Origin of the sequence: Oerskovia merdavium, from assembly GCF_014836755.1 — a bacterium.
GTDB classification, from domain to species: domain Bacteria; phylum Actinomycetota; class Actinomycetes; order Actinomycetales; family Cellulomonadaceae; genus Oerskovia; species Oerskovia merdavium.
Genome location: NZ_JACSQF010000022.1, coordinates 1 through 56,526, shown reverse-complemented (window position 1 = coordinate 56,526; position 56,526 = coordinate 1). Strand labels below are relative to the sequence as shown.

Here is a 56,526-nt window from a genome sequence, read left to right as displayed (position 1 = left end):
GGGGTCGGGCCCGAGGGCGACGTCTTCACCGTGAGCGACATGACGATCGAGCCCCACGAGTTCGACACCGGGGTCGTCCTCGGGTTCAACGGCACCACCGAGTGGGCGCTCGACTCCGTGGCCCTCGAGGACGCCCTGTGGCACCCCCTCGAGTCCCAGCTCCGCTCGCTGCTCGGCGGGACCTTCCGCTGGCTCCAGCGTTTCGTCGAGGACGACGACGCCCCCGCCTACCTCGTCGAGATCGAGCTCGCCGGGCGCAAGGTCGCGTTCCGCGGGCACGACCCGGCCGACGCCTACGGCGAGGCGCTCCTGCACCTCGTGATGGCGTCGTCGGGCCCTGATGCCGGACGCGAGGTGGCGACCTGACCACCGGGACGTCCCCACCCGTGGAGGCGGACGACGGGTCGTCGGTCGAGCCCCTGCCGCCCGGGACGGAGGAGAGCGCACCGACCGCAGTTCCGAGCCCCGCTCCAGGTCCTCCCGCGGAGCCCGGTGCCGCGAAGCCCCCGGCTCCGCACCGGAGGCCACCCCTGCTCGCCGGTCTGCGACGGGCGCCGGCGACCTTCCGGCGGGTGCTCCAGGCGCTCGGCAACCAGAGCCCGCCCGAGGAGCAGTCGGACGTCCCCGAGATCTCGCCCGACCTCGTCCCGCTCCTGCGCGAGCTCGGGCGGGCCATGCTCGACTCAGGGCAGTCGGTCAACGACGCGCAGGACGTCCTGGAGCAGGTCGCCGACCTGCACGGCGCGCACACCGTGCAGACCCTGGTGCTGCCGACGTGCGTGTTCATCCGGGCGCAGACCGCCTCGGGAGTCGTCACCGACTTCACCGACGCCGCGGGGAGCGGCCTGAACCTCGACCAGATCGGCGCCCTCTACGGCGTGATCCGCAGGCTGCGCGCCCAGACGATCGAGCTCGCCGACGCCCGCGCCGAGCTGCGCGCGATCCGGCGACGACCTCCGCGCTTCGGCGCCGTGCTCACGATCGTCGGGCACGCGATCCTGACGCTGGGGTTCGGGCTCATCCTCAACCCGACCCTCGACCTGCTGCCCGTCTTCCTGGTGCTGGGGCTCGGCGTCGGGATCCTGCGCTGGCTCGCTGCACGCTGGCCCACGCTCAGCACGGCCCTGCCGGTCGTCGCGGCGTTCCTCGTGACGGTCGTCGCGATCCAGGTGATCCAGCCGTGGCTCGGGGACAGCCCCCTGCAGGTCCTCGTCCCGCCGCTCATCAGCTTTCTGCCCGGCTCCGTGCTCACGGTCGCCGCGATCGAGCTGACCAGCAACCAGATCGTCTCGGGAGCGAGCAGGCTCCTGTACGGGATCGCGCAGCTCCTCCTGCTGGTCTTCGGCGTCGTCGCGGGTGCGGCGGTCGCGGGGGACCTGATCGCCGGGCACAGCGGTGAGCGGCTGGGCTGGTGGGCCCCGTGGGTGGGGATCGTCATGGTGGGCCTCGGGCAGATGCTCTTCTCCTCGACGCCGCGCCGGAGCCTGCCCTGGGTGCTCGTGGTCCTGTTCGCGGCCTACGCGGCACAGCTGGGCGGGTCCTTCGTCGCCCCCGAGATCTCCGGCTTCTTCGGGGCGCTCGTGATCGTGCCGCTCGCGACGCTCGTCGAGCGCACCCGCACGGGCCCGCCCGCGATCGTCACGACCCTCCCGGCGTTCTGGCTCCTCGTCCCCGGTGCGCTGAGCTTCCTGGGGCTGTCCGAGCTCGTGGCAGGAGACACGGGGTCGGTGTCCGACATCGCCAACGCGGTCGTCGCCGTCTTCGCGATCGCGCTGGGCATGCTCGTGGGAACGGCGCTGACTCGCGACGCGAGACGCGTCGGTCGTACCTTCTTCACCGAATAGGCCCAGCCCCGGCACACCATCACCAGCGGATCCTTGCTCATCGACGCCAGGCCGGTCACAAACGTAGTTGAAGATGGAACGAGTTGGCAGGCACCGAGGACCGTCCTCGCATCCCATCTGCCGACGCACCGCGGCTCCCACGTCATCCGGACGCGCCGCGCCCCAGGCTGCTGAGGCCCAGAACGATCCCCGTCACCGCGACGGCACGGTACGGCGTCGAGCACCCGCTCGACAGCCGCAGTGCGCACGCGGTCCGGCCTCGGCCCGACGAACGGAACCCCGGAACATCGTGACAACTGCATCATTCAGCTCTGCCGCGCCCCTCGCGCGCCGCTCGACCCGGAACACCGACCACCTCACCACGCACCTCCTCGACGCCGCCGACCGACCCGCCGCCGACGCGGGAGGTGACCGCTGATGGGCAAGCACTCCCAGCGGCACTTCGCCGCCTCCCTGCCCGGCCGCTCGTTCAAGCGACGCTCGCCGTTCGCGGTCGCCGCTGCCCTCGCAGCGGTCGCCATCAGCACGACCGCCGGCGCGGCCAGCCTGGTCACGTCGTCGGGCACCTCCGAGGCCGCCTCGACCGCGAGCGCCTCGGCCCCGGCCGTCGCGAGCGTCGCGGGTGCGACCGCGTCCACCCCTGAGGAGCAGGCCGCGCTCGACGCCGCGAGCACCGAGCTCGTCCGCGCCGAGTTCCTCGCGGGCGAAGGCGCGTCGACCCTCACGCCCGACCAGCTCGCGCAGATCACCACGACCCGCGACCAGCTCCGTCAGCTGGTGAGCTCCGTGACGACCACGGACGCCGGCCAGGCGTCGACCACCGAGGCCGAGCAGGCGTCGTCGGTGGACGCGGCCACGAGCACCACGCTCGACGCGGCCGGCGCCGACGACACGCTCGACGGTCGCGACACGTTCCGCGCGAGCCGCGCGGGTGCCGAGGGTCGCGAGGCCCTCACGACCGCCGACACCACCGCGGCCGCCACCGACGAGACCCCGTCGGAGGCCGCCCTCGCGGACGCCGCAGCCGGCGAGACGGCAGCCACCCCGGCTGCCGAGGAGTCCCCCGAGACGCCCGTCGAGGCCCCTGCGGAGGCCGCAGACGCGCCGACGACCGCCCAGGTCGTCCCCTCGGTCGCCGAGATCGACGCCGCGACGACGGCCCTGCGCGGGCTGCTCGACGCGACCGCGGTCGCCGTCGCGGTCGAGCCCGCTCCCCCGACGGCCGGGGAGATCGCCGCCCAGCAGGCCGCCGAGCGTGCAGCCCTGGAGCAGCAGCAGGCCGCCGAGCGTGCGGCCATGGCACAGCAGCTCGCCGCCTGGGCTGCCAGCACCGCCGGGTACGCCAACGGGACCATCCCGGCGAACCTCCTGTGCGCACCGAGCTTCGCTCCCGGCGAGCTCGTGCGCTGCGACGCCGCGTACCAGCTCGAGCAGCTCAACAAGGCCTATGTCGCAGCGTTCGGCACGAACATCACGGTGACCTCGTCGTACCGCTCGTATGCCTCCCAGGTCGCCGTGAAGGCCCAGAAGGGCTTCCTCGCGGCGGCCCCGGGGACGTCGAACCACGGCATGGCCCAGGCGCTCGACCTCGGTGGCGGCATCAGCAGCTTCGGCAGCGCGCAGTACAACTGGATGCGTGCGAACGCCCCGGCGTACGGCTGGGAGAACCCCGAGTGGGCACGCCAGGGCGGCTCCAAGCCCGAGCCGTGGCACTGGGAGTACGGCGTCACCTACTGACCCCTGGCACCCGGGGCACGGAGTGCACCGGGTGCACCACCTCAGAGCACAGCACCGCCGCGGGCGGGCACCGGACACCGGTGCCCGCCCTCGGCGGTGTCTGTCCTCAGGGAGGCGTCGCCGCGCTCACCCCCAGGTGACCCCGATGAGCAGCATCGTCACGAGGAACCCGGTCACGAGGTTGAGCCAGAGGAAGCGTCGCCAGCCCACGTTGGCACGTTCGCAGTCCGCGTCGCGCACCGACCAGAAGGATGCGACGTTGACCAGGTAGGGCAGCGGGAGCAGGGCCGCGAGCCACCCCGGCCACGGGAGGAACGCCAGCAGCACCGCGGCCACCAGGTAGGCGGCCGACGCGACCACCACGGTCCGGTGCGCCCCGATCACGGTCGCGACCGAGCCGATCCCGCCCTCGCGGTCGGCCTGCACGTCCTGCACCGCGCCGAACGCGTGCGACGCGGCACCCCACAGCACGAACGCCGCCAGCACGGGCCACACGGTCCGCGCGCCGAGGTCGGCCCCGACCAGCACGAGCGCGTAGAGGAGCGGTCCCACGAAGTGCATGGCCGAGGTGAGCGAGTCGAGGAAGGGCCGCTCCTTGAAGCGCAGCACGGGGGCGGAGTACGCCACGACGAGGAAGACCACGACGGCGAGCGTCAGGTTCGCGGCCGCGTCGCCCTGGAGCAGCAGCCAGGCGAGGAACGGGACGTTCGCCACGGCGCACGCCCACAGGATCCGTCGGTGGGTGCGCCGCGCGGTCGCGGGGTCGGCCAGCGCTCCCTCGATCCCGCCCTTGCGCGGGTTGCGCAGGTCCGAGGCGTAGTCGAACACGTCGTTGACGCCGTACATGAGCAGGTTGTACGGGACGAGGAAGTACAGCGTCCCGACGACGAGCGTGGCGTCGATGCGTCCGCCCGTGGCCACGAGGTACCCGGCGGCGAACGGATAGGCCGTGTTGATCCAGGAGAACGGGCGCGAGGCGGCGACGACCTCCCGCAGGGCCACGAGCGGTCCCGGCGCCGGCGCGGAGCCCACGACGACCCGCGTCACGACTGCCCTCCCGCGTGCCGCTGACGGCGACCGTCCCCGACCCAGGTCCACACCGCAGGCAGCAGCAGGACCGCGGCCAAGGGATAGGCGAAGTCCTCGAGCGGGGCACCCACGAGGTAGACGCCCAGGATCTTGTCCGGTGCGTAGGTGTAGAGCCCCACGGCGATCATGATCGTGTCGAACACGAGCGTGAGGACGACCATGACGGCAGCCGTCCACAGGAGCGGCCCGGCCCGGTGCCGGCGCAGGGTCCATCCGGTGACCGCCGCGACGAGCACGAGCACGACGACGTTGAGGACGATGTTGGTCATGCTCGGCCCCCTGTCGTCGCGCCGTCCGAGGGCTCGGCGGCGCCGTCCGCCCCTGCGCCCGTCGGCCGCGGCGTGGCGGCCGTCCCGGTCGCCCCGGGTCGCCGGTGGCCCCGCCCACGCACCCGCAGGTCGAGGAACCGCCACACCAGCAGCGTGTTGTAGCAGAGCAGCGTCAGGAACACGGCTTCCTCGACGGGCAGCTCGGGCGCGAGCTGGAGCCCCGTCATGTGGGGCGAGTCGCCTCGCGCGAAGATCCCGAGCGCGAGGCCCGCGACGTCCCACGCGAGGAAGAACAGCACACCGACCACGAGCGTGATCGCAGTCCTGGCGGGGTCGGCCCAGAACGCGAGGCGGAACCGGCGGTCGAGCACCGCGAGCCCGCCGAGCGAGACCGCGAGCGCCCCGAGGTACGCGAACCCGATCATGCGGCACCGCCCCGCAACCGGTCCGGACGTCGGCTCGCCGCGAGGAAGCCACGGCGCAGCGGCGTCGGCAGCGGCCGGGACGAGGTCTCGCCGAGGAGCCGCTTGGCGACGAGCTCGGCGCTGATGAGGCACATGGGCAGCCCGACGCCGGGAGCCGTGCCGGCTCCCGCGTAGTACAGGTTGGAGACCGTTCGTGAGGCACCGGCCGGCCGGAACATCGCGCTCTGCGCGAGCGTGTGCTCCATGCCCAGGGCCGTCCCGCGCCAGGACGAGAACTCGGTCGCGAAGTGCGCGGGTCCCAGCACCGTGCGCGTCACGACCCGGCCACTCAGGTCGTCGATCCCGGCCCAGGCGCCGACCTGGTCGAGATACCCGTCGGCGAGCTCCTCGAGCGCGGCCTGCGACACGGCGGACGCTCCGAGGGCCGGGTCCGCCGGGAACGGCACCAGGACGAAGAGGTTCTCGTGGCCGGGTGGTGCCGCCGGGTGGTCGAGGCTCGCGTCGTCGGTCGCCGAGGTCCGCGAGACGTAGAGCGAGGCGGGGACGGGGACGCGGAGCGAGCGCACGTCGCTCGAGGCCCCCTGCCCCAGGACGTCCTCGAAGTTGCCTCGCCAGTCCTCGGTGAAGAACAACGAGTGGTGCGCGAGCTCGGGCAGCTCGCCGCGCACGCCCGCGAGCACGAGCAGCGCCGAGATGCCGGGCCCCCGGTCCTCCCACGACTCGGCGGGCAGGTCGGCGTACGCGTCGGGCAGCAGCGCCGTCTGCGTGTGGTGCAGGTCCGCACCGGACACCACGACGTCCGCGGGGACGACCTCGCCGTCCCTCAGCCGCACCCCGGTCGCGACGCCTCGCGCGCGCCGCCGGGACCTGCCGGTCCGCGCCCGGGGCGAGGCTCCGGCGTCGGGCCCGGCGGGGGCGACCTCGATCCCGACGACGTCGCTCCCCGTGCGGATCGTCACGCCTTCCGAGCGGGCCAGCTTCTCCATGGCCTCGATGATCGTGTACATGCCGCCGCGCGGGAACCGGACGCCCTCGACGAGGTCGAGATGGCTCATGAGCGAGTAGAGCGCGGGCACACGGTACGGCGACGAGCCGAGGAAGACCGCGTGGTAGCCCAGGACCTGGCGCAGCCGCGGGTCGCGCACGCGTCGCTCGACGCGGTCCGCGAGCGAGCGTCCCAGGAGAGCCGCGAGCCGCGGGAGGCGACGCAGCACCGAGCCGTCGACCGCGCGGTCGGGGCGCTCGAACGTCGTGTAGAGGAAGTGGTCGAGCGCCAGCCGGTAGGCCTCGCTCGACTCCGCGGCGTACGCGCGCATGCGCTCCCCGTCCCCCGGCGAGAGCGCGTCGAAGCGTGCCCAGTTGGCCTCCGCGTCGCGCGTGACGTCGAGGACGGTCCGTGCGCGGGTGGCGTCGGCCTGCTCGGAGGACGGGGACCCTTCGAAGAAGACGCGGTACGACGGGTCGAGCGGCACCAGGTCCAGGTGGTCCTCGACGCGCTCGCCCAGGAGCGCGAACCAGTGCTCGAACACCTCGGGCATGAAGTACCAGGAGGGGCCCGTGTCGAACCGGAACCCGTCGAGGTCGAGCGTCCCGGCGCGCCCGCCGACGCGCTCGTGCCGTTCGAGGAGGGTCACGCGTGCGCCGCCGCGGGCGAGGAGCGCGGCCGTGGCCAGGCCGCCGATCCCCCCGCCCACGACAACGACGTGCGGCATCTCGGGCGGTGCGTGGGTCACGGGGCTCCTCGGGTCGTCGAGCGTGCGGTCGGTGCGGCGGTCAAGGGGAGGGGGACGTCTCGTCGCAGGGTCTCACGGGCGACCGCACGGGCCGCGACGACGAGCTTGACCGGGTCGGGGACACGGACCCGGGCGCGCAGCAGGTCCTCGGGCCGCGTCGAGGCGAGCCTGCCCAGCAGGGTGTCGTAGAGCGCGAGGGTCGCCGCGACGGCCATCCGGGCACGGCGCGGCAGCGACGGGAGTGCGGCACGGGCCGCGTCGAGGTCGCTCCCGATCTCCGCGAGGATCGCGTCGACGTCCTCCTGCGTGAGGTCCGCGGGGGTGATCCCGGGGAAGTAGCTGCGGCCCAGGTCCTCGTGGTCCGCGCGCAGGTCGCGCAGGAAGTTGATCTTCTGGAACGCGGCGCCCAGGCCGCGCGCACCGTGCACGACGGCGTCGCTCGCCCGCACGACCGGGTCGCCCGGGCGTCGCCCGGCGTTGAGGAAGACCGCGAGGCACATGAGTCCGACGACCTCGGCCGAGCCGTAGACGTACTGCTCGTAGCTGGCCTTGTCGTGGACCTGGACCGTCAGGTCAATGCGCATCGAGGCGAAGAACGGGTCGATCTCGGGGTGCCCGATCCCCGTGCGCCGTGCCGTGCGCGCGAACGAGTGGACCACCAGGTTGGTCGAGTAGCCGCTCGCGAGGGCGCGGGCGGTCTCCTCCTCGAGACCGGTCAGGAGCTCGTCGGCCCCCTCTCCACGGCGGGTGTCGACGACCTCGTCGGCCACCCGGACCAGGCCGTAGACCGCGTCGATGTCGCGGCGAGCGGCACTGCCGAGCAGCCTGGAGCCCAGCCCGAACGAGGTCGAGTACCCCGTGAGGACCGCCCGGCTCGCGCGGGCGGCAGTACGGTCGTACAGCATCTGCGCCCCGCGAGCCTCGACGGCCGCCGGTGAGGGCCGCTTGCCGGTCGGCATCTCAGGCAGCCCTGTCGGCGAACGAGTCGGCCAGGTCGAGCAGGTACCGCCCCAGGGGGGCGGGCAGCTCGGCGGCCGCGGCCCGCGCCTCGTCCAGGTGGTGCGCCACGCTCGCCCGGACGGCGTCGGGAGCCTCGGTGCGGCGCATGACGTCCCGCACGACGGCGGCTCCCGCCTCGGTGAGGTCGGCCCGCCCCACGTGCTGGTCGAGCAGAGCGACGTCTGCGGGCTCGGCGCCCCGGTAGGCGCAGGCCAGGAGCAGCGTGCGCTTGCCCTCGCGCAGGTCGGAGAGAGCGGACTTCCCCGTGACCCGAGGGTCGCCGAAGACCCCGAGCAGGTCGTCGACCAGCTGGAACGCGACGCCCAGCGCTCGGCCGTAGGTCTCGAGGCTCGCGCGGGACGCCGCGTCGGCGCCCGCGAGGATCGCCCCGCAGGCCAGCGGCACGACGCACGTGTAGGTCGCGGTCTTGAGCTCGGCCACGAGCGCGGGGTCCACGTCACCGGGCGCAAGCAGCGGGCCCGAGACGTCCAGGACCTCGCCCGCGACGGCGACCTGGACCGCGCGCACGAGCTGTGCGGTCACCGCGAGCCTCTCGCCGGGGGTCGCCGTGGAGCTCAGGACGAGGTCGAACGCGCCGGCGATCGCCAGGTCGCCCCCGAGCAGGGCGGCGGCCTGGACGTGGACGTCGGCGCGAGAGCCGTCTGTCCCCGCGGCAGCGAGCCGAGATCGGGTCGCCCCGGCGAGGTTCGAGCGCCCGCGCCGGGTCTCGTCGTGGTCGAGCAGGTCGTCGTGCACGAGCATCGCGGTGTGCAGCAGCTCCTGGGCCGCGGCGACGGGGGCCACGGCGCCGAGGTCTCGTCCGCCGAGCCCGAGGTAGGCCGCGAGCGTGAGCCGGGGCCGCACGAGCTTTCCGCCCACCTGGTCCGCGAGGTCGGTCCAGAGGTCGACGACCGGTCGCCCGCCGGTCGCGGCGCTCGCCGCGCCCTGGACGAGGTGCTCGTGGAGCACCGTTCGCGTGGCCGCGAGCGCCTCGTCGAGGTGGAGGGCGAACGTGTCGTGGGTGAGGGGTCCGCGGCCGTGGTCGTGATCGAGAGTGCCCTCTGGTGGCGCCACGACGGCAGCGCCTGGCCCGTGCGGGGACGTCCCGGACGCCGACCGTTCGGCGACGTCGTCGATGGTCGTGCTGGTTCCGGACATGGCCCACCCTTCGATTCCTCAGCGCACTGAGTATTTTGCTCAGCATACTGAGGATCTGGGGCCGTGTCAGCGCCGTACGCCAAGGGGCCCCCTCGCACGGTGCGAGGGGGCCCCTTCGGGGAGTGCCCGAGACGGCTCGGACGGCTCAGACGTCGATGCGCCGCGGCCCGGCCTGCCAGGCCTCCCAGGCCGAGGAGATGATCTGCTCGAGCCCCTGGGTACCGGTCCAGCCGAGGACCTTGTTGATGCGCTCGGGCGACGCGACGAGCTGGGGCGGGTCGCCCGCGCGGCGCGGGAGGATCTCCGGGGTCACGTCCAGGCCCGAGACCTTGCCGATCTCGTCGATGACCTCGCGGACCGAGGAGCCCGTGCCGGTGCCGACGTTGAACACGTCGTACGCCCGCTCGTCCTCGTCCAGGTAGCCCAGTGCCACGAGGTGCGCCTCGGCGAGGTCCAGGACGTGGATGTAGTCGCGGATGCACGTGCCGTCCGGCGTCGGGTAGTCGTCGCCGAAGATCTTGGGCTGCTCGCCCCGCTCGAGGCGGTCGAGGACCATGGGGACGAGGTTGAGGACCGCAGGGTCGCCCAGGTCCGGCCAGCCGGCGCCGGCGACGTTGAAGTAGCGCAGCGCGACGAACCGCAGACCCCACGAGCGGCTCGCCGCCCGGCCGAGCCACTCCCCGATGAGCTTGGTCTCGCCGTAGGGGTTGATGGGCTCGGCGTGCAGCTTCTCCTCGACCATCGAGACCGAGGGCATGCCGTAGGTCGCCGCGGAGGACGAGAACACCAGGCGGTCCACGCCGGCAGCCTCCATCGCGGTCACGAGGTTCGTGAAGCCACCGACGTTCTGCTGGTAGTACCAGGCGGGCTTCTGGACGGACTCGCCGACCTGCTTGCGGGCCGCGAAGTGCACCACGGCCGTGACCTCGTGCTCGGTCAGGGTCCGGGTCAGGACCTCGACCGCCTCCGGGCCGGAGACGTCCAGCCGCACGAGCGGCGCACCCCCGATGCGCCCCTCCTGCCCCGTGCTCAGGTCGTCGACCACGACGACCTTCTCCCCTCGCTGCTGCAGCAGGCGCACCACGTGCGCACCGATGTATCCCGCTCCGCCGGTCACCAGAATCGTCATGGGGGCAGCCTAGTTGCTCGGCCTCGAGCCCCCGGGTGCGCGGCCACCAGCGAGACGCGGAGGGCTCACAGGTGGACCGAGGACTCGGTCTCCTGCATCTCGGGAGGCTCGATCTGGAACGTGCAGTGGTCGACGTCGAAGTGTCCGCCCAGACATTCCTTGAGCCGCTGGAGCACCGCCGTCCCCTCGCCACGCTCGAGCCGTTCGGCCTCGACGACCACGTGGGCCGACATGACCGGGACCCCCGACGTGATGGTCCAGGCGTGCAGGTCGTGGACCCCGACGACCCCGGGGATGCCCTCGATGTGCGTCCGGACCTTCTCGAGGTCGACCCCCGCGGGCGTCGACTCGAGGAGCACCGCGGCGACCTCGCGCAGGAGCATCAGCGCGCGGGGCAGGATCATGATGCCGATCGCGACCGAGGCCAGGCCGTCGGCCCACGCGAAGCCGAGCGCGACGAGCACCCCGGCGACGATCACCGCGATCGAGCCCAGGAGGTCTCCGAGCACCTCGAGGTAGGCGCCCCGCACGTTGAGGCTCTCACCCTGACCGGCCGACAGGAGGCGGAGACCGACCACGTTCGCGACGAGCCCGACGACCGCCACCCCGATCATCAGGCCGGCCTCGACGTGCGGGTCGGGTGCACGGACCCGCGAGACGCCCTCGACGATCGCGAGCACCGCGACGACCCCGAGGATCAACGCGTTGGTCATGGCTGCGAGGATCTCCGCACGCTGCCACCCGAAGGTCCGGGTCGCCGAGGCGGGGCGCGTCGCGAGCCAGCTCGCGAACAGGGCGATCCCGATCCCGGTCGCGTCGGTCAGCATGTGCCCCGCGTCCGCGAGGAGCGCGAGCGATCCCGAGACCAGGGCACCCACGACCTCGAGGACCATGACGCCGAGCGTGATGGCCAGGACGATCACGAGCCGACGGCGGTGCGCGCCCGTCGCGGTCGCCGCGCCGTGCGAGTGGGAGTGGGAGTGGGAGTGACCGCTCACCGCGCACCGCCTCTCGTCGCCTCGACGACGCGCTCGGCATCGGCCAGGATGTGCGCGACCTCGGGCCGCGCGAGCCGGTACCAGGAGGACCGCCCTTCGCGACGAACGTCGACCAGTCCGGCGTCACGGAGGGTCGCGAGGTGGACCGACACGGTCGACTGTGCGAGCCCGAGCTCGCTCGTCAGGTCCACGACGCGGTGCTCTGCGCGCGCCAGGAGGTGGACCATCGAGAGGCGGTGGGGTTCGGCGAGGGCGTGCAGGAGGCGGGCGACAGCCGCGTGGTCGTGCCCGACCACCGGCGGCTCGCAGGCCTGCACAGGATGCTCGGCGACCGGCGCACCGTCCGCGTCGACCGGTTCCACGCCCGCTGCGGTCGCTGCGGCGCTCCGCGAGCGGACGTGCGTCCGAGGCGTCGCCTCACGTCTCATCGTCATGTGCCGATGTTATCGCCGATCGACGATGAATGAAAGCCCTGGTGCCGACGGTGCGGGCACCGGCCCCTCAGGACCAGCCCAGCTCGTGCAGGCGGTCGTCGTCGATGCCGAAGTGATGGGCGATCTCGTGCACGACCGTGACGACGACCTCCTCGACGACCTCCTCGCGGGTCTCGCAGATCGCGAGCGTGGGACGCCGGTAGATCGTGATCCGGTCCGGAAGAGCGCCCGCGGCCCACATGAGGTCACGCTCGGTGAGGGGCACACCCTCGTAGAGGCCGAGGAGCTCGGGGTCGTCGTCGGGGGCGTCGTCCTCGACGAGCACCACGACGTTGTCCATCTGCTCGGCCAGCTCCTCCGGGATCTCGTCGAGCGCATCGCGCACCGCGTCCTCGAAGTCCTCGCGCGTCATCTCCACCACAGGCACCATCCTCCCCCGCGGCCGGGCGCGACACCCCCACCGGCGCCGGCGGCGAGGCGAGGTCGGGTGCCCGCAGCCCCGAGATCGTGCCGTTTTGCACCGCGCCCCCAGTTCCCCGTATGCTGACGGAGGTCTCTCGGCGACTCGTGCCCCGTAGGCGGTACGGGTTGTCCAGGAAACTAGGCCCCCATCGTTTAGCGGCCTAGGACGCCGCCCTTTCACGGCGGTAGCACGGGTTCGAATCCCGTTGGGGGTACTCGGAAAGATCCGATTAACGGATCGGCCCGGAAGTGAGATACGATTCTCGAGGTTCGAACGGCAAAGGCCGGGAGAAACTCACGCAAGGCCCTGTAGCGCAGTTGGTTAGCGCGCCGCCCTGTCACGGCGGAGGTCGCGGGTTCAAGTCCCGTCAGGGTCGCTCGACAGCGGCTGCCCGGTCATCATGACCGGGCTTTCGTGTCAAGGCTCTGTAGCTCAGTTGGTAGAGCGTTCGACTGAAAATCGAAAGGTCACCGGATCGACGCCGGTCGGAGCCACTTCCACGAAGCCCCATCTCGTTCACACGAGGTGGGGCTTCGTCGTTCCCTGCAACCCTTCGCGACATCCCGGTGCCGTCGACAGGTCGATCCGCACGAGCAGCGCGACGACGTCGGGCACGAGGAGCCCGGGCCTTCCCTGGCTCCTCGCACACCGAACTCCTGCTCGCACCCCCGGCGCGCGGAATTGCCCTGGACGCCGTTGACCGGTTGAGTGGGACATGAAGAACGACTCTTCGAGCCGCAGGCATCCCCTGCGTGCACGGGCGCTCCGGCCGGACGCGCCAGGAAGGTGAGCACCATGAGCGACTGGGACGACGGGCAGACGCCTCCCCCGAACCCGAAGCCCTCGATCGGCAAGCTCGTCGAGCAGATGTCGGAGCAGGCCACCCGCCTGGTCCGCACGGAGATCGCGCTCGCCAAGAAGGAGCTGACGACCAAGGCCGCCCGATCAGGCATCGGGATCGGGATGTTCGTCGTCGCCGGCGTCCTGTCCCTGTACGCGCTCGGCTTCCTCCTGCACTCGGCCATGGTCGGCCTCGCGCACGCCGTCCCGCTGTGGCTCGCCGCGCTGATCGTCGGCGTCGTCCTGCTCCTGGTCGCCGGCCTCCTGGCCTTCGTGGGCAAGAAGCAGCTGACCAAGGGCATGCCGCCGACCCCCGAGTCGACCATCGCCAACCTCAAGGAAGACGTCGCCACCGTCAAGGAAGGACTGCGCCCGTGAGCACCGAACCGACCCAGGCCGAGCTGGAAGCCGAGATCGCACGGACCCGGGCCGAGCTCGCGAGCACGATCGACGAGCTCACGACGCGACTCGACCCGCGCACCCAGGCCGCGAACGTCGCGCACCAGACCAAGCAGGCGGCAGCAGACACGGGGACCTTCTTCACGGGCGGCGGGCTACCCGAGCACGACCCGGTACGGGCGCGCAACGTGAAGATCCTCGTCACCGGGACCATCGCGATCGTCGCCCTGGTCGTCGCCGCGATCCTCCGCAAGAGGTCCTGACGGGCCCCGGCACGAACGAGCCCGGCGCCGGTGGCGCCGGGCTGTCGGCTGGTCGAAGTGAAGAGGCTGCGGACGCGACGGGGAGCACCGGGAAACGGGTCCCGGAGCTCCTCAACGGACCGACAGCGTGGGCTGGGCGCAGGAGTGTCCACCGCGCCGTCGGTCAGCCCTTGTCGACGCCCTCGGCGTTCTCGCTCGCGGCACCGAGCAGCGCGCGAACCTCGGACTCGCGGTAGCGCCGATGCCCCCCGAGGGTCCGGATCGACGACAGCTTGCCGGCCTTGGCCCAGCGAGTGACGGTCTTGGGATCGACGCGGAACAGGCTCGCGACCTCGGCCGGTGTGAGCAGAACTTCGGACTCTCCATGGACGGACATCACTGCACCTCCTCCTAGCGACTGGCTGGTCCGACGGTGACGTCGGAACGCGACGACAGCACTGCGCTAGCCCCTCTATTGTCGCAGCATGACGATTTTGGGCGACTTGGCAGACAGGGTGAATTAGACGGGGTATGGCCGGTACAGGTGTTTCGGTCCCGCCGAGGACCGTCGCGGTCGACGCTCGGCGAGGCGCCGGGACACCCTCGAGACACTCCCCGCGCAACCCTCGCGAGCCCTGCTCGTCCGGGCCCGCCGGGGGCATGAGGCACCCTCGCGGCCACGTCGTTGTGTGGAGACAGTGTGACAAGGCACCCGTTCGGAGCATCCGAGTGGCTGGAATGTATCCCGAGCATGTACCGTTGGACTCTGAACAGACGAAACAACACCCCGGGGCCGCACGTCTGAGTACGTTGCCGCCCCGCTTCTACGTTGAGGGGGTCGGAGCCATGGGCCGCGGCCGTCAGAAGGCTAAGCAGACCAAGGTCGCTCGTGCGCTGAAGTACTACAGCCCCGAGACGAACTATCAAGCTCTCGAACAAGAGCTCACCGGTCATAGCCACACGGATCTCGCGACAGATCCTCGCTACGGAGCGAGGTCTTCCGAGGACAACAACGGAGACTACGACCAGCCGTTCGCCGGCTGGTCCGACGACCGCTGACACGATCTCGACCCCCTGCGACCAGCAGGCCCCAGGGGACCGCAGATCGGTATGATCGCGAGTTCGTCAGTCGACCGACCGACCCGCGAGGCGTTCCCCGTACGACGAAGGCGCGTCCTTCTCCCCCAGGCTCCAGGGCCCGAGCGAGAAGGACGCGCCTTCGTCGTACCTGCGCTCAGTTGCGGTAGTCACCCGTCAGGCGCACGGCGCCGGCGTGGACTCCCTTGGTACCCACGACGAGGTCCTCGCCGAGCGAGGAGGCCGTGGTCGACTCGTCGAGGGCGCTGACCGTCCCCAGGACCCAGGCCGGAAGGCCCAGCTCGGCGCACCGGGCGAGCGCCGCGTCGGCACCGTCCGCTCCGACGATCGCGACCATGCCCACGCCCAGGTTGAGCGTGTTCTCGAGGTCGCGACGCGGCACGTTGCCCAGGTCGCGCACCACGGTGAAGACCGGCGGGACGTCCCACGAGCCGCGGTCCACGGTGCCGACGAGGCCTGCCGGCAGGACGCGGGCGAGGTTCGCCGCGAGCCCGCCACCCGTGACGTGCGTGAACGCGTGAACCTGCGCGGCGTCGTCGTGCGCCAGGGCGAGGCAGTCGCTCGCGTAGACGCGCGTGGGTTCGAGGAGCTCCTCGCCCAGCGTGCGGCCGAACTCCTCGACCTCGCGGTCCAGCTCCCAGCCCGCGTGCTTGACGACCGCACGCACCAGCGAGTAGCCGTTCGAGTGCAGGCCGGACGAACCCAGCGCGATGAGGACGTCGCCCTCTCGGACGCGCTCGGGGCCGAGCAGGCGGTCCGCCTCGACGACCCCGGTGGCTGCGCCCGCGACGTCGTACTCGTCCTCGCCCAGGAGGCCCGGGTGCTCGGCGGTCTCGCCGCCGACGAGCGCCGTGCCGGCGACCTCGCACGCGGCCGCGATGCCGCGGACGATGCCCGCGATGCGCTCCGGTACCACCTTGCCGCACGCGATGTAGTCCGTCATGAACAGCGGCTTGGCGCCCACCACGACGATGTCGTCGACGACCATGCCGACCAGGTCGAAGCCGATCGTGTCGTGGATGTCCAGAGCCTGCGCGATCGCGACCTTGGTGCCCACGCCGTCGGTCGACGTCGCGAGCAGCGGCTTGGTGTAGGTCGCGACCTCGCTGAAGTCGTAGAGCCCGGCGAAACCGCCCACTCCTCCGAGGACCTGGGGGCCGTGCGTGCGTCGCACGGCGTCCTTCATCAGCTCGACGGCCTTGTCGCCCGCCTCGGTGTCGACACCGGCTGCGGCGTACGTGAGACCTTCAGACACGAATGAACTCCTGGTGGTTGCGGCGCGCCCGGTGTCCGGGCGGTGCGTCGTACGGGGTCAGGGATGGTCGAGGGCGGTCCCGCCGCCCACTCCCACGGAGAGCGAGCGCAGACCGTCCTCCGGTGCACCGAGCGGGAGCTCGGCCTGCTCGAGGAGGTGCTTGCCCAGCTGGTCGTCCGGGGGCAGCTCGATGGGGTACTTCCCGGTGAAGCAGGCGGTGCACAGCTGCGACGCCGACTGCTCGGTCGCCGCGATCATGCCCTCCTCCGAGATGTAGCCGAGGGTGTCCGCGCCCAGGGAGGCGCCGACCTCGTCCGGGGACAGGCCGTTCGCGATGAGCTCGGCGCGGGACGCGAAGTCGATCCCGTAGAAGCAGGGCCACTTGACGGGCGGGGAGCTGATCCGGACGTGGACCTCGGCCGCCCCGGCCTCGCGGAGCATGCGGATCAGTGCGCGCTGCGTGTTGCCGCGGACGATCGAGTCGTCCACGACGACCAGGCGCTTGCCACGGATCACGTCGCGCAGCGGGTTGAGCTTGAGCCGGATGCCGAGCTGGCGCAGGGTGTCCGAGGGCTGGATGAAGGTGCGTCCGACGTAGGCGTTCTTGGTCAGGCCCTGCCCGAACGGGATGCCCGACTCCTGCGCGTACCCGACCGCGGCAGGGGTCCCGGACTCGGGGACGGGGATCACGAGGTCCGCCTCGATGCCGTGCTCGCGGGCCAGCTGGCGCCCCATCTCGACACGCGCTGCATGGACCGAGCGGCCGTTGATCGAGGTGTCCGGGCGTGCGAGGTAGACGTACTCGAAGACGCAGCCGGCGCGCTCGACCGGCGCGAAGCGCTGCGAACGCAGGCCGTCCCCGTCGATCGCGATGAGCTCGCCGGGCTCGACCTCCCGGACGAACGAGGCGCCCACGATGTCGAGCGCCGGGGTCTCGCTCGCGACGACCCAGCCGCGCTCGAGGCGTCCGAGCACGAGCGGGCGCACGCCCTGCGGGTCACGCGCCGCGTAGAGCGTCTTCTCGTCCATGAAGACGAGGCTGAAGGCACCGCGCAGACGAGGGAGGACCTCCATCGCGGTGTCCTCGAGAGAGTGGTCGTCGTCGCCCGCGAGCAGCGCGGTGATGAGCGCCGTGTCGGTCGTGTTGCCACGCGCGAGCTCGCCCCGGCGCTGGGCGCCGTAGCGCTCGGCGACGAGGTTCACGAGCTCGGCCGAGTTGGTCAGGTTGCCGTTGTGGCCCAGGGCGACGGTCCCGGCGGACGTCGCGCCGAGCGTCGGCTGGGCGTTCTCCCAGGTCACCCCACCCGTGGTGGAGTACCGGCAGTGCCCGACGGCGATGTGTCCGGTCAGGGCGTTCAGCGCACGCTCGTCGAAGACCTGGGAGACGAGTCCCATGTCCTTGTAGACGAGGATCTGCTCACCATTGCTGGTCGCGATCCCGGCTGATTCCTGACCGCGGTGCTGCAACGAGTACAGACCGAAGTAGGCAAGCTTGGCGACCTCTTCGCCGGGCGCCCAGACACCGAAGACGCCGCAAGCGTCCTGGGGGCCTTTCTCGCCGGGCATGAGGTCGTGGTTAAGAAGTCCATCTCCGCGGGGGGCCACGGCTCCAGTCTCCCATACGGTCGCCGTTCGCCAGAAGCCGCGATCGAGAGATGGACCGGTCGCCCCGAGGAGGCCTCGCCCCTGTACGGGCAGCGCCGTGGTCGCTACCCTCGCGCAGTGACCGACTCCCCCGAAGGCTCCCCCGGCAGGACGATCGCGCTGCTCGGGCGACGCGTCCCGACGAGCACGCTCCGGCTCGTCGAACCCGCGCCGAGCCGCGCACAGGTCCTCGCCGACGGCCTGCTGACGATCTCGAGGACCGTCCTGTACTCGGCCGGCCTCGGTTTCCTGGTCCTCCTCGGCACCTGGCTCACGCTCGAGGAGGGGTTCCCGGACGTCTGGCGAGACCTGCACCTCGACCCGGTCAGCCGGGCCTCGATCATCTACGTGTGCGCGGTCCCCGCCGCGGGCGGCGTCCTGTACGCCCTGTCGAGCGCCGCGTCACGCACACTTCTCGCGCGCAGGCTCGACGCGCTCGCCGGCACGGCTCCCGAGCACGTGCCGGTGCGCACGGTTCGGGCTCGCGCGCTGGCCGACGACGCCACCCCCACGACACCTCTCGTCGGTTTGTGCGTCGCCCTCCTGGTCGCCGTCGGGGTCGCCGTCCTCCTGGTGGCGCCCGTGATGATCTTCGCGAGCGACATGGTGGCGGTCGGGCTCACCGTCCTCGCCGGGTCGGCTCTCCTGACCGTGCTCGTCGGGTTCGCACTGTCCGGGCTGAGAGGCCGGGGCCGGCGGGCGTGGACGGCCCTGACCGACCGGCCGAGGCAGGCCTGGAACGACGAGGTCGTACGGAGCGCCGTGCGCACCGAGAAGCGTCTCCGCCCGGCCGACGAGCGGACGATCGACCTCGGCAGGCTGCACCGCCTGGCGGCCAGGGCCCAGAAGCCGCTGACCGTCGTCGGCGGCGTCCTGCTCGGGGCGGGACCGGTCGTGGGGATCGTCGCGGTCTACCTCCGCAAGCCGGGCAAGAACGCCGACACCCGGTACTTCGACGAGGCGGGGGAGGTGGCGATCGACGTGCTCATCACGGCAGGGGCCGTGCTCGCGCTGGCGGGGTCGGCGGTCCTCCTGCTCGCCCTCGTGGCGACCACCGTCGTGAGGGTCCGCGAACGCCGCGCGCTGCGCAGACATGCGCTGGCCGACGACGCGGGCACGTGGCGGCCCGACGACGCGCTCGTCCGGCGGGCCCTCGACGGACCGCCCCTGCTCTGGGCGGGAGGTGTCCTGGTCCTCGGGCTCGCGACCGTCGTCGTCCCGGCGGTCCTGGCGCTGCTCCAGGTCACGGGCGATCCCGCGCACCCGCTGGCGGCGTACCGCAGCACGATCGGGGCCACGGGTGCGGTGTCGGTCGCGATCGCGCTCCTCGGAGCTGCCGCAGTGGTCGCCGGCATGCCGGCGGGGGTCCGGTTCCGTCAGCTGGTCCGCCAGACGTGGCATCCCGGGGACGATCCCGCACCGGTGGTCGCCGGCTCGTGACGCGGACGGCCTGCCCGCCGGGGCAGTCCGCCCACGAGGAGATCACCGGTCGAGCATGACGGCAGGCCCGAGTTCTCGACGAGCCGCCGCGGTCACGACGTCGAGGATGTCAGCGGCGCAGGCTGCGCTTGTCGGCCCAGATCGCGAGCGCGCCCGCGACGAGCGTCGTGAGCGTGGTCGTCCCCAGCACGATCACGCTGAGGTAGACACCGGGCTTGAGGACACCGCTCGCCGCGGGGGACACGAGCCACGAGATGCCGATCGCCAGGCCGAGCACGATCCCTGCCAGGGCGCCGGTCAGGAAGAAGGCCTTGTAGCGCGGAGCGCGTCGGACGGTCGTCGGGTCGATGACCGACTCGATCTCGACCTCGTCGCCACGAAGGCCCTCGTTCGCGTCGTCGCGCGGTGCGCCGACCGCTTCCGGGTCGGTACGGCCCGCGGCGCCGGTCGAGCCGGCCTCCGGGGTCGAAGCGGCGTCGAGGCCGGTCGGGGTCTCGTTCACGTCGGGGTCGGGGGTGCTCGTGCTCACGCGCCGACAGTACCCCGTCCCACTGGGAATCCCCTGTGCCGGCCTCACGTCCCGGGGCCGACGCGGACCGCGCCCGCTCCGGGGTGGGTGCCGCACCGGTGCGGCTCGCACCCGGGGGGTGAGACGCCGTCGGGCCTGCTCCCCTGGCGACCAGGAGAGCAGGCCCGACGACGTTCAGACCGTCACACGCGCTGCATCAGCCGCACGTGACCGCCGGGTAGGCCAGGTCGTAGGTCTCGTAGAAGCCCTGACCGTCCTGCCACTTGTACGCCGCGACCCGGACCGTGCCCGCAGGCACCGACGTCGCACGGCTGTTGAAGGACTGCGCCGCGATCTTGCCCGGGAGAAGCTTGGTGAACTTCTTCTCGCCGAACGCGGTCGTGTAGCGCACGTCGATCGGGAGCGACTCGCCGTTCACGCCCTTGACCGACAGCTGGACGCGACCCGCGACGCACTGGGTCGTGGCCGTGAGGCCGTCCATGACGACGTCGGGCAGGTCTGCGCCCTCGACCGTCAGGGCGAGCCGCGTGACCGTCCCGCTCGGGGCGGCGACGACGTACACGCCGTACTCGCCCCCTGCGGTCTCCGCCGGGACCGGCACCTCGAGGCTCGCAGCCCCGTTCGTGACCGTGCCCGTGGCGACCGGCGTGCCCGGGTTCGCCGCGTCGAACGCCGTGCCCGCAGGCACGAGGTACGCCGAGACGCCCGTGTTGAGCGGGCTGCCGAGCGACGTGAGGTTCAGACGCGAGACCTTGGCCGTCACGGACTCGCCCGCGGTGACCGTCCCCAGACCGTCCGCGACCACGCTGCGACGAGCGAAGTCGGGGCTGAGGTTCGGGTGGGTCTGCAGGTAGGAGATCCACGCGTCGCGGTCGATCAGACCCGAGTCACGGGCGTCCGTGCCCTGCGCGAAGACCCGGAAGTTGTCACCACCGGTGGCGAGGAACGAGAACGTCGCGACCCGGTACGTCTTGGCCGGGTCGAGCGGCTCGCCGTTGACGAGGACCGAGGTGACGTTGTCGCCGGGGGTGGCGTTCACGTCGGTCGTCTTGACCGTGTACTTGACGTTGTCCGACAGGCCGAGGGCCAGGAACGGGCGCGACGGGCGCGTGCCGTCCGGGTTGGTCTGCCACTGCTGCTCGAGCATCGTCTCGACCTGCGCACCCGTGAGGGACACGGTCCACAGGTTGTTGACGAACGGCAGGACCGCGTTGGCCTCGGCGTAGGTGATCACGCCGTCGTCGCCGTAGAACAGCTCGTTGCGCAGGCCACCCGCGTTGACGACACCGAAGTCGGCGCCGCCACGGGCCGGGTCGGCCAGCGTGTCGAGCAGCGAGGTCGCCACGAGGTTGCCGAGGGTCGACTCCGAGGCACGGTCGTCACGACCCGTGGACGGGAGCGGGCCCGAGCCCTTGTACTTGCCGTCGACGTACGAGCCGCCCAGGAAGGCGGTCGTGATGTCCGCGGTGACCGAGCCGACGGGCTGGGCACCGATGACCTCGGCCTGCGCGAGCGCCGCGTCCACGATCGTCTTGACCTCGGCCACGCGCGGGTACGCCGCGACGAGCTCCGGGGCGGGCGTCGTGGTGCGCTTGACGTTCGCGACCGAGTAGTCCGTGACCTCGTCGGTCGCGGTGTCGAACGTCAGGCTCACGTGCCCGATGTTCTCGCCGTAGCTCCCGGTCTGCAGGACGGGACGGGTCTTGTCGGTGCCGGGGATCGGCGCCTCCCACGCGTACTGCTTGTGGGTGTGGCCCGTGAAGATCGCCGCGACGCGCGCGTCCGTGTCGTTGACGATCTGCTCGAACGCGCCCTGGTGGGCGAGCTCCTGCTCGAGCGACGAGCCGTCCGGCGTGCCGGCGCTCGCGCCCTCGTGGTACAGCGCGACCAGGAGGTCGGCCTCACCGTTCGCCGGGTCGCCGTCTCGCAGCTGCGCGGCGACACGGTTCACGGCCTCGACGGGGTCGCCGAACGAGAGGTCCGCGATCCCGGACGGGGTCACGAGCGTCGGGGTCTCCTCGGTGACGGCGCCGATGACGCCGACCTTGACGCCGTCGACGTCGATCACCGCGTACTCCGGCAGGACCGGGTTGGTGGTGTCCTTGGCGTAGACGTTGGCACCCAGGTAGGACCAGTCGGACGCGTCGGTGACGCGCCCGGCCAGGTCGCTGAAGCCCTTGTCGAACTCGTGGTTGCCCACCGCGGAGGCGGACAGGTCCAGGGCGTTGAGCACGTCGATGGTCGGCTGGTCGTCCTGCAGCGCCGACGCGAAGAGCGAGGCACCGATGTTGTCGCCGACCGACAGGAACGCCGTGCCCGCCGGGTTGGCGGCGCGCAGCTGCTCGACGGTCCCGGCGAAGTTGACCGTGTTCGCGTCGATACGACCGTGGAAGTCGTTGATCGCGAGCAGGTCGAGCTCCTTGACCCCGCCCGGCTCCTCGCCGCCCAGCTCGAGGCCGACGACGATCGGGTCGTGGTCGGACGAGCGGAACGCCGTGGTGTCGTACAGGTTCGAGACGTTGTAGTTGAAGCGGCTGTACTCGTTCGCGATGGGCTCGACCGAGTTGATGTTCCAGATGTCGGTGTCCGTCACCGCCGCGGCGGCGCCCGGCGAGGCGAGCACGTGGTCGAGCGAGCCGACGAGGCCGTCGAACAGGTACGTCTCCTTGCCCGTGGTGGGGCCGAGGTCGACGAAGCCTGCGTCCGTCAGGACCTTGATCGGGTCCTCCTGGGCGTAGGCGTTGAAGTCTCCCGCAAGGAGCACCTTGTCGGTGCCCGCAGCCGTGGAGACCTGGTCGGCGAACGTGACGAGCGCCGTCGCCTGCTTGACGCGCGAGGCGTTCGAGGCGCCCTGCCCGTCGCCCTGGTCGGCGTCGACGCCCGAGCCGGAGCCCTTGGACTTGAAATGGTTCGCGATGACGACGAAGTCCGTCGCAGCCTCTCCCCCGGCGACCCGGAAGGTCTGGGCGAGCGGCTCACGCGCGTTGTCGAACGCCGCGACGTCGTGGATGACCGAGGCCCCCACGGGCTCGACGGCCGCCGGACGGTAGATGAAGGCCGTCCGGATGACGTCCTCCGAGGCGGGCAGCGTGGCCGGGGAGGGCACGAACGCCCAGGTCCCCGCACCGGCCGCAGCGTTGAGCTTCGACGTGAGCGTCGAGAGCGCCGCGTCGCGGTTCTTGCCGAAGGCCTTCGAGTTCTCGATCTCCTCGAGCGAGACGACGTCCGCGTCGAGCGCGTTGATCGCCGCGACGATCTTGGTCTCCTGACGCTGCAGGTTGGTCGCGTTCGCCGCGCCGCGGGCGTCGCAGCCCGTGCGCACCGTGATGGGGTTGCCCTCGCGGTCCGTGTAGAACTGGCACCCGCTGAGCTGGTCGCCCGTCGTGGTGAAGTAGTTCAGGACGTTGAAGGTCGCCACGGTCACGTCGCCGCCCACGGCCTCCGGGGAGTCCGTGCGCGTGTTCGCGAACGTCGCGGGCTGGACCGCGGCGGCGTTGGCCGGGGTCAGCTCCGTGACGGGCTGGAAGTTCCAGCCGTCGAACCGGTAGTCGAGCACGACCGGGGACGTGAAGGTCGCGAGCGCGCCGACACGCACCGGGGCACCGCCCGTGAGGTACGGCAGGGGCTTGGCCTTGTTGGCCGCGTTGTTGAAGTTGGTCGTCGCACCGTCGTCGAGGTTGACCCGGCGGGCGTTGGCGTCGGTGACCGCGGCTGCGGCCTCCGCGCTGCCCGGGCGGCCGACCGACGTGGGCTGACGCAGCGGCTCGGTGCCGCTCGCCAGGACGACCGAACCGTAGTAGTTCGTGTCGTAGTTGTCGGCGACGACGTAGTCACCGGCGGGCTGGACCAGCATGCCCTCGAGCTTCTCGCGGTCCGCGTCGGTCGCGGGGTACGCGACGTTCGCGGGCTTGACGACCTCTGCCGGGTCCGTCAGGACCTTCCAGCCGCCGGCAGCAGGCGTGACCTGCGTCAGGCCGAAGTACTCCGAGACCACACCCGTGACCTCGACGTGCTGGCCGACCTGCAGCGCCGTCGCCGCGGCCTTCGAGTACACGAAGAGGCCGTCCGACGCGGTGTGCGTCGCGAGGTCGAGGTCGCCGCCCGAGCCGGCGGTCTGGATGTAGAGGCCGTCGAACCCGCCCGACGGGTAGGTCGCGGTCACGACGCCGCGCGTCGTGACGGTCTGGCCCACGAGGGGGCTCGCGGCGCCCGTGCCCTGGATCTCGGCGATGGTCTTGGCCGTGCCGGGCTCGGGGTCCGGGCCGGGGCCCGAGCCGCCGCCGCTGTTCTGCGGGGTGACGGTGCTGCTGACCGCGAAGTCCACGGAGTTGTTGTCCGTGTCCGCGCCGGTCGCGCGGTTGAGCGAGCCGGGCACGTTGTTCGCGGTGCCCGCGGGCGCCGCGGCGGTCTCGAACGTGTTGGACGTGCCGTACCCCAGGAGGTCGACGACCTGCGGGTTGCCCACGAGCGAGCCCGGCGTCAGCGTGATCGCCGAGGGAGACTTGACCAGCGCGAGCGTGCCGTTCTGCCCCTGCGGGGCGATGGTGCCCGTCGCGTCGGGGGTCGGGAGGGCCGCGCCGGTCGCGCCGTTCGAGGCGCCCTGGACCAGGTAGTAGCCACCGGCCTTGATCTTGCCGGACAGCGGGACGACGCCGTTCGAGGCACCCGTGCCCGTCGCGGAGCGGTACTGGACGGACCAGCCCGAGAGGTCGATGTCCGCGTTCGTCGGGTTGTAGAGCTCGACGAACTTGTTGAGGTACGGGGCGTTGGCGCTGCCGCCGTTGAGGTACGCCTCGTTGATGACGACGGACGACCCGTCGACCGCAGCAGAGGCAGCCCCCGCGGCTACCGTGCTGAACGCCGCCGTGGCGACGAGCGACGCGGACAGGGTGGCCGCGACCACACCTCTCCTGCGTCGGGACTGATGGTGACTACCGATCACGCTGACTCCTTCGTGTCGTGGCCGGGTTCCCGGCGCGCCCACCTCGGCGCGGGTGGCGCAGGTGCGGGCTCTGGAATCCAACAGCAGGCTGATGAACGCGCGGTGTCCGGCCGGTCACTTCCGGTCGAACGCCCGCTTCCCCCTACGAACGGCACTGTCCTGCCGGGGAGCGCGACGTCGTCGTGCGTAGACCGGTCGACGGGCGCCGTCGCCCGTTCGTCCTGGCACGCTATCTCACGATGCAGACACTGGAAACTTCCTGGGTGCGGGTCGCGGGGCGAAGTTCACCCGCTGGCCGGGAGGGGTGCCAGTGCCCGACGGCGGCGCGCAGGCCCGCGCGCTCGGCTCGCCCTACCTGTCGCGGCGACGGGCGGCCTGCAGCGGCAGCAGCCCCGAGATGTCCGACCGTTCGCCCGAGGCGCTGATGCGTCCGTCGGCGACGGCCTCGGCCCAGACCACGGTGCCGGTGACGAGGCCGAGCCAGGTCTCGGGATCCGTCTCGACCACGTTGGGCGGGGTCCCGCGCGTGTGCCGCGGACCCTCGACGGCCTGGACCGCCCCGTACGGGGGGACGCGGACCTCGACCGCGTGGCCCGGCGAGACCTCGGCGAGCTCCTCGAGCGTGAAGCGGACGGCGGTCGTGACCTCGGGGCGGCCGGCGACGCCGTCCTGCCAGGCGGCCAGGGCGGTGCGGCCGACGGCCGGGTCGGTGCGGCGACGAGGAGGCATAGGTCCATCCTCCCCTCTCCCCTGCCGAGTGCATGATTGCGCTGCGACTCGCCGGGCGTTTCGCGGCGGAATCATGCACTCGACGGGGCGGGGCGTCAGACCAGGTCGAAACCGACCCGTCGCAGCTCGATCGACGCCTCGCGCAGCCGCACCCGGACGGGTTCGCCGAGCGGCAGGCCGACGCCCTGGACGCTCGCCCGGACCGCGGGCTCGGCGATCACGACCTGGCCGCGGACCAGGTCGCGGCCGGCCTCCGCCGAGGCGGCCTCCGCCGGGGCGTCCGCACCGGCAGCGGGATCGCCTGCCGCGGAGGCGTCCGACCCGCTGTCGACCGACGCCTTCGCAGCCCTCGCGGCCCGCTCGGCGTCCTTGGTCGCGCGGCGTCGGCGCTCGTCGTCGTTCTCGACGTCGACCACGACCGCGTCGAACTCCTCGCCCACGCGGCCCGCGAGCAGGGCGGCCTCGACGACGTCGACGCTCGACCGCTCGTACGAGCCGGCCCTCTGTCCCGTACGAGCCATGGTCCGCGGCAGGCCGGGGAGCGCCTCGCGCACCCAGGTCGGGACCTGCGTCCCCGCGCTGAGCGCCAGGCAGATCTCGGTGCCGTAGCGGTCGACCAGGCGGCGCAGCGGTGCGGTCACGTGCGCGTACTCGGCCGCGATGGCGGCGTGCGCGACGTCGTCGGGCACCTCCTGAGGCTGCCCCACCCCACCGAAGGGCGCGTACGAGGCTCCCCGGAACAGCGACGTCGCCTCGTTGAGGAACGCGGCGTGCCGTGAGCTGCCCGAGTCGAGCGTCGGCAGCAGGTCGCCGTACGGGACGTCCTTGGGCCAGTCGATCCCCAGCGCCCGGGCCGTGCGCCGCAGGCGCGCGAGGTCGCGCGGGTCCGCCGCGGGCAGGGTGCGGAAGATCCCGACGCCACCCGCGCGCATGAGCTGCGCCGCCGCGATCCCGGTCAGCAGCGAGATCTGGGCGTTCCACCCCTCGACCGGCAGCGTCGAGCGGAACGCGAGCCCGAACGTCCCGTCCGGGTGCACCACGACGTCCTGCTCGGGCACGTTGAGCGACACCCCGCCCCGCTCGCGCTCACGCGCCTCGCGCAGCAACCCGATCTCGCGGAGCAGGTCGAGCATCTCCCCCGCGTCACCGGCGTCGAGGCGCGCCTGGACCTCCTCGTAGGTGAGTCGGGCCGTGCTGCGCACGAGGGCGCGCTCGACCCGCGCGGAGACGATCTCCCCGCGCGCGTCGAGCCCGACGTGCCAGACGGCGGCGGGCCGGTCCGCGTCCGGCAGGAGGCTCGCAGCGGACTCGGACAGCACCTCCGGGTGCAGCGGGGTGCGCTCGTCGGGGCCGTAGAGCGTCATGCCCCGCTCGTTGACCTCGGCGTCGAGCGCACCCCCCGGGGTCACGAACTCCCCGAGGTCCGCGATCGCGTACCGCACGAGGAATCCCCCGGGGGCGCGCTCGAGGTGGACGGCCTGGTCCAGGTCCATGGACCCCGGCGGGTCGATCGTCACGAAGCCGACGGCACGCAGGTCCGCACGCCCCGACGACACGTCGGTCGCAGCCGCGGCCGCGGCGTCGTCGAGCACGTCCTGCGGGAACTCCGCGGGGATCTCCATCTCGGCGCGCAACGACGCGAGCGCGGCGAGGACCGGGTCGACCGCGGGCCGGACAGGGGCGGTGGTGGGCGCGATGCGCAGGTTCCTGGTGGGCACGAACCGACTCTAGGCCGTCGCTCCGGGCGTCGGACGGCGGCGCGACCGGGTCGTCGGACGCCAGAGCCGGGCGACCTCGCGGGCGGCCTCGCGGGCGAGGTCGCCACGGCCAGGCCCGGCGACAGAGGAACGGCCCCGGGCTGTGCCCGGGACCGTTCCTCGTCCTGCCGGTCGCCTGCTCGCCACCGGCACCGCCGTGACGGCCGACCTCAGAGGTCGGCCGTGCCGAAGCGGTCGCGCACCGCACCGGCATCCCCCGAGGTTGCCGACGCCGACGCGAGCTCTCTGCGCACCTCCTCGCGGAGCCGCCCGTGGTTCTCCGGGTTGGGCGCCGCCCCCAGGAGGAGCTTCGTGTAGTCGTGCTGCGGGTTGAGGATGACCTCGTCCGACGGCCCACGTTCGACGATCTTCCCGCGGAACATCACGATGATCTCGTCGCTGAAGTGGCGAGCCGTCGCGAGGTCGTGCGTGATGTAGAGGACGCCCAGGCTCTCCTCGCGCTGCAGCCGCGCCAGGAGGTTCAGCACCGACAACCGGATCGAGACGTCCAGCATCGAGACCGGCTCGTCGGCGACCAGGAAGCGGGCTCCGGGAGCGAGCGCACGGGCGATCGCCACCCGCTGCCGCTGGCCCCCGGAGAGCTCGTGCGGTCGCCTCGCCGCCACGATCGACGCGGGCGTGAGGTTGACCCGCTCGAGGAGCTGGTGGACCTGGGCATCGATCTCCGCCCGCCCCTTCGCCTTGCCGTGCAGCCGGAGAGGGCGCTCGAGATGGTGCGCGATCGTGTGGAACGGGTTGAGCGAGGCGAACGGGTCCTGGAAGACCATCTGCACGTCGCGCCGGTACGTCGCGAGCCGTCGGCCCCGCGTCGCGCTCGTGCGACCGTCGATCAGGATCTCGCCCGACGTCGGCGTCTCGAGCTTGGAGATCATCCGGGCGACGGTCGACTTGCCCGAGCCGGACTCTCCGACCAGGGCGATCGTCCGACCGGGTTCGAGCGTGAACGAGACGTCGTCGACCGCGCGGAACTTCCTGCCCGCCCCGCCGCCCCGCACGCGGAAGTCCTTGGTGAGGTGCTTGACCTCGAGGGTGCTCACGACGCTTCCCCTTCCGTGCTCTCACCGGTTCTGACGAACGACCCGCGCTCCCCGGTGAGGCTGGGGAACGAGGCGAGGAGCTTGCGCGTGTACTCGTGCTGCGGCCTGGTGAAGATGTTGGCCGACGTGTTGAGCTCGACGATCTCGCCGTGGCGCATCACCGCGATCCGGTCGCTGATCTCGAGGAGCAGGGGCAGGTCGTGCGTGATGAAGACGACCGCGAAGCTGAACTGCTCGCGCAGCCGCATGATCTCGCGGAGGATGCCTCGCTGCACCACGACGTCGAGCGCGGTCGTGGGCTCGTCCATGATCATGACCTGCGGGTTGAGCGCGAGCGCCATGGCGATCATGACGCGCTGGCGCATGCCGCCCGACAGCTCGTGCGCGAAGCTGTTGAGCCGCGCCGGGTCGACCCCGACGAGCCGCAGCAGCTCTTGGCTGCGCTCGAGCTTCTCCGCGTTCGACATGTCGGGGCGGTGCGTGGTGAACACGTCGAACAGCTGCGACCTCACGCTGATGACCGGGTTCAAGGAGTTCATGGCTCCCTGGAAGACCATCGAGATCTTGTCCCACCGGAAGGCTCGCAGCGCGTCGCCCTCGAGCGCGGCGACGTCGACGTCCGTGCCGTCCTGGTCGTGGAAGACGATCTCACCTGCGGTGCGCAGGGCAGGCGGCTTGAGCAGCTGGTTGATCCCGTAGGCGAGGGTCGTCTTGCCGCAGCCCGACTCCCCGGCCAGGCCGAGGATCTCGCCCCGGTGGAGCGTGAGCGAGACGTCCCTGACGGCCTTGACCGGCGGCGAGACCTCGTACTCGATCGAGACGTTGCGGGCAGTGAGGACCGGAGCCAGCCCCGCGATCGCCTCCGCGTGGTCGGGGGTGGTCAGAGGACCGGTCGTGAGCGCGGTGCTCATGCGTTCACCCTCTCCTTCTCCAAGGCGTTCCCGCCGGTGTCGTCGCCGTCGACGGGAGCGTCCTGCGCCGGGGCCGGGTGCGCGCCCTCGCCGCGGACCTGCGCCTTGCGCGCCTGGCGGACGCTCTTGACGGCGGCCGGAGCCGTGCGCAGCTTGGGGTTGATGATCTCGTCGATGCTGAAATTGATGAGCGAGAGGCCGCAGCCGAACAGCGCGATCATGAGGCCCGGCGGCACGAACCACCACCACGCGCCGATCGTGAACGCGTTGTGCTGGCTGGCCTGGTTGAGCATGGTCCCCCACGTGATGGCACCCGACGGGCCGAGACCGAGGTAGGACAGGCCCGCCTCCGCGAGGATCGCGAGCACCACCGCGAAGAGGAACTGCGCGGCGAGGAGCGGCAGGAGGTTCGGGAGGATCTCGACCGTGATGATCCGCAGCGGCTTCTCGCCCGCGACGCGGGAGGCCGCCACGTAGTCGCGGCTCCGGAGCGACTTGGCCTGCGAGCGCAGCACGATCGCCGATCCCGCCCAGCTCGTCAGGCCCAGCACCACGGCGATGATCCACATGCTGCGGCTCTCCATGTAGCTCGCGATCACGATCACCAGCGGGAGGCCCGGGATGACGAGCATGACGTTGGTGACGAGCGACAGGCCCTCGTCCGTCCAGCCGCCGACGTAGCCGGCCACGATCCCGAAGAACAGCGACAGCACCACGGCGATGGCCCCCGCGACGAGCCCCACGGTCAACGAGCCGGCCGCGCCCTCCGCGAGCTGCGCGAAGAGGTCGGCACCGAGGTTGTTGGTGCCCAGCAGGTGTGCCGCGCTGGGCGGCTCGAACACCGGGTTGTCGTAGTTCCAGGGGTCCTGGGTGACGAACGGTGCGATGACCGCGAACAGCACGATGCCGATCGTGAGCACCAGACCGACGACCAGCTTGCCGGACCTGCGCGGGAGCATCTCGCGGAAGCCGCGGCGCGGCGGGGCGGTGACCGGCGCGTCGGCCGCGAGCGCGGCAGACGGGACGTCGCCGTCGGACGCCGGGACGTCGGGCACGAGCCCGTCCGTGCGGATGCTGGGCGCGATCCCGTCGGCCACCGCCTCGGCGACCGGGGACGAGCTGGTGGCGGGGGTCACGAACTCCCGCGTGCGGATGTCGTCGTCAGCCATTGTGCCGAGCCCTCGGGTCGATGAAGCCGTACAGAAGGTCCATGAGGAAGTTCGCCGCGAGCACCGTGACGGTGATGACGAGGAACACCCCTTGCATGAGAGCGAAGTCCTTGTCCTGGACCGCGTTGATCATCAGCTTCCCGACACCGGGGTAGGTGAAGACCTGCTCCATGACGATCGACCCCGCGACCACGAAGCCGAGCGAGACGCTGAACCCGGCGAGCGAGGGCAGCGCCGCGTTCCGCGTGGCATAGGTCGTGAGGACCCGGAAGGGACGCAGGCCCTTGGCCTCGGCCGTGGTGATGTAGTCCTCGGACAGCGTCGAGACCATCATGTTGCGCATGCCGAGGAGCCAGCCGCCCACCGAGGACAGGACGATCGTCAGCGCAGGCAGGAAGCCGTGGTAGACCGCGCTCGAGAAGAACTCCCACGTGGCCACGGGCCCGTCCGGGAACATGAACGTGTCGTACCCACCGATGATCGGGAACCACGCCAGGTTCACGGAGAACACCGCGATGAGGATGAGGGCGAGCCAGAAGTACGGCACGGACTGCAGGAGGGTGGACGCCGGGATGATCCCGTCCACCCAGGTACCCCGCCGCCAGCCGACCCACGCGCCCAGCGAGATGCCGATGACGAAGGACAGCACGGTCGCCAGGCCCACGAGCACGATGGTCCACGGCAGGGCCTGACCGATGAGCTCGGACACCGGGGCGGGGAACTTGGTGATGGACGTCCCCAGGTCACCGTGCAGCAGGTTGTTCCAGTACCGCAGGTACTGGTCCCACAACGACGACTGGTCGTCGGAGCCGAAGAGGAGCTGGATGCTCTTCTCCATCGCGGGGGTGAGCTCTCCCTTGCGGGCCATCTTGGCCCGGAAGATGTCCTCCGCGTTGCCCGGCATGAGCCGGGGGATGAAGAAGTTGAGGGATATGGCGGCCCACAGGGTGATCACGTAGAACGTGAGCCGCCGCGCGTAGTACTTCACCGTTCGTTACGTCCCGTCGTCATCGAAGCTCCTCCTCGGCCCGGCGTCACTCGGTCGGCTTGATGGTGCTCAGCACCACGCCTGCCGAGACCGACCCCCATGACGGCGGGAAGGCGTACAGGTCGCCCTCGGTGGGCCACCCGGTGAAGTCCTTCTGGTCGAAGAACGTCTGCGTCGCGTTGATGACCAGCGGGATGTACGGGAGGTCACGCGTGATCTCGGTCTGGATCGTCGCGTAGGCGGCCTTCTTCGCGGCCTCGTCGTTCGTCGCCGCTGCGGCGTTGACCGCTGCGTCGACCGTGGGGTTGGAGTAGCGGGAGAAGTTCCACTCGCCGGACTCGAGCTGGGTCCCGACGGGCTGGGTGTACTCACCGCTGAACCAGTCGCGGTAGATCTGGAACGGGTCGGCGACCGAGGTACCGACGACACCACCCATGATCAGCTCGAAGCTGCCGGTCTGGCGCGAGTCCGAGAACTCGTCCCACGTGACGGTGCTGGCCGTGACGGCGATGCCGGCGGCCTTGGCCTGCGCGGCGATGAGCTCGGCGGCGGCGTTGTAGTCGCTCCAGCCCTCGACCGACGTGAGGGTCAGCTCGACCTTCTTGCCGTCCTTCTCGTAGATGCCGTCGCCACCCTTGGTGTAGCCCGCGGCCTCGAGGATCTTGCCGGCCTCGGCAGCGTTCGCCTCCTGCGGGCTGACCTTCTCGACGTCGGGGGAGATCCACTTGTCGTCACGACCGAGCAGGGCGAACGTCGGCGAGATCTCGCCCGCGAGGCCGACGAAGGCCTTCTCGTTGATGACACCGCGGTCGATCGCGACGTTGAGCGCCTGGCGGACGGCGACGTCCGTCTGGGCGCCGGCGCAGCCGGCGTCGACGTTGGCGCACGTGTACAGCACGGTCGGGTCCTGCGGGGTGTTGATGTACCCGAGGCGACCGTCGGCGGTGAGCGCGTCGGGGTCCGCCACGAACATGCCGGCCCAGTCGACCTTGCCAGTCTTCAGCAGGCTCTCGGCCGAGGTGTTCGCGTCGATCCCGAGGTACTGGACCTTCTCGACGGCGGGTGCGCCACCCCAGTAGTCGGGGTTCGCGACGATCGTGTAGGACGCGTCGGACGTGCTCTGGACGGTGTAGGGCCCGGTGCCGACCGGCGCCTCGTTGGCGAACGTGACCGGGTCGGGGACGTCCTTCCAGACGTGCTGAGGAACCATCCAGGACGCACCGAGGAGGGCGAACTCGTTGGTGAACTGCGGGCCCGTGAAGGTCAGCTTGACGGTCGTGGGGTCGACGACCTCGGCGGAGGCGAGGTACTCCGGCTTGGAGGTGTCGTTCGTGAAGGACCAGACGACGTCCTCGGCCGTGAACGGCTTGCCGTCGTTCCACGTGACGCCCTCACGGATCGTGATCGTCAGCTCGGTGCCGTCCTCGTTGAACTCGAAGGACTCTCCCAGCATCGGGGTGGGCGCCTCGGCGCTGGCCTTGTTGTAGTAGAAGAGCGTCTCGTACACGCCACCGAGCGCGGCATGGAGGACCGTCGGTGCGTACGGGTTGAAGTTCGCGACGATCGGCGTCTGGCTGCCGGCCCACACCGTGAGCACGCCGTCGCCCTTGCTCGCGGAGCCCTTGTCCCCGTCGTCACCCGACGAGCCGCAGCCCGTGGCGAGCAGCGTGAGGCCGGAGGCGAGCGCCACCGCGGTGAGAAGGCGCGTGCGCCCCTTGCTTCGGATCATCATCGGTCCTTTCGAGTCGTCGACGCCTCATCACGTCGATCAGCCCCGCTCGGCGGGTATGTGCAGGAACACTAACGAATCAAGGGTGCCCTGCGAACCAATAGAACAGGAAAGTTACCTAAATGAAACACGTCAGCGGTCGGGCACGGCAGGACCCGCAGGAATCCGCGGCTCCGGTACCGCGCCGGCCGCGACCTCAGCGCGTCTGAGCCCGACGCGCCCGGTCAGGACCCCAGCGCGACGTCGAGCGCTGAGCGCGCCTCGCGCGCCGCCCCCAGGTCCGTGACCTCGTAGCCGGACCCGCCCCCGCCACCGGGCCCGCCGCCGTCGGGCCGGATGCCCTTGGCCGAGAGGTGGACCGCGTCCACGCCCGCCGCAACGAGGTCGCCCATGTCCTGGGCGCGCACTCCCCCGCCCGCCTGGACCTGCACCCGGCCCGCGGCGTGGAGGGCCATGGCGCGCAGCCGGTCGACCCCGTCGATGCTGCGGGCCGCACCACCCGACGTGAGCACCCGGGTAACCCCCAGGCCCGCGAGGAGGTCGAGTGCCGCGGTGACGTCCTCGACGACGTCGATCGCGCGGTGGAAGGTGACCTCACGGCCGTCCGCGGCCGCGACCAGGGCACGGACCGCGGCCTCGTCGACGAGCCGCTCGGCCGTGAGCGCCCCGATCACGACGCCCGCAGCACCGGCGGCGACGGCTGCGCGCACGTCGCGCACCTGCACGTCGAGCTCGGCCGCGCTGAAGACGAACCCTCCCGGGCGTGGCCGGACCAGCGGGTGGACCTCGACCGGCGCTCCCCCGCCCGCGGCCTCGGCCGCTACCGCGACGGCCGCCTCGAGCAGCCCGACGCTCGGCGTCAGCCCACCCGTCGCCCCCAGCGCCGAGCACAGCTCGACCCGGCGAGCGCCGACCTCGGTGGCGATCCGCACACCGTCGGTGTCCTGGACGGCGATCTCGAGCGCGACGTCGCGTGCCATGTGGGGGTGCTCCTTGCCTCGGGGGCCGGCGGGCGGGGGCGCGCCGACGGGTCAGCGGCCAGCGTAGACCCGGCCAGGACCGCCGCGGGAGCCGGCGCCGAGGCGAGCGCACAGCGACCGCGGCCCGACGACGGTGCGCGCGTGACCCCGTCGATCGGGCCGCTCAGCGGCCCGTCCGGACGAGCGTCAGATGACGCCCTGGGCGATCATCGCGTCGGCCACCTTGGTGAAGCCCGCGATGTTCGCACCGAGCACGTAGTTGCCCGGCTCGCCGTACTCGTCGGCCGTCTCCTCGCAGCGCGAGTGGATGCCCTCCATGATGTGCGCGAGGCGCTCCTCGGTGTACTCGAACGTCCACGCGTCGCGCGAGGCGTTCTGCTGCATCTCGAGGGCCGAGGTCGCGACGCCGCCGGCGTTCGCGGCCTTGCCGGGCGCGAAGAGCACGCCGGCCTCCTGGAGCAGTGCGACGGCACCCGGCGTGGTGGGCATGTTGGCGCCCTCCGCGACCGCGAGGACACCGTTGGCGACGAGCTGCTTGGCGTCCTGCTCGGTCAGCTCGTTCTGCGTGGCGCAGGGCAGGGCGACGGTCGCGGGGACGTCCCAGATGCTGCCGCCCGTGACGAGGCGCGCACCGGGGCGACGCTCGACGTAGTCGGCCACGCGCCCGCGCTCGACCTCCTTGATCTGGCGGAGCAGCTCGACGTCCACGCCGGCCTCGTCGACCACGTAGCCCGACGAGTCGGAGAACGACACGACGTTCGCCCCGAGCTGCTGGGCCTTCTGGATCGCGTAGGTCGCGACGTTCCCGGAGCCCGAGACGACGACGCGCTGGCCGTCGAAGCTCTGGCCCTTGGTGCGGAGCATGTGGTCGGCGAAGAAGACCGTGCCGTAGCCCGTGGCCTCGGTCCGCACGAGCGACCCGCCCCAGCTGATGCCCTTGCCCGTGAGGACACCGGACTCGTAGCGGTTCGTGATGCGCTTGTACTGGCCGAACAGGTAGCCGATCTCGCGGCCACCCACGCCGATGTCGCCGGCCGGGACGTCCGTGTACTCGCCGATGTGGCGGTAGAGCTCCGTCATGAACGACTGGCAGAAGCGCATGACCTCGCCGTCGGACTTGCCGCGCGGGTCGAAGTCCGAGCCGCCCTTGCCGCCGCCGATGGGCATGCCGGTGAGCGAGTTCTTGAAGATCTGCTCGAACCCGAGGAACTTGACGATCCCCAGGTAGACCGACGGGTGGAACCGCAGGCCGCCCTTGTACGGGCCGAGCGCCGAGTTGAACTCGACGCGGAAACCACGGTTGATCTGCACGCGGTTCTTGTCGTCGACCCACGGCACGCGGAAGATGATCTGTCGCTCGGGCTCGCAGATGCGTTCGAGCACGGCGGCGTCGACGTACTGGGGGTTCTTCTGGAGCACCGGCCCGAGCGAGTCGAAGACCTCACGCACCGCCTGGTGGAACTCGGCCTCACCAGGGTTACGGGCGAGGACCTCGTCGTAGACGGAGTGCAGACGACTATCCATGAAGTGCTCCTCGGCAGGGCTGGTTCTTAACTGCACCAGGTTACGTACGTGTAAACAGCGCCGTACTCCCGTCCCACTCTGGGAGACGGCAGGCTCACGACCTGGGACATCACGGTTGCCGGGGCCGCTGCCGGAACCCCGACGCAGCCCGTGCCACGCAGGCGACCCGGGCCCGCCCGGCACGCAGCGCGCGAGCCCCGCCACGAAACAACCGTCCACGCCGTGAGAAATCTCGACCGGATCGGTACAGATTGGCGTCGGTCGGGCTATACCCCTACCCAACGGTCACGAGCACCAGCGCCAAGCCCCGGCTCGCTGGTCAGCAACCCCTCCCACGACGGGGTGCTCCGGGAGATGACCTGGCCGCGTCGGCACCGGCGCGGCAAGCGTGCAGCACGACGACAGCGAGGACACCATGACGCAGCACCAGACACCACCCAGCGACTCGGCCGGCACCGGCAGCGGCCTCGACACCCGGCCCGGCCCCGCCGACGGCGCATCCCACCCGCCCCGACCCGCCGTGGTCACCCTGGTCGGCAATCCCCGCCCCGGGTCACGGACCCTGTCCGCGGCGCAGGCCGTCGCGGCCCGCGTCACCGACCACCTGGGCCTCGCGGCCACCCCGCCCCCCGCCACGATCGACCTCGCCGAGATCGCGGCCGAGGTCCTGGCCCCCGTGCACCCCCGGGCCGACGCCGCGCGCGAGGTCGTCGCGGGCGCGACCGTCCTGGTCGTCGCGACCCCCGTCTACAAGGGCTCGTACACCGGCCTGCTCAAGGCGTTCCTCGACCTCTACGGCCCGGACGGCCTGGCCGGGGTCGCCGCGGTCCCGGTCGTCGTGTCGGGCAACCCGGCGCACGCCCTCGCGGGCGAGGTGCACCTGCGCCCGCTCCTCGTCGAGCTGGGCGCGACCGTCCCCGCGCGGACGCTCACGCTCCTGGACTCCCAGCTCGGCGAGGCCGAGCTCGCGAGCACCGTCGACGCCTGGCTCGACCGCGCGGGGGGCCCGCTGCTCCGGGCGGCGAGCGCCGCCGTCGGGCAGGACGCCACCACCCACCAGACCGCCCCCGAGCTCGCCGAGGTGACCCGATGACCGCCGAACCCACCACCCGCTCCGACGTCGCCGGCCTCGCCGGGCTCGAGGCCCTGCTCCACGAGCAGGACGAGCCCCAGCTCAGCCCCGACGCCTACAAGGCCGTCTTCCGGCAGCACCCCGCGGGCGTCGCGGTCGTCGCGCTGCACCACGAGGGGCGCCCCGTGGGCTTCACGGCGACCTCGGTCATCTCGGTCTCGGCCGCGCCGCCGCTGCTCGCGTTCTCGCTCGCGTCGACCTCGTCGTCGTGGCCCGCGATCTCGGCCGCCCGCACGGTCACGGTCAACTTCCTCAGCGCCGACCAGGACGACGTGTCGGCACGCTTCGCGACGAGCGGGATCGACCGGTTCGCAGCCGGCGGATGGTCCCCCCTCGACTCGGGCGAGCCCGTGATCGACGGCGCGCTGTCCTGGGTGCGCGGGCGCATCATCCAGCGCACGCCCGTGGGCGACAGCTACCTGGTCTCGCTGCGCGCGCTCGCGTCGGGGACGCGCAGCGACGCGACGCCGCTGGTCTACCACGACCGGTCCTACCACCGGATCGGGGACCACTCGGCCCTCTGAGGCCGCGACCTGGGTGAGGGGCCCGACGACGGCGCGTACCGTCGTCGGGCCCCTCACCCGTGCCGGGGGCCGGCTACCAGGTCCAGCCGCGCGCGCTGAGCTCGAGCTCCTCGCGCAGCCGCTCGTCCTCGTCGCTGCGCAGGCCCGCGGCGAGCGGGTCGGCGTCGACCTCGAGACCGCTGAGCCGGCACGCCTCGCGCAGCAGCGCGTCGTACGCGCCCTGCGCGGCGAGGTAGTGGTGGGCCCGGGCGTAGACGCCCGGGTCGTCCTGGACGTCGCGCAGCTCGTGCGCGAGCTGGCCCAGGCGGATCTGGAGCCCCAGCGCCACGAGGGGGTCAGGTGCCCGACGGCGCCGCTCGCGCCACGTGAGCCGGTGCGCTCGGAGGGGTGGGAGAGCGTCTACCGGGGGTCGGTCGTGGCGCACCGTGAACCACGCGATGACGGCGACCACTGCCGCGCCCACCACGCCGGAGATCACGAGAAGCCACATCGTCGGAGCCTTCTTCCGGTGCCCGTACGTGCCCGCAGGACTCTTCCAGCCTAGGACCTGCGGGCACGCTCCGCCAGGGTTCGAGGCCCGTCGTCGGGCCCGTCGGACAGCCCTGATGCGAGGTGGGAGAGGCGACCGCTCGGACGCCCGTCGGCGAGCGTCTCTCCCGCCCCGGCGGGGCCCCTGACGTGGTCGGCCGCGACCTACGACGCCGTGAACCCCTTGGCCCGGCGCGCGTCGGCCGGACCCCACAGGTCGGTCTTGACCTCGGCCCGGACGAGCGGCACGACCTCCTCCGCGAACCGGCGCAGCACGTCGTCCTGCCGGGCCGGCTCCAGGAGGTGGTTGATCGAGACCGACTGCAGGTCGTGCCCGTAGCTCTGGTGGTAGTCGAGGATCTTCTCGGCGACCCGTTCGGGCGAGCCCACGAGGTCCGGGCCGCGCTCGACGGCCTCCTCGATGGTCCGGAAGCTCGTGACCTTGCCGACCGCGGCCGGGTCGTACTTCCGCAGGTCCGCGCGCGCGACCGCGCCCTCGTAGATGGGGCGGAACTCCTCGATCGCCTGCTCGGTGGTGTCCGCGAGGAACAGCCCGCCCGAGCCGGACCCGACGAACCCGTACGCCGGGTCGTGCCCCGCCGCCGCGTACTGCTCGCGGTAGTGGTCGATCAGCACCTTGTAGCTCTCGCGCGGCTGGAACGCGTTGGCGCTCACGATCGGGTCGCCCCACCGCGCGGCGAGCTCGACCGCGAACTGCGACGTCGCCGAGCCGTGCCAGATCCGGAACGCGCCGTCGTACGGGCGCGGCAGGGTCGTGGCGCCCTGCAGGTCGGGGCGGTGACGGCCCTCCCAGTCGACCTCCTCACCGCTCAGGAGCAGGCGGAGCAGCTCGTAGTTCTCCTCGAGGTACTCGTACTGCTTGGCGAGGTCGAGGCCCAGCAGCGGGTACTGGAGCGCCTCGTTGCCCTTGCCGATCACCATCTCGAACCGGCCCCGGCTGAGCTGGTCGATCGTCGCGTAGTCCTCGGCGACCCGGATGGGGTCCAGCAGGGACAGCACCGTGACGCCCGTGCTCAGCAGGATGCGCGAGGTGCGGGCGGCGATCGCACCGAGGATCACGGTGGGCGACGACGACAGCACGTCGCCCGCGTGCCGCTCGCCGACCGCGAACGCGTCGAGGCCGAGATCCTCGGCCAGGACCGCGGTCTCGACGACACGCTCGAGGCGGTCGGCCGCGGGGACGGCCTCGCCCGTGACGGGGTGGGGCGGGTTGAAGACGATGTCGAGGACCTGGAAACGCACGGATGCTCCTTGGTGTGGGGGTGGGGGTGGGGTGTGCCGAGACAGAGGGCGGGGGGGGGGGGGGGGGGGGGGGGGGGGGCTCGGGCCCTCTCCCTCGACGCGAGCCCTCTACCTCGCGGGGAAGGAGGCTCAGGCCGCCTGCCCCGACGCGGCCCCGGCGTCGCGCTTGGCGACCTCCTCGCGCACGATCGGGATGACGTAGCGGCCGAAGTCGGTCGCGTCGTCGAGCAGGTCGTAGCCGCGCGCCGAGATGATGCGGACCCCCAGGTCGTAGTACGCGAGCAGCGCCTGCGCGACGGTCTCGGGCGTCCCTACGAGCGCGTTCGAGTTCCCCGCTCCCCCCGTGGCCTTGGCCGTCGCGGTCCACAGGGCCGAGTCGAAGCGGTCGCCCTGGGCCGCGATCTCCAGGAGGCGCTGCGAGCCGGCGTTCTCGGGCTTGTCGATCGGGTGGCGCCGGCTCAGCACGCCGCCCGCCGCGGCCTTGCGGGCCTCGATCCGGTCGAGGATGCCGTGCGCCTTCTCCCAGGCCAGCTCCTCGGTGGCCCCGATGATCGGCCGGAACGCCGCGTGGATGCGCGGCGGCGTGGTGCGACCGGCCGCGGCCGCCTCGGTGCGGACGCGCAGGATCTGCTCGGCCGTCCGGTCGAGCGGCTCGCCCCACACCGCGTAGATGTCGGCCTCGGCCGCGCCGACCTTGAACGCCGCGTCCGAGGACCCGCCGAACGAGATGGTGGGCGTACGCCCCTCGAAGGGCTTGGTGTCGAGCACGAAGTCGTCGAGGTCGTAGAAGCTCCCGTGGTGGTCGAACGGCTCGGCGCTCGACCAGGCCTTCTTGACGATCTGGATGTACTCCTGGGTGCGGGCGTAGCGCTCGTCCTTGGTCAGGGTGTCGCCCTCGCGTCGCTGCTCGTGGTCGTTGCCACCCGTGATGAAGTGGACGGACAGCCGCCCCTCGGAGAGCTGGTCGAGCGTCGCGAAGGACTTGGCCGCGAACGTCGGGTAGGAGACGTTGGGGCGGTGCGCCAGCAGGAGCTCGATCGAGTCGAGGCGGGCCGCGGTCCATGCCGCGAGCGCCGACGGTTCGGGTCCGCTCGACCCGTAGGCGAACAGGACACGGGTCCAGCCGTTGTCCTCGTGCGCGCGCACGATGCGCTCGAGGTACTGCTTGTCGAACGGCGCGGTCGTGCGGTCGGTGGTCTCGGAGGCGTCGCTCGTGGTGGCGATGCCGAGGAACTCGACGGGCATGGTCTTCTCCGGTTCAGGTGTGGTGGGGTCGTCGGCGGGTGCGGGGGTGGTGCTCGTGCTGGCGTTGGTGCTCGAGCTGAGAGAGGTGCTCGTGCTGGCGGCGCTCGGCCGAGGTAGAACGTGCTGCGCGAGGTAGAACGCGTCGAGCACTACCTCGCGCAGCGCGTACTACCTCGGCGGGGCGGTGGGTGGATGCGGGGCGGTGGGTGGATGCGGGCCGGGGCCCCCGACGCCCGTGAGGTCCAGCCCGTACGCGTGCAGGCGCCCGCCGCCCTCACCCTCGATCACGCGGGTCTCGCGCTCTGGCAGCCGCCGGAACCCGAGCGCCTCGTAGAGCCGGTGCGCGCGGACCATCTGGGGCCCCGAGTTCATGACGACCCGCTGCACCCCCTGGGCGCGGGCCACGTCGAGGACGTGGCGGGTGAGCGTCGTCCCGATCCCCCGCCCCCGGGCCGCGGGCGCGACGCCGAGGAGCCGGAAGTCCAGCTCGCCGTCGAGAGCGAGGGGAGAGATGTGCCGGCCGGGCAGGGGCGTCGCGACGGTGCCGAGCAGAGCACCGGTCTCGTCGTCGACCGCGACCCACACGTCGTGCTCGGCCGCGCGGCCCGCGACGTCGCGCAGCACGTCCCGGTACGACTCCGAGATCGTGTACTCGAACCCGTACGCCGCCTCGAGCAGGTCGGCGACAGCGTCGTGCTCGGCGGGCACCACGCGCCGGACGGTCACCCTGGCGGCGTCGGGCGCGGCCCGGCCGACCCCCGAGGGCGAGGACGCGTCCAGGTCGGCAGGGACGCCGGTCCCCGCACCCACGCGGCCCTCTCGGCGAGCCGACTCGACGAGGCGAGCGACGCCGTCGGCCACCTCGCGTACCCGCCGGGCCCGGCGGGAGGACGCGCGAGGGTCGGCCACGCCGTCGGGCGGGCTCCCGACGCCCGCGCTCGCCGTGGTGGGCGCGCTCATGCGCGCTGCCGGACCGGCTCGTGCGGGCCCGACGACGGCGCCTCGCCCGCCGGGTCCTCCTCGCCGGCGCCCGGCTCGGCGGGGAGGCCCGCGTCGCGCCAGGCGGGGAAGCCGCCCTCGACGTGCGAGACGTTCGTGTAGCCGCGTGCGGCGAGGGCCTCGGCGACCGGGCCCGAGCCCCGCTCGGAGCCGCAGACCACCACGACCGGGGTGTCGAGCGAGATCGCGGGCGCCGCGACCGAGCCGAAGATCGCGTCGAGGTCGTCGCGGTCGGTGATCGTCGCGCCGGGGATGGCGCCCGCGGTCGCACGACCTCCCTCGCTGCGGACGTCGACGAGGAAGGCTCCGGCCGCGACGCGGGCTCCCGCGTCGGTCGCCGGGGTGAGGAGGGGCTGGTGCTGGGTCATGTCGTCTCCTGGTCGGGTGGCGCCGGTGGCGCGGTGGGTGGTGCGGGTGGTGCTGCTGCCGAGGTAGAGGGCAGGCGTCGAGGTAGAGGTCCGGGCCCGCTGTCTCGACGGGTGCCCTCTACCTCGCGAGGGCTGGTTCGCGGTCGGCCGCTACGGCGGGCACGGCCGGGTCCGCCGCGAGGCCCCAGTGCTGCGCGAGCAGCTCGAACGAGCGCGCACGGTCGGCGGGGTCGTGCGCGACGGTCGTCACGACGATCTCGTCGGCCGCGGTCACGCGCGCGAGCGTCTCGAGGCGCTCGACGACGGTCTCGGGCGAACCCACGAACCGCGTGTCGACGCGGTCCTGGACGGCCGCACGGTCGGCGTCGGACAGGTCCTCCCACGTGGGGGTCGTGCCGGGCGCGGGGTAGGCGATCGCGCCGTCGGCCCCGCGGCGGATCGACAGGACCCAGGCGGTGAACGGGTCGGCGATCCGGTGGGCCTCGGCGTCGGTGCCCGCGACCAGGACGTCGGCCGAGACCACGACGTACGGACGGTCGAGCACCCCCGGGCGGAACGCGGCCCGGTAGGCGGCGATCGTGTCGAGCGTCGCGGAGGGGCCCACGTGGTAGTTCGCCGCGAGCGGCAGTCCCAGCTCTCCCGCGACGCGGGCGCTGACCCCGCCGCTCGACGCGAGCACGAACAGGTCGAACGCCGCGCCCTCGACGGGCGGGCTCGTGTACGCGGTGCCTGCGCTGTTGGTGAAGGTCCCCGCGCGCAGGCCCAGGACCAGCTCGAGCTCGTCACGGAACTCGGCGGGGGTCCGGCTCGCGCCGACGACCTCCTTCTGCGCGAGCAGCCGCTGGCGCAGCGCGGTGTCGGTGAAGGCGACGCCGGGCGCGGCGGGGATCAGGAGGCCGTCGACCACGCGCGTCCCGGCGGGCTGCGCGGGGGCCGGCGGGGTGGGCTCGGGCTCGCCCGCCGTTCTCGCTTGCGTGCCCGACGACGGAGCCTCGCCCCCCGCGCTCGCCCCGCCCTGCGCGGGGGGCGGGGTGAACGCCCGGCCCAGCCCCAGGTCGACCCGGCCCGGGTGCAGGGCCGCGATGGTCCCGAACTGCTCGGCCGCGAGGAGCGGGCTCGTGGTGCTCAGCAGCACGGCTCCCGACCCGACGCGGATGCGCGACGTGCGCTCCGCGACGAGGGCAGCGAGCACCGCGGGGGACGCCGAGGCGACCCCCGGGGACAGGTGGTGCTCGGCGAACCAGATGCGGCGGTAGCCCAGCTCGTCGGCACGGACCGCGGTGGCGAGCGTGTCGCGCAGCGCCTGGGCTCCGGTCGAGCCCTCGCTCACGACCGCGAGGTCGAGGACGGACAGCGGGACGCGGGGCTGGTGGGTGGCCGGGAGGTCGGAGGTGGTCATCGGTAGGTCCTCTGTGTGTCGGTGGGGGCGCTGGGTGCGGAGCGGCCGTCGTCGATCGCCGGATCTGGCGACCGCTGCTCCGCACCCGGCGGAAGGTGGTCAGCGGGACGGCAGGCCGCGAGCCGCGAGCGCCGTGTGCAGGTGGGCGTGCCCGCGCTGGGGCCCGGGGACTGCGAGCCGGTCGACCACGCGCCGACGCCAGCTCTCGGCGAGCCCCTCCTCGCGGTAGAAGGGCGCGATGAGGTCCTCGTACGCATCGACGTACGGCCACTGGACGGCCAGGTCGTAGGTCTCGTGGTGCAGCACCGCGGCCTGGGGAAGGCGCGGCTTGACCCGTTCGCCGCCCGCGGGGTCGGGGTGCCCCACGACCAGGCCGACGACCGCGACCGTCCCCTCGGGCAGGCCCAGCTCGGCCGCGACCTGCTCGGGGTGGTGCCGCAGCGCACCGATGTACACGGTCCCGAGCCCCAGCGACTCGGCGGCCACGACGGCGTTCTGGGCGGCGAGGGCCGCGTCGACGAACGCCACGACCGTCGAGTCGAGGTAGTCGGTCCCCTCGAGCGAGGTGCCGTGCGCGTCGCCGATCGCGCGGGCGCGGGCCAGGTCCGCGACCCACACGAGCAGGAGCGGCGCCTGCCGGACGTGCTCCTGGCCGCCGGCGAGCGCCGCGAGCCGGTCCTTGCGGGCCAGGTCGGTCACCGCCACGACGCTCCAGAACTGCATGTTGGAGGACGTCGGGGCCGACTGTGCGGCGGCGACCAGGGTCGGCAGGACCACCTCGTCGAGCGGGTCCGTGAGATAGGCGCGCACCGTGCGGTGCCGCAGGATCCCGTCGATCGCGTCCGTGAGCGGAGCGAGGGGAACGGACTGGTCGGGGCCGTAGCGCTCGGCCAGGGGCGAGGCCGTCGCGGTGACGGTCTCGGAGGATGCGGTCACCGAGGGGGCGGCCTCAGGGAGGGCAGCGAGGTCGGTCGTGGTCGACATGAGGGCCTTTCGGTCGTGAGAGCGTGGGACGCGGCGCGGAAGCCGGGCAGAGAGGCGACCGGCAGCGTCAGCCGGCAGGCACCTGCGCGAAGCGGGCCAGGGAGAACAGCCGGTCCGCGGCGACCGGCCGGGCGGTCGGTCCCTCGCGGGCCAGCTCCGCCAGGACCCGGCCGATCGACGGCGCGAACTTGAAGCCGTGGCCCGAGAACCCGGCGGCGATCACGACACGGCCCACGCGGTCGAGCACGAAGCCGTGGTCCGGTGTCGTGGTGTACGTGCAGGAGATCGGCACGAGCCGGTCGGCGTCGGCCCCCGGGACCCACGCCCTGACGTAGTCCTGGAGCTGTGCGAGCTGCCCGGGCTCGGGACGGTAGGTCCGCCGGTCGGGATCGGTGCGCGGCCCGACCCCGTGGAAGCCGACCTTGATCCCCTCCCCCGGGGTCGCGAGCCCGTAGACCCCGCTGGGCCACGGGTGCGGCTCGGCAGGGGCGTGCGTGAAGTTGGGCCAGGCGTCCTCCGCCGGTGCTCCCGGGGCGAGCGCGAAGTGCGCGGGCTGCTCCTGGGTGACGACGAGCGGCGGGACGGACGCGACGCCGTCGGGCTCGGAGAACGCCGCCCCCAGCAGGCCCGCGCTCCACGCCCCCACCGCGACCACGACCGTGTCCGCGACCAGGTCGTACCGGTCCGTGACGACCCGGACCGAGCCCGCACCCGGGTGGACGTGACGCACGTGCACGCCGTGGCGGACGTCGGCGCCGTGCGAGCGCGCCGCGGACTGGAAGGCCGCGACCGCGCGGTCGGCGTGGACGCGCCCCGCCGTCGCGGTCTCGTGGAGCACGTCGCCCTCGAAGCGCAGGCCGGGCCAGCGCTCGGCAGCCTCCTCAGCGCGCAGCCACTCGTGCGGGACGCCCCGCGCGACGAACGCGTCACCGATCTCGGTGCGGCGCGGGAAGCCGTGGCTCACGCCGCCCGTCAGGGTGAGGACCGCGTCGGCGGGGAGCCCTGCGTCGCGCTCGAGCTCGCGCCACAGGCCGAACGCCTCCTGCGCGAGATCGAGGTACGCGGGCTGGGTGTACGTGGTCCGGTAGATGCGCGACGCCCCGTGCGAGGCACCGTGCGCGTGGCCTGGCTCGAAGCGCTCGAGCAGGACGACGTCGTGCCCCGCGCGCGCGAGCTGCCACGCCGCGGCCGAGCCCATGACGCCTCCACCGACGACGACGTGCGACACGTGCTCGGTCATCTGGCTGCCTCTCGATCAGTAGGTCGGGTGCCGCCGGCCCGCGGGTCCCAGGAGGATTCCGCGGGCCGGTCGGCCGTCCGGGTCAGGGCCTGGGCAGCCCGGGAGGGTTGGTCTCGGAGGCGGGGATCGCCTCGTCCTCGAGACCCCAGTGCTCGAGGAGCTCGGTGTAGCTGCCGTCCTCGATCGCGTGGTTGATCGCCGCGGTCACGGCCGGGGCGAGCTCGCTGCCCTTGAGCGTCGCGACGGCGATCTGCGCGGTCGCGGGCCAGCCGCCGTTGAGCGTGCCGACCACCTTGTACTGGTCGGGCGCGGTCGCGGCGCTGTAGGCGAGGCTCGCGTTGGGGCCGACGTAGAGGTCGAGCCTGCCCGACGCGACAGCGAGCAGCGCGTCCTTGTAGTCCTCGTAGTACTCGGGCTCTCCACCCTTGATGGGCTCGAGTCCCGCGTCGATGTTCTCCTGGTTCCAGGCGAGCAGGATCTTCTCCTGGTTGGTCCCCGAACCGACGCCCACGGTGAGGCCCGCGATGTCCTTGGCCTCCTTGATCGCAGGCACCTTGTCGTTGGACGCACCCGCGAGCCAGCCGAGCTGGTCGTTGCGGTAGGACGAGAAGTCGTAGAGCTCCTTGCGCTCCTCGGTCACCGTGACGTTCGAGATCACGGCGTCGACGTCCCCGGACTGCAGCGCGAGCGGCCAGTCGGCCCACGCCTTGACCTCGAGCTCGAGCTCGAGGCCGAGCGCGTCCGCGACGAGGACCGCGATGTTGGGCTCGTTGCCGATGGGCGTCTTGTCGTCGTCCGCGAGGAAGCCGAGGGGAGGCAGTCCGCCCGCGGTCGTCGAGACCTTGAGGACCCCCGCGGCCTTGACGTCCTCGGGCAGGAGGGCGATGGCCTCGGGCGACTCGGTCGTGTGGATCCACTCCTGGTCGGGCGAGGTGTCGATGACGAGGCCGGCGGCCTCCGCGGCCTTCTCGTTGTCGGCCGTGCCGGGCTCGGCGTCGGCGCTCGTGGCGCACGCCGCGAGCAGCGCGAGGAGCGGGAGGGTCGCGACGGCGGCGACCGTCCGGCGGGAGGGGCGGCGGGCGGCGCGGGGCGCGCCGGAGGTACGGAGGGACATCATGTTCTCTTTCGGTGTGGGTGGACGTGCGGTGGGGTGACGCGGCCCGGGCGATCGGTGTGCCGGGCTCCGGGCGTCACAGGACCTTGTCGAGGAAGGCCTTGGTCCGGTCGTGGCGGGGGGCGTCGAGGACCTGCGCGGGCGGGCCCTGCTCGACGATGCGGCCGGCGTCCATGAAGACGACCGTGTCCGCGACCTCGCGGGCGAAGCCGATCTCGTGCGTGACGACGACCAGGGTCGTACCGCCGTGCGCGAGGCCCTTGATGACGTCGAGCACCTCGCCGACGAGCTCGGGGTCGAGCGCAGAGGTCGGCTCGTCGAAGAGCAGGACGCGGGGACGCATGGCGAGCGCGCGGGCGATCGCGACGCGCTGCTGCTGCCCGCCCGAGAGCTGCCGGGGACGGGCGTCGGCCTTGTCGGCGAGACCCACGCGGGCCAGGAGCTCGCGCCCCTCGGCCTCGACCTCGGCCCGGTCCCTGCCCTGGGCGGAGACCGGTGCCTCGACGACGTTCTCGAGGGCCGTGAGGTGCGGGAAGAGGTTGAAGCTCTGGAACACGAACCCGATCCGGGTGCGCTGGACCAGGATCTCCTTCTCCTTGAGCTCGCTCAGGGTGTCGCCCTTGCGGGAGTAGCCGATGAGGTCGCCGTCGACCGCGATGAAGCCGCGGTCCACCTTCTCGAGGTGGTTGATGACGCGCAGGAGCGTCGACTTGCCCGAGCCCGACGGGCCGAGGATCACGGTGACCTCGCCCGGGCGGACCTCGAGGTCGATGCCCGCGAGCACCTCGAGCGTGCCGTAGGACTTGTGGACCCCGCGGACCTCGACGAGGCCCTTGGCCGGGGAGGCGGTCGTGGATCCGGCCGCGGTCGAGGCGGCCGCAGCGGTGGTCGTGGCGGTCATGCGGCACCTCCGGTGGTGCGGTCGCTCGTTGCCGTGCGCAGCAGGTGGCTGCGGCCGACCGCGGCGCGCGCGGCGTAGGCAGGGGGCAGGTGGGCGGGCGCGGGGCGCCCGGTGACGCGCGACCACGCGACCTGGAGCGTCCACCGGACCCGCTGGACCGGGGTCGGGGGCAGCGTGCGCACCGCGCCCTTGGCGTAGTGCCGCTCGACGTAGTACTGCGCGACGGTCAGCACGGTCGTGATGACGAGGTACCAGATCGCCGCGACCATGAGCAGCGGGACGACGCGCTGGTTGCGGCCGTAGATCACGCCGATCGTGTAGAACAGCTCGCCGTACGCGAGGACGTACACGACCGACGTGCCCTTGACGAGGCCGATGATCTCGTTGACCGACGTCGGGACGATGGTCCGCATGGCCTGCGGGAGCACGATGCGCAGCGTCTGGCGCGAGCGCGGGATCCCCAGCGAGGCCGCGGCCTCGTGCTGGCCCTGGTCGACCGAGAGGATCCCGGCCCGGACGATCTCCGAGGAGTAGGCGGCCTGCGAGAGACCCAGGCCCAGGATCGCGGCACCGAACTTGTCGATCACGTCGAGGGTCCCGAACTCGAGGAAGCCGGGGCCGAACGGGATGCCCAGCGAGAGCGTCGGGTAGAGGTAGGCCAGGTTGTACCAGAGCAGGAGCTGCAGGATCAGCGGCACCGAGCGGAACACCCACGTGTACGCCGACGACACGGCCTGGAGCAGGGGCGACCTCGACAGGCGCATGAGCGCGAGGACCGTGCCGAGGCCGAACCCGACCACGGCGGCGACCGCGGTGAGCCGGATGGTGCCCCACAGGCCGTTGAGGACCGAGGGCCACGTCAGGTACTGCGCGACGATCGACCACTCCCACTTGGGGTTGGTCACGAGCGAGCTCACGACCATCGCGAGGAGGACCGCGACGCCCGCGGTGGCGATCCACCGGCCCGGGTGCCTCGCGGGGACGACCTTGAGGTCCTCCCAGCGCGTGGTCGACGCGTCGGTCGTGCTGGTCGTGCTGGCCGTCGTCGGGGTGGCGGGCGCGAGCGTGGTCGCGCCCGGCGGGTCGGGCAGCGCTCCGGGGGGTGGGACGAGCTGGCGTGACTCGTCCTGTGGCAGGGACAGGGTGCTCATGGGGACCTCGGGCAGGTGAGAAGGGGTCGGGCGCGGACCGCGGCAGGGGGCCGGGTCGGCGGGTCGTGCCGTGTCAGAGCGAGCGGGACCTGGTGGTCACGCAGGTTCTGACACGCGCGGACAGAGCCACTTCTCGAACGCCAGGGGTCCGATCTCCTCGGGGTCCCGGCTCACGTCGAACAAGGGGGTGTAGCCCGCACGCAGGTAGAGGCCTGCGGCCTCGGGCTGGCGGGGACCGGTCGTCAGGTAGATCCGCACGTAGCCGCGCTGGGCAGCGCGGTCCTCGAGCTCGACGAGGACCTGGCGGGCGAGCCCGCGCCGCCGGTGGGCCGAGTGCGTCCAGATGCGCTTGAGCTCGGCGGTCGCGACGAGCGGGGTGCCGTCGTCGCTGTGGACGGCACCGCTGCGGACCGCACCGCTGTGCGCGTCGGTGCGGGCGTGCGGGCCGGCCTGGGGCCGGGTCCGGCGCGCGGGGTCGCCGAGCTCAGGCTCTGCCCGACGCCGGAACGCCCCTCCCGCGACCGGCTCGCCGTCCGCGAGGAGCAGGACGAGCTCGCCGTCGGGCGCCGCGAAGTCGGCTGCCGGGTAGTGCTCCATCTCGGCCCGCAGCTCGTCCGCGTCGAGGATGCTGCGGTAGCGCGTGGCGTACTCGTGGGCGAGCTCGTCGAGGAGCGGGCGCACGAGCGGGTCGTGCAGGGTCACCGACCGGACCTCGACGGACGGGACGACCGACGGCGCGACGACCGGTCCGGTCGTGGCGGCCCGCGTCGTGGTGGCCCGCGTCGTGGTGGGCGCGCTCATCGGGGGACCTTCTCCCCCGCCTCGACCGAGAACGGCAGGACGTTGCCCGCGACGGGCTGGGGGCACGTGCCGAAGTCGCTGAAGGCGTAGGGCAGGTTGAGCGTGCGGTTCAGGTCGAGGCGGAGCGTCTGCCCAGGCTGCGCGTCGCCGTCGGCTCCTTCCCCTGCGAGGTCCCCGCCCCTCCCGTGCGCCGTGGCGTCACGGTCGACGAACAGGATCCGCCAGTCCGCGACGCCGGGGGCCGGGTCCGTGAACAGGAGCGTCGCACCGCCGCCGGGCTTGCCCGTGAGCCGGAGCGTCGTCGTGACACCGTCGCGGACCACGTCGACCTCGCCCACGACCTGGACGTGGTGCTCCAGCCCCGGCTGGGCCCCGCCCACGACCTCGGCGACGGGCTCGTCGTACCAGCGCACCGGCGCGTCGAGGACCCAGGCCGGGTCGTAGGCGAAGGTCGGGACCCCCTCGAACGCGACCCGGGCGCGCGCTCTCGGGTCGCGCACGCGCAGCCCGTAGCGCCCGGTGCGCCGCACGAGCTCGACCGCGACCGCCGAGGCCGGGTCGGCGCCGTCGGGCACGAAGGTCGCGACGATGCGCGAGGCCCCCTCCGCGACGTCCTGGACGTGCGTACCGCGCAGCGCGTCCTGGCTCCCGGCCGGGACGATCGCGTCGGCCGCGGCCGCTCGCAGGTGCACGCCCTGGCCGTCCGCCCACCACTGGCCGGGCAGGCCCGCGAACGTCGTCGGGGACTCCGGGACCCAGTGCAGCGCGGTGAGCGTGAGCCAGCCGTGCGGCTCGCGCAGCGACCGCTCGCGCTCGGCGTGCCACGCGGCCCATGCGGCCGCGCCGTCCGGGGTGCCGGTCGACGTGCCCGTCGGGGCGGGCGCCGCGACGTGGCGGCCGCGCGTGGCGACGTCGGTCGGGGTGGTGGTGCTCGTCGTCATGATGCTCCTTCAGGGCTGGTGGTCGGACGGTCGGGTGCTGCGGGGTTCAGCTCGGGCGGGCCGAGCTGATCGCCCCGGCCGCGACCGTGTCGCCCGCGGGGGCAGGAACGGTCCCGGCCTCGGGGCGTTCGAGCCCGAGGTGCTCGCGGAGCGTCGTGCCCGTGTACTCGGTGCGGAACGAGCCGCGCTCCTGGAGCAGCGGCACGACCTGGTCGAACACGTCGTCGAGCCCTGCGGGCGTCAGGTGCGGGACGAGGATGAAGCCGTCGGACGCGTCCTCCTGGACGTGCCGGTCGATGTCGTCCGCGACCTGCTGGGCCGTGCCGACGAACCCGCCGCGCCCCGACACCTCGATCACGAGGTCGCGGATGGACCAACCGTTGGCCGCGGCCTTCTCGCGCCAGCCGCGGACCACGGGGCCTGGATCGCTGATGTGCCGGACCCGGCCGCGCGTGATGCTGAGGTGCTCGAGGTCGGGCTCGACGTCGGGCAGCGGGCCCTCGGGGTCGTAGGCCGTGAGGTCGCGACCCCAGACCTGCTCGAGGAACGCGATCGCGGTCCGGCCCGGCACCTGCTGGAGGCGGATCTCCCGAGCGCGCTCGGCGGCCTCCTCGGCCGTGTCGCCCAGGACCACGACCGTGGCCGGGAGGATCTTGAGCGAGTCGCGGTCGCGGCCGTGGGCCGCGAGGCGGGACTTCACGTCGGCGTAGAACGCCTGGCCGTCCTCGAACGCCGAGTGCGCCGAGAAGACGACGTCGGCCGTCGCGGCCGCGAAGTCGCGCCCGTCGGCCGAGTCGCCCGCCTGGAACAGGACCGGGTGCCCCTGGGGGCCGCGCGGGGTCTCGAACCGGCCGGACACCTCGAAGTGCTTGCCGTGGTGCGCGACCGGGCGCACCCCACCGGGCCGCACGAGGCCGTCCTCGGTGTCCACCGCGTCGTCGTCCCACGAGTCCCAGAGCTGCCGGGCCAGGGCCACGAGCTCGCCCGCGCGCTCGTACCGCTCCTCGTAGGGCAGGAACCCGCCGCGGCGGAAGTTCGCGCCCGTGAAGGCGTCGGGGCTCGTGACGAGGTTCCAGGCCGCGCGACCGCCGGACAGGATGTCGAGGCTCGCGAACTGGCGCGCCAGCTCGTAGGGCTCGTTGAAGGTCGTGTTGACCGTGCCCGCGAGGCCCAGGCGGTCGGTGACCGCGGCGAGGGCCGCGAGCACGGGGAGCGTGTCGGGACGGCCCACGACGTCGAGGTCGTGGATCTGCCCCTTGTGCTCGCGCAGGCGCAGGCCCTCGGCGAGGAAGAAGAAGTCGAGCTTGGCCTCCTCGGCCCGGCGGGCGAGGTATTCGAACGAGCTGAAGTCGATCTGGCTGCGCGAGGCGGGGTCGCTCCACACGGTCGTGTTGTTGACGCCCGGGAAGTGGGCGCCCAGGTGGATCTGCTTGCGGGGACGACCGTCGCGCGAACGGGCCGTCGAGGCGGGGGTGGGGTTCGTCATGGTGGCGGGTCCTCAGGCGATCGCGGCGGCGTAGCGGTTGGCGGGGCGGGCGAGCCCCAGGGTGTCCCGCAGGGTCGATCCCGGGTAGGCCGAGCGGAAGACGCCGGCCTCCTGGAGCAGCGGGACGACGTCGTCGACCAGGGCGTCGAGGTCGGTGCGCAGCGACGAGGGCCGGATCGTGAAGCCGTCGGCCGCACCCGCGTCGAACCACTCCTCGACGACCTCGGCGAGGTCGCGGGCCGTGCCCACGTGCGTGAGCGACCCGGTGTCCCACGTGATGCCCTCGAGCCCTTCGAGGAGGTCGAGGCGCGCCTGGGCGCTCGCACGGTCCTGGCCGATCACGGCGTAGACGTCGACGAGCACACGCAGGTCGTCGGGGTTGCGGCCCGCCTCGGCGGCCGCGGCACGCACCTGGTCGCGCAGCGCCCGTGCCCCGTCGAGCGTGGTGGCACGCACCCGCACGACGTCGGCGCGGCGGCCTGCGAGGGCCAGCGCCTCCGCGGAGTCGCCGCGGACGACGACCGGGGGCTGGGCCTGGGGCGAGCGCGGCGTGATCGACGGGCCCTTCACGGCGAACCGGACGCCGTCGTAGTCGACGTAGTGAAGCTTGTCGCGGTCGACGAAACGACCCGATGCGACGTCGCGGATCTCGGCGTCGTCCTCCCAGCTGTCCCAGAGCCGGCTCACGACCTCGATGGCCTCCTCGGCCTCGGCGACCGCGTCGGCGGTGGCCTGGGCGTCCTTGCGCCCGAACAGCGCGGCACCGGCCTCGGTCGTCGACCAGCCCACCTGCCAGGCCGCGCGGCCTGCGCTCACGTGGTCGATCGTCGCGATCGCCTTGGAGACGTGGAACGGCTCGGTGTGCGTCGTGTCGACCGTCGCGACGAGCCCGATCCCCGCCGAGCGGGGCGCGAGGCGCGAGGCCACGAGGGCCGCGTCGAGCCGCCCGCGCAGCGTGGTGTTGCGCGTCGGCTGGAGCGAGAAGGAGTCGTCGAACAGCGCGAAGTCGAGCACGCCGCGCTGGGCCGTGGCGACGAGCTCCTGGAGGCGCTGGCCGTCGAACAGGCGGGGCGACTCGGACCCCACGGCGCGCCAGGCGCCCGCTCGTGCTCCGGCGTCGGACAGGTCGACCCCGAGGTGGGCCGAGCGGCGCGGCGCCTCGTCGAGCTGGTCGTCGAGCGCGTCGAGCACGTCGACCGTTCGGCCGGAAGGCCGGTCGTCCCGCTGCTCGGCGGACGAGGAGGCGGGGGCGAACAGCGAGGTCAGGTTCGAGTCAGGCATGGGTCGTTCCACTCCGGGAGGTCGGGTGCGGGGGTCGCGGGGCCGCGGTCGCCGAGGTCGGCGGAAGGCCGCGGCGGGTCGCGAGCACTGCGGGTGCAGGTGGGGGTGCAGCAGGTGGACCGTCGGGCCGGAGACGGGAGGTCGAGGCAGGCCGGAGGACCGGCAGGCCGCGGCGACCCGTGTCAGGGGCAGGGCGGTTCAGGGGCGAGCCGGCTCGGCTCGGGAGGCGTCAGGAGGAGCGCAGGCTCAACAACAGACGCGGCCCGGGACGACGGGGCGCCCGGGGGAACAACACATTCGACGGGCGGGAGCCACGGCTCCCCGCGCCGCCCCTGCGGACGCGAGGACGAGCGTGCTGCTGATGTCCACGGGTCCTCCTCGGGTCGGCGGTGCTTCGGTGCTTCGGTGCGGCGGACGGTGGTGTCTGCCGATGGCCCGGAATGTATGCCGGGGTCCGGGGAGTGTCAACGACTTCGGCGAACAGTCCGCATTCTGGACCGATTCAGTAGAGATTGAGACGTGAACCTGGCTGAAACGGACATCGGAGGTGAGGGCCGCCGTCGGGCGTGTGCTCGACCGGACGTTTCCCGGTGCCGAGGTAGAACCGTCTGCGCGAGGTAGGACGCGGCGGGTTCTACCTCGCGCAGACGGTTCTACCTCGCGCACCAGGTTCTACCTCGCGGGCCAGCACCCTGGCGGGTCAGCGCGGCGCCATCCGGATGCCGCCGTCGAGGCGGATCACCTCGCCGTTGAGCATGGGGTTCTCGACGATCGTGCGGACCAGGCGCGCGAACTCCTCCGGGCGTCCGAGCCGCCGCGGGTGCGGCACCTGGGCCGCGAGCGACTCCTGGGCTTCCGCGGGCAACGACGCCATCATGGGCGTGCTGAAGATGCCCGGCGCGATCGTCATGACACGGATGCGCAGGTCCGCGAGGTCACGCGCGAGCGGCAGCGTCATGGCCGCGACCCCGCCCTTCGAGGCCGCGTACGCGGCCTGGCCCACCTGACCGTCGAACGCCGCGACCGACGCGGTATTCACGATCACCCCGCGCTCCTCGGGGGCCTCGCCGCTCGTGCGGTCGGCCGCTGCACCGTCCATTCCGTCCGCGCTGGCCGGGCCGTCCAGCGCGACCATGCGCTCGGCCGCGAGCCGCGCGACGTTGAACGTCCCGACGAGGTTCACGCTCACGACCTTCGCGAACGACGCCAGGTCGTGCACCCCGTTCCTGCCGAGCACGCGCCGCGCGAGCACGATCCCCGCGCAGCTCACCGCGACGTGCAGCCCGCCCAGGTCCGCAGCCGCGTCGAGGGCCCGGGACACGTCGTCCTCGCTCGTGACGTCGGTCGGCACGAACCGCACCGCATCGCCCAGGGAGTCCGCGAGCGCCTGGCCGGGCGAGCCAGGCAGGTCCGCGACCACGACCCGCGCCCCGGCGCCGACCAGCTCCTCGACGGTCGCCCGCCCCAGGCCCGAGGCCCCTCCGGTCACCAGCGCGACCTTGCCCGAGATCTCCACGTCCCACTCCTTCGTCGACGGTCGTCCGCCAGCGTAGCCACGTGGTCGCGGCGTCGCCCGGCGCGGGGTGCCGACAGCCCGCGCGAGGGCGCGGGAGCGGCGGGAGGATGAGACATGCTGCTCGCCGAGGTCGCCGCCACGTCCGACGCCGTCGCCGGCACCCGCTCGCGCCTCGCCAAGCGCGCGGCGATCGCCGACCTGCTGCGCCGGGCCGCCCAGGACGCTGCGGTGAGCGAGGCAACCGACGCTCCCGAGCGCACGGCCGGCGCCGGGGACGACGTCGAGATCGTCGTGTCCTACCTCGCGGGCGAGCTCCGGCAACGACGCACGGGGCTCGGCTGGGCCTCGCTGCGCTCGCTCCCCCCGCCTGCCACGACGCCGACTCTCACGGTCGCGGCGGTCGACGCAGCCTTCGAGCACATGGCTGGCCTCGCGGGACCCGGCTCGGACACGGCCAGGTCCGCGGCGGCCACGGCGTTGTTCGCTGCGGCCACCGAGCGCGAGCAGTCGTTCCTGCGCGGGCTGGTCGCGGGCGATTTGCGGCAAGGAGCGCTCGACGCGCTGGTCGTCGACGCGGTCGCCGAGGCAGCGGGCGTCCCGGTCGACGCGGTGCGCCGCGCGGCCATGCTGTGCGGGGCGTCGGGCCCGGTCGCGCGGGCGGCGCTCGAGGCAGACGGCCCGACGGCGGCGCTCACCGCGCTGGCAGGGTTCGGCCTCGAGGTGGGGCGCCCCGTGCGACCGATGCTCGCGCAGTCGGCCCCCGACGTCGCGGCGGCGTTCGACAAGCTCGGTGTCTCGGCCGAGACCGACGACCGGGAGCACCAGGTGTCGGTCGACGTCAAGCTCGACGGCATCCGCATCCAGGTCCACCGCGACGGCGACCAGGTTCGGGTCTTCACGCGCTCGCTCGACGACATCACCTCGCGCGTCCCCGAGATCGTCGCGGACGCCCGTTCCCTGGCCTCGGAGCGGTTCGTGCTGGACGGCGAGGCCCTCGTCGTCGGGCCGGACGGGGTGGCCAGACCCTTCCAGGAGACGGCCGCCCGCTCGGCCACGCGCGACGCCCCCGGTGCTCCGGACGCCGAGGCCGAGGCCGAGGATGCCACGCTTGCCGGGGCGCTCGCGCTGCGCCCGTACTTCTTCGACGTGCTCCACGCGGACGGTCGCGACCTGATCGACACCCCGCTGCGTGAGCGGCTCGTCGTGCTGGACCGCGTCGCAGACTCCTTCAGGGTCCGGCGCCTCACGACCTCATCCGTTGGCGCGGCGACCCAGTACTTCCTCGAGACGGTGCGCGAGGGCGACGAGGGCGTCGTCGTGAAGTCGCTCGACGCTCCCTACGCGGCCGGGCGACGCGGCGCGGGATGGGTCAAGGTCAAGCCGCGGCACACGCTCGACCTCGTGGTGCTCGCGGTCGAACGTGGCTCAGGGCGCCGGACGGGCCTGCTGTCCAACATCCACCTGGGCGCGCGCGACCCCCAGACCGGCGGGTTCGTGATGCTCGGCAAGACGTTCAAGGGCATGACCGACGAGATGCTGCGCTGGCAGACCGAGCGCTTCCGCGAGCTCGAGGTCGCCGACGACGGCTGGGTCGTGACCCTGCGGCCCGAGCAGGTAGCCGAGATCGCGTTCGACGGGCTCCAACGCTCCACGCGCTACCCGGGCGGGCTCGCGCTGCGGTTCGCGCGCGTGCTGCGCTACCGCGACGACAAGACGGCTGACGAGGCGGACACGATCGAGGCGGTACGGGCGCTGACCTGACACCCCCTGTTTTACATCCGGAAACGCAGGACGCGCCAATCCTCACATCCTGCCAGCCCAACCACAAAGTAACCAACGGTACTAGCGAACCGCTCGGAAAACTTCTTCAATCCCAAGAGAGTAGTCAGACCTGAAGTCTGCATACTTCTTACCCCGAAGCAGGGTTGGGATACCGCAATCCTCCAGCAGGACAGGGATAATTCGGACCTTTCGATCACTCACCTCGTCCCAGTACCTGGCCATCCACTCAGCCTCTACCCAGCCAGATTCCATTGAGGCCTTGCTCATGAGCACGAGGACATAGAGGTGTTCTCACCAGGCTGATTTGGCGGTTCCTCGTTGAAGGTGGAGCAGGACGAGGGCTGCTGCGGTGATCTCGG

52 protein-coding genes, 3 tRNA genes and 1 riboswitch (1 of these 56 only partly in view) are annotated in these 56,526 nt (G+C 72.5%); of the genes, 14 read left to right on the top strand and 41 right to left on the bottom strand.

What is annotated here, in order from left to right; all coding sequences use genetic code 11:
* The 4 genes from H9641_RS17385 to H9641_RS20345 all read left to right on the top strand — a co-directional run.
* On the top strand, positions 1-366 hold the 3' portion of the coding sequence (locus tag H9641_RS17385; protein WP_191805676.1) for a hypothetical protein. It extends 84 nt beyond the left edge of the window; 366 of the gene's 450 nt are visible here — the last part of the coding sequence; its start codon lies beyond the left edge, outside the window; the stop codon is at positions 364-366.
* A 206-nt stretch (positions 367-572) separates the two neighbouring features.
* Positions 573-1,844: a threonine/serine exporter family protein gene (locus H9641_RS17380; protein WP_191805675.1), complete on the top strand. Its 1,272-nt coding sequence runs from the start codon at positions 573-575 to the stop codon at positions 1,842-1,844.
* Positions 1,845-2,133: 289 nt separating this feature from the next.
* Positions 2,134-2,262: a hypothetical protein gene (locus H9641_RS20505; protein ID WP_263600614.1), complete on the top strand. Its 129-nt coding sequence runs from the start codon at positions 2,134-2,136 to the stop codon at positions 2,260-2,262.
* Positions 2,262-3,581, top strand: coding sequence for a M15 family metallopeptidase (locus H9641_RS20345; RefSeq protein ID WP_225220648.1), 1,320 nt, complete (start codon positions 2,262-2,264; stop codon positions 3,579-3,581). Before H9641_RS20505 ends, H9641_RS20345 begins: the two co-directional genes overlap by 1 nt.
* Positions 3,582-3,707: 126 nt before the next feature.
* Here H9641_RS20345 and H9641_RS17370 read toward each other — a convergent pair whose 3' ends face one another.
* From H9641_RS17370 to H9641_RS17325, 10 genes are all read right to left on the bottom strand, one after another.
* On the bottom strand, positions 3,708-4,628 hold the full coding sequence (locus H9641_RS17370) for a prenyltransferase (RefSeq protein ID WP_318244664.1): 921 nt from the start codon (positions 4,626-4,628) through the stop codon (positions 3,708-3,710).
* A complete protein-coding gene (locus tag H9641_RS17365) occupies positions 4,625-4,939 on the bottom strand; it encodes a lycopene cyclase domain-containing protein (RefSeq protein WP_191805674.1) in 315 nt (104 codons plus the stop codon). The genes H9641_RS17370 and H9641_RS17365 overlap by 4 nt, the downstream gene beginning before the upstream one ends.
* Entirely contained in the window at positions 4,936-5,364 is a 429-nt protein-coding gene (locus H9641_RS17360) for a lycopene cyclase domain-containing protein (protein ID WP_191805673.1), read from the bottom strand. The genes H9641_RS17365 and H9641_RS17360 overlap by 4 nt, the downstream gene beginning before the upstream one ends.
* Positions 5,361-7,076 (bottom strand): phytoene desaturase family protein, encoded by a 1,716-nt coding sequence (crtI, locus tag H9641_RS17355; protein ID WP_191805692.1) that lies wholly within the window; start codon positions 7,074-7,076, stop codon positions 5,361-5,363. Before crtI ends, H9641_RS17360 begins: the two co-directional genes overlap by 4 nt.
* Positions 7,077-7,093: 17 nt before the next feature.
* On the bottom strand, positions 7,094-8,056 hold the full coding sequence (locus H9641_RS17350) for a phytoene/squalene synthase family protein (protein ID WP_191805672.1): 963 nt from the start codon (positions 8,054-8,056) through the stop codon (positions 7,094-7,096).
* 1 nt (position 8,057) lies between these two features.
* On the bottom strand, positions 8,058-9,254 hold the full coding sequence (locus tag H9641_RS17345; RefSeq protein ID WP_191805671.1) for a polyprenyl synthetase family protein: 1,197 nt from the start codon (positions 9,252-9,254) through the stop codon (positions 8,058-8,060).
* A gap of 145 nt (positions 9,255-9,399) precedes the next feature.
* Complete coding sequence (gene galE / locus H9641_RS17340) at positions 9,400-10,383, bottom strand: UDP-glucose 4-epimerase GalE (RefSeq protein WP_191805670.1); 984 nt, start codon at positions 10,381-10,383, stop codon at positions 9,400-9,402.
* A 65-nt stretch (positions 10,384-10,448) separates the two neighbouring features.
* Positions 10,449-11,381: a cation diffusion facilitator family transporter gene (locus H9641_RS17335; RefSeq protein ID WP_191805669.1), complete on the bottom strand. Its 933-nt coding sequence runs from the start codon at positions 11,379-11,381 to the stop codon at positions 10,449-10,451.
* The gene (locus H9641_RS17330) at positions 11,378-11,815 is read right to left on the bottom strand and encodes an ArsR/SmtB family transcription factor (RefSeq protein ID WP_225220647.1); all 438 of its coding nucleotides are present in this window, start codon (positions 11,813-11,815) and stop codon (positions 11,378-11,380) included. Before H9641_RS17330 ends, H9641_RS17335 begins: the two co-directional genes overlap by 4 nt.
* Before the next feature lie 67 nt (positions 11,816-11,882).
* Positions 11,883-12,245 (bottom strand): metallopeptidase family protein, encoded by a 363-nt coding sequence (locus H9641_RS17325; protein ID WP_191805668.1) that lies wholly within the window; start codon positions 12,243-12,245, stop codon positions 11,883-11,885.
* 174 nt (positions 12,246-12,419) lie between these two features.
* Between H9641_RS17325 and H9641_RS17320 the strand changes: the two genes are divergently transcribed.
* The 5 genes from H9641_RS17320 to H9641_RS17300 all read left to right on the top strand — a co-directional run bounded on the left by H9641_RS17320 (position 12,420) and on the right by H9641_RS17300 (position 13,780).
* Positions 12,420-12,492, top strand: a tRNA-Glu gene (locus H9641_RS17320).
* Positions 12,493-12,580: 88 nt separating this feature from the next.
* Positions 12,581-12,654 (top strand) — tRNA-Asp (locus H9641_RS17315).
* Positions 12,655-12,699: 45 nt separating this feature from the next.
* Positions 12,700-12,772 (top strand) — tRNA-Phe (locus tag H9641_RS17310).
* A 301-nt stretch (positions 12,773-13,073) separates the two neighbouring features.
* Positions 13,074-13,496, top strand: coding sequence for a phage holin family protein (locus H9641_RS17305; protein ID WP_191805667.1), 423 nt, complete (start codon positions 13,074-13,076; stop codon positions 13,494-13,496).
* Positions 13,493-13,780, top strand: a complete 288-nt coding sequence (locus H9641_RS17300) for a DUF3618 domain-containing protein (RefSeq protein WP_191805666.1) — start codon at positions 13,493-13,495, stop codon at positions 13,778-13,780. Before H9641_RS17305 ends, H9641_RS17300 begins: the two co-directional genes overlap by 4 nt.
* A gap of 163 nt (positions 13,781-13,943) precedes the next feature.
* On the opposite strand, the gene H9641_RS17295 is transcribed toward H9641_RS17300, so the two are convergent.
* Positions 13,944-14,156: a BldC family transcriptional regulator gene (locus H9641_RS17295; RefSeq protein WP_030151000.1), complete on the bottom strand. Its 213-nt coding sequence runs from the start codon at positions 14,154-14,156 to the stop codon at positions 13,944-13,946.
* Positions 14,157-14,518: 362 nt separating this feature from the next.
* On the opposite strand from H9641_RS17295, the gene H9641_RS17290 reads away from it, so the two are divergent.
* Complete coding sequence (locus tag H9641_RS17290; RefSeq protein WP_369800640.1) at positions 14,519-14,818, top strand: DUF3073 domain-containing protein; 300 nt, start codon at positions 14,519-14,521, stop codon at positions 14,816-14,818.
* Positions 14,819-14,993: 175 nt separating this feature from the next.
* Here H9641_RS17290 and purM read toward each other — a convergent pair whose 3' ends face one another.
* Positions 14,994-16,112 carry a phosphoribosylformylglycinamidine cyclo-ligase gene (gene purM / locus H9641_RS17285; protein WP_191805665.1) on the bottom strand — a complete coding sequence of 373 codons (1,119 nt, stop codon included), beginning with the start codon at positions 16,110-16,112 and terminating at the stop codon, positions 14,994-14,996.
* 57 nt (positions 16,113-16,169) lie between these two features.
* Entirely contained in the window at positions 16,170-17,717 is a 1,548-nt protein-coding gene (gene purF, locus H9641_RS17280; protein ID WP_191805664.1) for an amidophosphoribosyltransferase, read from the bottom strand.
* Between the two features lie 117 nt (positions 17,718-17,834).
* Here purF and H9641_RS17275 point away from each other — a divergent pair, with 117 nt between their 5' ends.
* On the top strand, positions 17,835-19,196 hold the full coding sequence (locus tag H9641_RS17275) for a hypothetical protein (protein WP_191805663.1): 1,362 nt from the start codon (positions 17,835-17,837) through the stop codon (positions 19,194-19,196).
* 109 nt (positions 19,197-19,305) lie between these two features.
* Here H9641_RS17275 and H9641_RS17270 read toward each other — a convergent pair whose 3' ends face one another.
* The 11 genes from H9641_RS17270 to gdhA form a co-directional block, all read right to left on the bottom strand.
* On the bottom strand, positions 19,306-19,725 hold the full coding sequence (locus H9641_RS17270) for a hypothetical protein (protein ID WP_191805662.1): 420 nt from the start codon (positions 19,723-19,725) through the stop codon (positions 19,306-19,308).
* A gap of 196 nt (positions 19,726-19,921) precedes the next feature.
* Positions 19,922-24,628, bottom strand: a complete 4,707-nt coding sequence (locus H9641_RS17265; RefSeq protein ID WP_191805661.1) for an ExeM/NucH family extracellular endonuclease — start codon at positions 24,626-24,628, stop codon at positions 19,922-19,924.
* Between the two features lie 390 nt (positions 24,629-25,018).
* Positions 25,019-25,396: a sterol carrier family protein gene (locus tag H9641_RS17260; protein WP_191805660.1), complete on the bottom strand. Its 378-nt coding sequence runs from the start codon at positions 25,394-25,396 to the stop codon at positions 25,019-25,021.
* 95 nt (positions 25,397-25,491) lie between these two features.
* Positions 25,492-27,114 carry an RNB domain-containing ribonuclease gene (locus H9641_RS17255; protein WP_318244663.1) on the bottom strand — a complete coding sequence of 541 codons (1,623 nt, stop codon included), beginning with the start codon at positions 27,112-27,114 and terminating at the stop codon, positions 25,492-25,494.
* Between the two features lie 209 nt (positions 27,115-27,323).
* Positions 27,324-28,211 carry an ABC transporter ATP-binding protein gene (locus H9641_RS17250; protein WP_191805659.1) on the bottom strand — a complete coding sequence of 296 codons (888 nt, stop codon included), beginning with the start codon at positions 28,209-28,211 and terminating at the stop codon, positions 27,324-27,326.
* Positions 28,208-29,122 (bottom strand): ABC transporter ATP-binding protein, encoded by a 915-nt coding sequence (locus tag H9641_RS17245; protein ID WP_191805658.1) that lies wholly within the window; start codon positions 29,120-29,122, stop codon positions 28,208-28,210. The genes H9641_RS17250 and H9641_RS17245 overlap by 4 nt, the downstream gene beginning before the upstream one ends.
* Positions 29,119-30,291: an ABC transporter permease gene (locus H9641_RS17240; RefSeq protein WP_225220645.1), complete on the bottom strand. Its 1,173-nt coding sequence runs from the start codon at positions 30,289-30,291 to the stop codon at positions 29,119-29,121. The genes H9641_RS17245 and H9641_RS17240 overlap by 4 nt, the downstream gene beginning before the upstream one ends.
* A complete protein-coding gene (locus H9641_RS17235) occupies positions 30,284-31,279 on the bottom strand; it encodes an ABC transporter permease (protein ID WP_191805657.1) in 996 nt (331 codons plus the stop codon). The genes H9641_RS17240 and H9641_RS17235 overlap by 8 nt, the downstream gene beginning before the upstream one ends.
* A gap of 46 nt (positions 31,280-31,325) precedes the next feature.
* Positions 31,326-33,008, bottom strand: coding sequence for an ABC transporter substrate-binding protein (locus H9641_RS17230; protein WP_191805656.1), 1,683 nt, complete (start codon positions 33,006-33,008; stop codon positions 31,326-31,328).
* A 224-nt stretch (positions 33,009-33,232) separates the two neighbouring features.
* Positions 33,233-33,988 carry a copper homeostasis protein CutC gene (locus H9641_RS17225; RefSeq protein WP_191805655.1) on the bottom strand — a complete coding sequence of 252 codons (756 nt, stop codon included), beginning with the start codon at positions 33,986-33,988 and terminating at the stop codon, positions 33,233-33,235.
* A 186-nt stretch (positions 33,989-34,174) separates the two neighbouring features.
* Positions 34,175-35,512, bottom strand: coding sequence for an NADP-specific glutamate dehydrogenase (gene gdhA / locus H9641_RS17220; protein ID WP_191805654.1), 1,338 nt, complete (start codon positions 35,510-35,512; stop codon positions 34,175-34,177).
* Positions 35,513-35,795: 283 nt separating this feature from the next.
* A riboswitch (SAM riboswitch) is annotated at positions 35,796-35,907 on the top strand.
* Between the two features lie 20 nt (positions 35,908-35,927).
* Between gdhA and H9641_RS17215 the strand changes: the two genes are divergently transcribed.
* Together H9641_RS17215 and H9641_RS17210 are read left to right on the top strand one after the other, a co-directional pair.
* A complete protein-coding gene (locus H9641_RS17215) occupies positions 35,928-36,605 on the top strand; it encodes an NADPH-dependent FMN reductase (RefSeq protein ID WP_191805653.1) in 678 nt (225 codons plus the stop codon).
* On the top strand, positions 36,602-37,168 hold the full coding sequence (locus H9641_RS17210; RefSeq protein ID WP_056652434.1) for a flavin reductase family protein: 567 nt from the start codon (positions 36,602-36,604) through the stop codon (positions 37,166-37,168). The genes H9641_RS17215 and H9641_RS17210 overlap by 4 nt, the downstream gene beginning before the upstream one ends.
* Before the next feature lie 73 nt (positions 37,169-37,241).
* On the opposite strand, the gene H9641_RS20340 is transcribed toward H9641_RS17210, so the two are convergent.
* From H9641_RS20340 to H9641_RS17130, 16 genes are all read right to left on the bottom strand, one after another.
* Complete coding sequence (locus H9641_RS20340) at positions 37,242-37,658, bottom strand: hypothetical protein (RefSeq protein ID WP_225220650.1); 417 nt, start codon at positions 37,656-37,658, stop codon at positions 37,242-37,244.
* Between the two features lie 203 nt (positions 37,659-37,861).
* Positions 37,862-38,959, bottom strand: a complete 1,098-nt coding sequence (locus H9641_RS17200; protein WP_191805652.1) for an LLM class flavin-dependent oxidoreductase — start codon at positions 38,957-38,959, stop codon at positions 37,862-37,864.
* Between the two features lie 129 nt (positions 38,960-39,088).
* Entirely contained in the window at positions 39,089-40,204 is a 1,116-nt protein-coding gene (locus H9641_RS17195) for an LLM class flavin-dependent oxidoreductase (protein ID WP_191805651.1), read from the bottom strand.
* A 168-nt stretch (positions 40,205-40,372) separates the two neighbouring features.
* Positions 40,373-41,164, bottom strand: a complete 792-nt coding sequence (locus tag H9641_RS17190; RefSeq protein ID WP_191805650.1) for a GNAT family N-acetyltransferase — start codon at positions 41,162-41,164, stop codon at positions 40,373-40,375.
* Positions 41,161-41,571, bottom strand: a complete 411-nt coding sequence (locus tag H9641_RS17185) for a rhodanese-like domain-containing protein (RefSeq protein WP_191805649.1) — start codon at positions 41,569-41,571, stop codon at positions 41,161-41,163. Before H9641_RS17185 ends, H9641_RS17190 begins: the two co-directional genes overlap by 4 nt.
* Before the next feature lie 118 nt (positions 41,572-41,689).
* The gene (locus H9641_RS17180; protein WP_191805648.1) at positions 41,690-42,970 is read right to left on the bottom strand and encodes an LLM class flavin-dependent oxidoreductase; all 1,281 of its coding nucleotides are present in this window, start codon (positions 42,968-42,970) and stop codon (positions 41,690-41,692) included.
* 99 nt (positions 42,971-43,069) lie between these two features.
* Positions 43,070-43,954 carry an NADPH-dependent oxidoreductase gene (locus H9641_RS17175; RefSeq protein WP_191805647.1) on the bottom strand — a complete coding sequence of 295 codons (885 nt, stop codon included), beginning with the start codon at positions 43,952-43,954 and terminating at the stop codon, positions 43,070-43,072.
* Between the two features lie 67 nt (positions 43,955-44,021).
* The gene (locus tag H9641_RS17170) at positions 44,022-45,194 is read right to left on the bottom strand and encodes an FAD-dependent oxidoreductase (protein WP_191805646.1); all 1,173 of its coding nucleotides are present in this window, start codon (positions 45,192-45,194) and stop codon (positions 44,022-44,024) included.
* Positions 45,195-45,276: 82 nt separating this feature from the next.
* Positions 45,277-46,308, bottom strand: coding sequence for an ABC transporter substrate-binding protein (locus tag H9641_RS17165; protein WP_191805645.1), 1,032 nt, complete (start codon positions 46,306-46,308; stop codon positions 45,277-45,279).
* Between the two features lie 76 nt (positions 46,309-46,384).
* Entirely contained in the window at positions 46,385-47,209 is an 825-nt protein-coding gene (locus H9641_RS17160; RefSeq protein ID WP_191805644.1) for an amino acid ABC transporter ATP-binding protein, read from the bottom strand.
* Positions 47,206-48,360, bottom strand: a complete 1,155-nt coding sequence (locus tag H9641_RS17155; protein ID WP_191805643.1) for an amino acid ABC transporter permease — start codon at positions 48,358-48,360, stop codon at positions 47,206-47,208. Before H9641_RS17155 ends, H9641_RS17160 begins: the two co-directional genes overlap by 4 nt.
* A gap of 96 nt (positions 48,361-48,456) precedes the next feature.
* On the bottom strand, positions 48,457-49,161 hold the full coding sequence (locus H9641_RS17150; protein ID WP_225220644.1) for a GNAT family N-acetyltransferase: 705 nt from the start codon (positions 49,159-49,161) through the stop codon (positions 48,457-48,459).
* Entirely contained in the window at positions 49,158-50,102 is a 945-nt protein-coding gene (locus H9641_RS17145; protein WP_191805642.1) for a DUF1684 domain-containing protein, read from the bottom strand. The genes H9641_RS17150 and H9641_RS17145 overlap by 4 nt, the downstream gene beginning before the upstream one ends.
* 46 nt (positions 50,103-50,148) lie before the next feature.
* Positions 50,149-51,588 (bottom strand): NtaA/DmoA family FMN-dependent monooxygenase, encoded by a 1,440-nt coding sequence (locus H9641_RS17140; protein ID WP_191805641.1) that lies wholly within the window; start codon positions 51,586-51,588, stop codon positions 50,149-50,151.
* 12 nt (positions 51,589-51,600) lie between these two features.
* The gene (locus tag H9641_RS17135; protein WP_191805640.1) at positions 51,601-52,869 is read right to left on the bottom strand and encodes an LLM class flavin-dependent oxidoreductase; all 1,269 of its coding nucleotides are present in this window, start codon (positions 52,867-52,869) and stop codon (positions 51,601-51,603) included.
* Between the two features lie 700 nt (positions 52,870-53,569).
* Complete coding sequence (locus H9641_RS17130) at positions 53,570-54,385, bottom strand: 3-hydroxyacyl-CoA dehydrogenase (protein WP_191805639.1); 816 nt, start codon at positions 54,383-54,385, stop codon at positions 53,570-53,572.
* A 114-nt stretch (positions 54,386-54,499) separates the two neighbouring features.
* Here H9641_RS17130 and H9641_RS17125 point away from each other — a divergent pair, with 114 nt between their 5' ends.
* On the top strand, positions 54,500-56,146 hold the full coding sequence (locus H9641_RS17125) for an ATP-dependent DNA ligase (RefSeq protein ID WP_191805638.1): 1,647 nt from the start codon (positions 54,500-54,502) through the stop codon (positions 56,144-56,146).
* 81 nt (positions 56,147-56,227) lie between these two features.
* On the opposite strand, the gene H9641_RS20945 is transcribed toward H9641_RS17125, so the two are convergent.
* A complete protein-coding gene (locus H9641_RS20945; RefSeq protein WP_404821965.1) occupies positions 56,228-56,440 on the bottom strand; it encodes a toll/interleukin-1 receptor domain-containing protein in 213 nt (70 codons plus the stop codon).
* Between the last annotated feature and the right edge of the window lie 86 nt (positions 56,441-56,526).

Excerpts from the sequence above, each read along its gene's own strand:
- H9641_RS20345 (WP_225220648.1), top strand. The coding sequence starts at position 2,262 with ATGGGCAAGCACTCCCAGCGGCACTTCGCCGCCTCCCTGCCCGGCCGC.
- H9641_RS17365 (WP_191805674.1), bottom strand. The coding sequence starts at position 4,939 with ATGACCAACATCGTCCTCAACGTCGTCGTGCTCGTGCTCGTCGCGGCG.
- H9641_RS17360 (WP_191805673.1), bottom strand. The coding sequence starts at position 5,364 with ATGATCGGGTTCGCGTACCTCGGGGCGCTCGCGGTCTCGCTCGGCGGG.
- crtI (WP_191805692.1), bottom strand. The coding sequence starts at position 7,076 with ATGCCGCACGTCGTTGTCGTGGGCGGGGGGATCGGCGGCCTGGCCACG.
- H9641_RS17350 (WP_191805672.1), bottom strand. The coding sequence starts at position 8,056 with ATGCCGACCGGCAAGCGGCCCTCACCGGCGGCCGTCGAGGCTCGCGGG.
- H9641_RS17345 (WP_191805671.1), bottom strand. The coding sequence starts at position 9,254 with ATGTCCGGAACCAGCACGACCATCGACGACGTCGCCGAACGGTCGGCG.
- galE (WP_191805670.1), bottom strand. The coding sequence starts at position 10,383 with ATGACGATTCTGGTGACCGGCGGAGCGGGATACATCGGTGCGCACGTG.
- H9641_RS17330 (WP_225220647.1), bottom strand. The coding sequence starts at position 11,815 with ATGACGATGAGACGTGAGGCGACGCCTCGGACGCACGTCCGCTCGCGG.
- H9641_RS17325 (WP_191805668.1), bottom strand. The coding sequence starts at position 12,245 with ATGGTGCCTGTGGTGGAGATGACGCGCGAGGACTTCGAGGACGCGGTG.
- H9641_RS17305 (WP_191805667.1), top strand. The coding sequence starts at position 13,074 with ATGAGCGACTGGGACGACGGGCAGACGCCTCCCCCGAACCCGAAGCCC.
- H9641_RS17295 (WP_030151000.1), bottom strand. The coding sequence starts at position 14,156 with ATGTCCGTCCATGGAGAGTCCGAAGTTCTGCTCACACCGGCCGAGGTC.
- H9641_RS17260 (WP_191805660.1), bottom strand. The coding sequence starts at position 25,396 with ATGCCTCCTCGTCGCCGCACCGACCCGGCCGTCGGCCGCACCGCCCTG.
- H9641_RS17245 (WP_191805658.1), bottom strand. The coding sequence starts at position 29,122 with ATGAGCACCGCGCTCACGACCGGTCCTCTGACCACCCCCGACCACGCG.
- H9641_RS17240 (WP_225220645.1), bottom strand. The coding sequence starts at position 30,291 with ATGGCTGACGACGACATCCGCACGCGGGAGTTCGTGACCCCCGCCACC.
- H9641_RS17230 (WP_191805656.1), bottom strand. The coding sequence starts at position 33,008 with ATGATCCGAAGCAAGGGGCGCACGCGCCTTCTCACCGCGGTGGCGCTC.
- H9641_RS17225 (WP_191805655.1), bottom strand. The coding sequence starts at position 33,988 with ATGGCACGCGACGTCGCGCTCGAGATCGCCGTCCAGGACACCGACGGT.
- gdhA (WP_191805654.1), bottom strand. The coding sequence starts at position 35,512 with ATGGATAGTCGTCTGCACTCCGTCTACGACGAGGTCCTCGCCCGTAAC.
- H9641_RS17215 (WP_191805653.1), top strand. The coding sequence starts at position 35,928 with ATGACGCAGCACCAGACACCACCCAGCGACTCGGCCGGCACCGGCAGC.
- H9641_RS17210 (WP_056652434.1), top strand. The coding sequence starts at position 36,602 with ATGACCGCCGAACCCACCACCCGCTCCGACGTCGCCGGCCTCGCCGGG.
- H9641_RS20340 (WP_225220650.1), bottom strand. The coding sequence starts at position 37,658 with ATGTGGCTTCTCGTGATCTCCGGCGTGGTGGGCGCGGCAGTGGTCGCC.
- H9641_RS17195 (WP_191805651.1), bottom strand. The coding sequence starts at position 40,204 with ATGCCCGTCGAGTTCCTCGGCATCGCCACCACGAGCGACGCCTCCGAG.
- H9641_RS17190 (WP_191805650.1), bottom strand. The coding sequence starts at position 41,164 with ATGAGCGCGCCCACCACGGCGAGCGCGGGCGTCGGGAGCCCGCCCGAC.
- H9641_RS17185 (WP_191805649.1), bottom strand. The coding sequence starts at position 41,571 with ATGACCCAGCACCAGCCCCTCCTCACCCCGGCGACCGACGCGGGAGCC.
- H9641_RS17180 (WP_191805648.1), bottom strand. The coding sequence starts at position 42,970 with ATGACCACCTCCGACCTCCCGGCCACCCACCAGCCCCGCGTCCCGCTG.
- H9641_RS17175 (WP_191805647.1), bottom strand. The coding sequence starts at position 43,954 with ATGTCGACCACGACCGACCTCGCTGCCCTCCCTGAGGCCGCCCCCTCG.
- H9641_RS17170 (WP_191805646.1), bottom strand. The coding sequence starts at position 45,194 with ATGACCGAGCACGTGTCGCACGTCGTCGTCGGTGGAGGCGTCATGGGC.
- H9641_RS17165 (WP_191805645.1), bottom strand. The coding sequence starts at position 46,308 with ATGTCCCTCCGTACCTCCGGCGCGCCCCGCGCCGCCCGCCGCCCCTCC.
- H9641_RS17160 (WP_191805644.1), bottom strand. The coding sequence starts at position 47,209 with ATGACCGCCACGACCACCGCTGCGGCCGCCTCGACCGCGGCCGGATCC.
- H9641_RS17155 (WP_191805643.1), bottom strand. The coding sequence starts at position 48,360 with ATGAGCACCCTGTCCCTGCCACAGGACGAGTCACGCCAGCTCGTCCCA.
- H9641_RS17150 (WP_225220644.1), bottom strand. The coding sequence starts at position 49,161 with ATGAGCGCGCCCACCACGACGCGGGCCACCACGACGCGGGCCGCCACG.
- H9641_RS17145 (WP_191805642.1), bottom strand. The coding sequence starts at position 50,102 with ATGACGACGAGCACCACCACCCCGACCGACGTCGCCACGCGCGGCCGC.
- H9641_RS17140 (WP_191805641.1), bottom strand. The coding sequence starts at position 51,588 with ATGACGAACCCCACCCCCGCCTCGACGGCCCGTTCGCGCGACGGTCGT.
- H9641_RS17135 (WP_191805640.1), bottom strand. The coding sequence starts at position 52,869 with ATGCCTGACTCGAACCTGACCTCGCTGTTCGCCCCCGCCTCCTCGTCC.
- H9641_RS17125 (WP_191805638.1), top strand. The coding sequence starts at position 54,500 with ATGCTGCTCGCCGAGGTCGCCGCCACGTCCGACGCCGTCGCCGGCACC.